Genomic DNA, 57,671 nt, shown 5'->3' with positions numbered 1-57,671 from the left:
TTTTCCCCACGGCTGTAAAGCAACGCACTGAATAACAACATCAGCGCACAGTGCACGATAAAGCGACCCAGATGACCCGCCTGTGTCACAAACCATGCAGCAGTTTGTCCGACGTAGGGTTGCACTTTACTCATCAGCGCATTACCGCCGCCATTAATCAGGGCATGCCAGCCGTTGTAGAGTTTATGCCCCACCAGCGGGATCGCATTCAGCCACTGAAAATCTGGCATGTGTAACGAAGAAGGATGGCTGGCAATTTCGACCAGCGGAGCGCCGTTTTCCACCGCGCTGCTGACCAGCAAGGCGATAGGCATGACGAACAACAGGATCAACAGCAGCGTCATGATAATGACGGCCAGGAAACGACGTCCCCAGAGAAGGCGCTGAAGCCTGATCATCAGCGGCCATGTGGCGATGACCACCATTCCGGCCCAGACAAACCCGAGAATAAAGGGTTGGACAATCCAGATGCTGGCAACGGTCATCAGGGCAATAAACAGAACCCCGAACATAATCTGGGGTAAGTCATAACGTTTAATTGGGAGATTCATTCATGTTTCTCATATGGATAAACGAAATAAGGCACGAACCCTGTGCCTCAAAAAATGTGTCAGACAACGTCAGTCATAAAATAAGCATGGAACACCACGCGGCATTTGGATAGTGCGCCACACAATAAGTTGCAACGCGTTGTTGCAACGAGTGCTTTTTGCGAGATGTCATGAAACATCTGCAACAAAGGTCAACCAGACGGAGCGCTTAAAAACGAAGTATGTTAGTTTTTATTCTGGGTAAAGAACAGGGTGGATCTGCCCCGCAGATCCGGCAGGTCGCCTCGGGCCCGCCAGGCATACAACAAAGAAAGAGTCATAATTCAATGATCCCACAGATTTCTCAGGCGCCGGGTGTCATCCAGCTGGTGCTCGATTTTTTGGAAGCGTTAAAAAGCAACGGTTTTACGGGTGATCTCACAACAACGTATGCCGACAGACTGACGATGGCCACAGACAACAGTGTCTATCAGCTGTTGCCTGATGCGGTGTTATTCCCGCTTGCCACGTCGGACGTCGCCCTGATTGCGCGTCTTGCAGGACAGGAACGTTTCAAAACGCTGGTGTTCACGCCACGCGGCGGCGGCACCGGCACCAACGGCCAGTCACTTAACCGCGGTATTGTGGTGGATATGTCCCGTCATATGAACCGCATTCTGGATATCAATACCGAACAGGGTTGGGTGAAAGTGGAAGCCGGTGTGATTAAAGACCAGCTCAATGATTACCTGCGTCCGTTTGGTTATTTCTTTTCCCCTGAACTCTCGACCAGTAACCGCGCCACACTGGGCGGCATGATAAACACGGATGCGTCGGGGCAGGGGTCACTGGTATACGGTAAAACCTCCGACCATGTGCTCGGTGTCCGGGCCATCGTGCTCGGCGGCGATATGCTCGATACCACCGCCATCCCTACGGCTCTGGCGGATAAGCTGGGTGAAGAAGATTCGGTTATCGGGCGGATTTACCGCACCGTGCTGGACAGCTGTCGTGATAACCGTGCGCTGGTGATCGAAAAATTCCCGAAACTTAACCGCTTTCTGACCGGTTATGATTTGCGCCATGTACTGAGCGACGATCTGCAAACCTTCAATCTGACCCGCATTCTGACCGGTTCAGAAGGTTCGCTGGCCTTTATTACCGAAGCGCGGCTGAACATCACCCCCATCCCGAAAGTGCGCCGTCTGGTCAATATTAAATATGACTCGTTCAACTCAGCACTGCGCAACGCGCCGTTTATGGTGGAAGCCAAAGCGCTGTCTGTGGAAACCGTCGATTCCAAGGTACTGAATCTGGCGCGTGAAGACATTGTCTGGCACAGCGTTCGTGATTACATCACGGATGTTGAAGGCAAAGACATGCAGGGGTTGAACATTGTCGAGTTCGCCGGTGATGACGCTGAGCTGATTGAAAGTCAGGTGAGTGCGTTATGCGAGCGGCTTGACGGTCTGATGAGTGATAAAGAAGGCGGCGTCATCGGCTATCAGATTTGTGCCGACCTGGCAGGGATCGAGCGCATTTATAATATGCGAAAAAAAGCCGTCGGTTTGCTGGGTAACGCGAAGGGGCAGGCTAAACCGCTGCCGTTTGCAGAAGATACCTGCGTGCCGCCTCAGCATCTGGCGGATTACATTGTTGAATTCCGTGCACTGCTCGACAGCCATAACCTGAGTTATGGCATGTTCGGTCATGTGGATGCCGGGGTATTGCATGTGCGTCCCGCGCTGGATATGTGCGACCCGCAGCAGGAAATGTTGCTCAAGCAGATCTCTGATGAAGTGGTGGCGCTCACCGCCAAATACGGCGGTTTGCTGTGGGGAGAACACGGCAAAGGTTTCCGTGCGGAATACAGTCCGGCATTTTTTGGCGAGGCACTGTTCCATGAATTGCGCCGCATCAAAACGGTGTTCGACCCTGATAACCGTCTGAACCCCGGCAAAATTTGCGCGCCGCTTGAATGCGATGAACCGATGATGAAAGTGGACGCGGCTAAACGCGGAACACTCGATCGTCGTATTCCGCTGGAGGTTCGTCAGTCTTTCCGTGGCGCCATGGAGTGTAATGGCAACGGTCTGTGCTTTAACTTTGATGTCAAAAGCCCGATGTGCCCGTCGATGAAAATCACTGGCAGCCGCATTCACTCGCCGAAAGGCCGTGCCGGACTGGTGCGCGAATGGCTGCGGTTATTGTCAGAGCAGGGTGTGGATCCGCTGGTACTGGAAAATGCGTTGCCGGAAAAAGGCTTGAGTTTCCGCAGCCTGATCGACCGCACCCGTAATAGCTGGCATGCCAGTAAAGGTGAATATGACTTCTCACACGAAGTGAAAGAAGCGATGTCGGGTTGTCTGGCCTGCAAAGCCTGCTCAACGCAATGCCCGATCAAGATTGATGTCCCTGGCTTCCGTTCCCGCTTCCTGCAGCTATATCACACGCGCTATCTGCGTCCGGCACGCGACCATGTTGTCGCCAGTGTTGAAAGTTATGCACCGCTGATGGCGAAAGCCCCTAAATTGTTCAACTTCTTCCTTAAACAACCGTGGGTCAGGGAGATGAGCCGGAAGAGTATTGGCATGGTGGATTTGCCCCTGCTGTCTTCCCCGACGCTGCGGGAACAACTGTCAGGCCATCGTGCCAGCAACATGACGCTGGAACAGCTGGAGGCTATCCCGCCAGCGCAACGAAACGACTATGTGTTGGTCGTGCAGGATCCGTTTACCAGTTTCTATGATGCAAAGGTCGTGGCTGATTTTGTGCAACTGATTGAAAAACTGGGACTGAAGCCGGTACTGTTGCCATTCTCACCCAATGGTAAAGCGCAGCATATCAAAGGGTTCCTCACCCGTTTTGCGAAAACAGCGAAGAAAACATCGCAGTTTTTGAACCGTGTAGCGCAGTTAGGTATGCCGCTGGTGGGGGTCGATCCGGCGCTGGTACTCTGTTATCGCGATGAATATAAAGAAATCCTTGGCGATGCCCGGGGTTCATTCCAGGTTCAACTGGTGCATGAATGGCTCGACAGCTGGCTGGCAGAACGTCCTGCACAACAGCAAAGCGGCGAGTCCTGGTATTTGTTCGGGCACTGTACCGAAAGTACCGCGTTACCAAACAGCAGCAAACAGTGGAGCGACATCTTTGCCCGTTATGGTGCGAAGCTGGAAAACGTCAGCGTGGGCTGCTGCGGTATGGCCGGCACCTACGGTCACGAAACCAAAAATCTCCAAAACTCACTGGGGATTTATGAGCTCTCCTGGCATACCTCCTTGCAGCGGTTGCCGCGTCAGCGCTGTCTGGCAACCGGGTATTCCTGTCGCAGTCAGGTAAAACGCATTGAAGGCAACGGCGTTCGTCACCCGCTGCAGGCTTTGCTGGAAATCATTCCCTAACAAAAGGAAGCACGATGTCATTCTGGAAACGGAGTACCACGCTGGAAGCCCTGAATCAGCGCAGTCAGGGATGCATGGTCGGGCATGTGGGCATTGAATTTACGGTACTGGGGGAGGATTTCCTCGAAGCGACAATGCCGGTTGATGCCCGTACGACCCAGCCGTTTGGTTTACTTCATGGTGGCGCATCCGTAGTGCTGGCTGAAACCCTCGGATCAATGGCGGGCTATCTGTGCAGCGAGGGCAATCAGACCGTGGTCGGCGTGGAAATTAATGCCAGCCATATGCAGTCAGCAAGGGAAGGGCTGGTGCGCGGTGTATGCCGTGCCTTACGTACCGGACGCCGGAGTCAGGTGTGGCAGATTGAGATTTTTGATCAGAAAGGCAATCTTTGCTGTGTGTCGCGACTGACCACCATGGTGATAGAACATTGATGTAGGCTATTAATCGCGGTGTGTGGCACGGTTGATATCTCTGAGAGGCGGATACATGTTATATGTGTCCGCTTTTTTTATTTGGCTTAAAGCAAGACGTAACTTATTGAAAAAGAATTAAAGCTGGAAAGGGACGCGCTTGGCAAAGTCAGTTTGAAAGGCTGTTGCTTTTTCCCAGATGCCCATCATGGCATAATACTGACAAATGAGTTTTAACGTATGTCGCGCAAAATGATAGCTCTGAACACGGAAGAGTTCGCAGCGGACAACACTGTTGATTTCCAGTATCAGCCGGTTGTGTAATTTGCATAAAGCATGCAGATAGCTGTGGTCATCCCCGTTTTGCAGACACAGATTGGCCATATCCAGACAGATACTGTTAAAACGTTTGAGCTGGCAGAGATGTGCTTCAGGGCGTCGCAAGGCAGCATCCGCCATATAAAAATCCACCGTCGCATCGCGGACACTGGATTTATAGTCGTCGATCTTGCCTTGCAACCACGCATTTACCGATTGAGCCATTCTCAGTATTCCGGGTTATCTGAATGATAATCATTATCAAAGAATGACTATCATATTGGCAAAAAATCACCGGATCAACGATTTCATCCGGTTTTTTTCATTTTGTTGCTCAAAAGCAGCTAAGCAAAAAGAGCCTTATTCTTTCGATTATGTCGAATTCATAAATAGGCATTTCCGATGAATGTTTTATAATAGACACAATGAAAGCTATTAAACCTTAGCATTTATAGGGTTATTTTAAATTTTTAACAAAAAATTGACAATTTATTCAATCAGTTGATGGTTGCGGTGTTCAAGACCCGCCAGCGGCCGGATGTAAAGACGATACGCATTGAGTGTCTTTCCTTATGCGTCATCGCTATACCCTCTTAAAACAAGAGGTTGAAGTGATTAACGTTATCACTAGAATAGAGACAATAGGTCTTGTCTATGACCGTAAAAATATGAGGTAAGACAGATGCAAACTGAAACTGTCGGCTCTTTCTCTTTAGACGACAACGTATGGCAAGGTGTGAGCCTGACTGATTCTGCAGCCAAACAGATTAACACGCTGGTGGCACAGGATCCCGAGGTCAAAGGTCTCCAGCTCTCCGTGAAACAATCGGGCTGCGCCGGCTTTGGCTACGTTCTGGATTTAACCAAACAACCGGCCAGTGATGACCTGGTGTTTGAACATGACGGCGCTTTGCTGTTTGTTCCGCTGAAGGCCATGCCTTTCATCGACGGAACCGAGGTGGATTTTGTCCGTGAAGGACTGAATCAGATATTTAAATTCAATAATCCTAAAGCTCAGCATGCCTGCGGGTGTGGCGAAAGTTTCGGTGTTTAAGACTTTCTGTTTCTAAGATTATTGTAAACAAAGCGATGTAACCAACATGTCACGAAGCAACGTAGAAATTCCAGATGATGTGCAGTCTTGGGTCGGCGAGGGGACGAATTACAAGGAAGGGTTCTTTACCCAGCTGGCAACCGATGAATTAGCATCAGGCATCAACGAAGATGTGGTGCGTGCGATTTCCGCAAAGCGCAACGAGCCTGAGTGGATGCTGGAGTTCCGTCTGCAGGCTTATCATGCCTGGTTGAAAATGGAAGAACCGCACTGGCTCAAAGCGTATTACACGCCTCTTGATTACCAGGATTACAGCTATTATTCCGCGCCATCCTGTGGCAGCTGCGATGATACCTGCGGTTCTCAGCCTGGCGCCACGCAGCAACCTCCGGAAGATTCTCACAGCATTCCTGCGCTTGACGGTAAAAACTACCTCACCAGTGAAGTAGAAAAAGCCTTTGAGCAACTGGGTGTTCCGGTTCGTGAAGGCAAAGAAGTCGCGGTCGATGCAATCTTCGACTCCGTTTCTGTCTCCACGACTTACCGCGATAAGCTGGCGGAATCGGGCGTGATTTTCTGCTCATTCGGCGAAGCCATTCACGAATATCCTGATCTGGTACGTAAATACCTCGGGACCGTGGTGCCTGCACAGGATAACTTCTTCGCCGCGCTGAATGCCGCCGTTGCTTCTGATGGTACCTTTGTTTACGTGCCAAAAGGCGTGCGTTGCCCGATGGAACTGTCGACGTATTTCCGTATCAACGCGGCGAAAACCGGTCAGTTCGAACGTACCATTCTGATTGCTGACGAAGGCAGTTATGTCAGTTACATCGAAGGTTGCTCGGCGCCGGTACGTGACACCTACCAGCTGCACGCAGCGGTCGTAGAAGTCATCCTGCACAAAGATGCGGAAGTGAAATATTCCACCGTGCAGAACTGGTTCTCCGGCAGCAAAGACAGCAGCGGCGGTATTCTGAACTTCGTGACCAAACGTGCATTGTGCGAAGGCGCAGGTTCTAAGATGTCCTGGACGCAGTCTGAAACCGGTTCAGCGATTACCTGGAAGTACCCGAGCGTGATCCTCAAAGGGGATAACTCCATCGGTGAATTCTTCTCGGTTGCGCTGACCAGCGGCAAGCAACAGGCAGATACCGGCACCAAGATGATCCACATTGGTAAAAACACCAAGTCGACCATCATCTCTAAAGGTATTTCTGCCGGTCACAGCCAGAACAGCTATCGCGGTCTGGTGAAGATCCTGCCGAGTGCTGAAAACGCCCGTAACTTTACGCAGTGTGACTCCATGCTGATTGGTGCCGACAGTGCCGCACATACGTTCCCGTATGTTGAAGTGCGTAACAACACGGCTCAGCTGGAACATGAAGCCACGACGTCAAAAATCGGCGATGATCAGCTGTTCTACTGTCTGCAACGTGGTATCAGCGAAGATGATGCTATTTCCATGATTGTTAACGGTTTCTGTAAAGATGTCTTTTCCGAGCTGCCGCTGGAGTTTGCTGTCGAAGCACAGAAACTGCTGGCGATCAGCCTTGAACACAGCGTCGGTTAATTCTCCGTACGCTTTTCCTCCCGACGTCGCAGGGTGTGATGTGGTCGTCGGGCAGGTTTGAGTTCAGCACAGTCAAAGCATAAACAGAATTATGAGCGCGCAGGCGCAAACTCAAGGATACGTATGTTAAGCATTAAGAATTTGAAGGTCCGTGTCGAAGAAAAGGAAATTCTGAAAGGACTTGATCTGGAGATCAAACCGGGTGAAGTACACGCCATCATGGGCCCGAACGGCTCAGGTAAAAGTACACTCTCCGCGACACTGGCTGGCCGTGAAGATTACGAAGTGACCGACGGTTCCGTAATGTTCAACGGTAAAGATTTGCTGGATCTGGCGCCGGAAGATCGCGCTGGCGAAGGCGTATTTATGGCTTTCCAGTATCCGGTAGAAATTCCGGGCGTGACCAACCATTTCTTCCTGCAAACCGCAGTGAATGCGGTACGTAAATACCGTGGTCAGGAAGCCATGGATCGTTTTGACTTCGCCGATTTCATCGAAGAGAAAATCGCGATGCTGAAGATGCCTGCCGATTTGCTGACCCGTTCAGTGAACGTTGGTTTCTCCGGCGGTGAGAAGAAGCGTAACGACATTCTGCAAATGGCGGCACTTGAGCCAAACCTGTGCATCCTCGATGAAACAGACTCCGGTCTGGACATCGATGCGCTGAAGATCGTTTCTGACGGTGTTAACACATTGCGTGACGGCAAACGTTCATTCGTTATCGTTACCCACTACCAGCGTATCCTCGACTACATCAAGCCTGACTACGTGCACGTTTTGTATCAGGGCCGCATTGTTAAATCCGGCGATTTCACCTTGGTTAAACAGTTAGAGGAGCAAGGTTATGGCTGGCTTACCGACGAAGAGTAATGTCCCTGCGGCGGGCAGTTCGCACGCCATGCAGCAACTTTACCGTCTTTTTGAAAGCCGTGGCGGTGAGCAATCTCCCCACGCACATGCGCACTGGCAACAGGTGCTGCGTCTCGGTTTTCCGCATGCCAAACTGGAAGACTGGAAATACACGCCGGTTTCCTCACTGCTGGGCAATCAGTTCTTTGCTCCTCAGCAGCAGGCGCTGACGGTTGAGAAAGTGAAATCCCTGGCGTTGCCACTGGATTGTTACCGTCTGGTTTTCGTGGATGGCCGTTTTGATGCGAGCCTGAGCGACAGCGACACTGGTGCGTTTGAAATCGAAAAACTGAGCCCGTCTGCGCAACAAACGTTGCCGGATCCGATTCAGTCAGAGGTGTTTTTACACCTGACAGAAAGTCTGGCACAGGATCCGTTTACCGTGCGTTTGCCTGCGGGCAAGCAAGCTGAAAAACCGCTGTATCTGTTACATCTGAGCAGTGGTCGTGATCAGTCACGTGAAATGAATACTGTTCATCATCGCTATCATCTGGCGATTGAAAACGGTGCGAATGCTGAAGTGATCGAACACTATCTGAGTCTCAATGATCAGGGGCATTTCACCGGTGCGCGTATGACCGTGAATGTGGGCGATAATGCAGATTTCACGCATTACAAACTGGCGTTCGAAAGCCAGGCCAGTTTCCACTTCTCGCACAATGATCTGGTCATCGGGCGTGACGCCCGTGTGTCCAGCCACAGTTTCTTGTTGGGCGCGGGTCTGACCCGTAATAACACCAGCGCGCAACTGAACGGCGAGAACAGCAATCTGGATATCAACAGTCTGGTTCTGCCGGTTGATTCTGAGATTGCCGATACCCGCACGTATCTGGAACACAACAAAGGCTATTGCAACAGCAACCAGCTTCACAAAGTGATCGTGAACGATCGTGCTAAAGCGATTTTCAACGGCATGATCAAAGTGGCGCAGCATGCACTGAAAACTGACGGCAAAATGACCAACAACAACTTGTTGCTGGGCAAACACACTGAAGTTGATACTAAACCTCAGCTGGAAATTTATGCCGATGACGTGAAGTGCAGCCACGGTGCGACAGTGGGTCGTATCGACGACGAACAGCTTTTCTATCTGCGTACCCGTGGGATCAGCGGACAGGATGCTCAGCAAATGATCATCTTTGCTTTTGCCGCTGAACTGACGGAAGCCATTGAGAATGAAACCCTGCGTGAAGTCGTGATTGCCCGTATTGCAGGCCGACTCAATCGAGGTAAGTAATGAGTTTTCCACTGGAAAGAGTACGTAGCGATTTCCCTGTGCTGAGCCGTGAAGTCAACGGCCAGCCGCTGGCTTACCTTGACAGCGCGGCCAGCGCACAGAAACCGCGTCAGGTCATTCAACGTGAAATGTCATTCTTCGAGCAAGGTTATGCTGCGGTTCACCGCGGCATTCATACCATGAGCGCAGAAGCGACTGAGCAGATGGAAAACGTCCGCACTCAGGCCGCACAATTCATGAATGCCGCATCGGCGGAAGAAATTGTCTTCGTCAAAGGTTCCACGGAAGCCATTAACCTGGTCGCCAATACCTGGGGGCGTGCATTTTTACAGCCCGGCGACCACATCATTCTGACTGAAATGGAACACCACGCGAACATCGTGCCATGGCAGATGCTGGCGAAAGAACGCGATTTGCATATTGATGTCTGGCATCTTACGCCGGACGGCGAGCTGGATGTGTCACAGCTCGAATCGCTGATTACGCCGCACACTAAATTGCTGACGATGGCGCATGTCTCTAACGTGCTGGGCACCGTTAATCCGATCGAAAAAATCATCCCGCAGGCGAAAGCGGCCGGGCTGACCGTTCTGATCGACGGCGCACAAGCGGTCATGCACCATGCGATCGACGTGCAGGCACTGGGCTGTGATTTCTATGTCTGGTCCGGGCATAAACTTTACGGGCCGACCGGCATCGGTATTCTGTATGGCCGCAAAGCCTTGCTGGATCAGATGCCTGCCTGGGAAGGCGGCGGTTCGATGATCAAGCACGTCAGCCTGACGGAAGGCACGACCTTCGCGGCTGCCCCGTGGCGTTTCGAAGCGGGCACACCTAATACCGGCGGGATTATGGGATTAGGTGCGGCGATGGAATATGTGACTGAACTGGGTCTGGAGAATATCCATGCTTATGAACAGGAACTGATGAACTATGCCCTCGAACAGATGGCGACAGTACCGGACATTCAGATCTACGGTCCGGCGACCCGCGCAGGGGTCATCGCGTTCAACCTTGGCAAACATCACGCCTATGATGTCGGCAGTTTCCTTGATCAATACGGTATTGCTATCCGCACCGGCCATCACTGTGCGATGCCATTAATGTCCTTCTATGGTGTGCCGGCTATGTGCCGTGCGTCGCTTGCGATGTACAATACCCGGGAAGAAGTCGACCGTCTGGTCGCGGGACTGCAGCGTATTCACCGGTTGTTGGGGTAATCCCGGCAGCCTTGATCAGGATGTTGTTATGGCTTTGCCAGATAAAAATAAGTTAGTTAAAAACTTTTCCCGGTGCCCGAACTGGGAAGAAAAATATCTGTATGTGATTGAGTTAGGTGGCCAGTTACCGGCATTGCCGGAAGCGCATCGTCAGGATAAGAACCTGATTTCAGGCTGCCAGAGTCAGGTATGGATTGTGATGCACACCGATGAAAATGGCGGGCTGACTTTCGAAGGTGACAGTGATGCCGCTATCGTTAAAGGTCTGGTCGCGATTGTATTCAGCCTGTATCAGGGTTTAACGCCGCGTGATGTGGTGGAACTGGATGTCCGTCCGTTCTTCACTGAATTGGAACTGAGCCAGCATCTGACGCCTTCACGCTCGCAAGGGCTGGAAGCGATGATCCGCTCCATTCGCGCCAAAGCTGCGGAACTGTCGTAATTTCGGCGTCCGTACGCTGCTTTGCTCATTAGGATTTATCTGCTAATGAGCAAAGCAAATCCCGTCTTTCTCCCCACGTTTTTGCTTTTTAGTCCTGATTTTTCAACTCTCTATCCTCCGGCTTTTAATTCCGTTTTCTGACAGGTAACTTTCTGATTTACCGTGGTTTGATTGCCATGAAATTCTGCGCTGCTAGTATTACCAGACAAGATAATTGTCTTGCCTCAGATTCGCTGAGCGCAGGCCGAAAAAGGACTGAGTATGAGACGCGCATTACCCCTTCTGGCGATGTTAGTGGGCACTATGATGGCCACGCATACCATGACCGCAAGTGCAGCGGAATATCCCTTGCCACCAGAGAACAGCCGCCTGATTGGCGAAAACACTACGTATGTGGTGCCCAACGATGGTAAACCGCTGGAAGATGTGGCGGCAAAATACCAGATCGGATTGATCGCTATGCTGGAAGCCAATCCCGGAACGGATCCTTATTTGCCGAAAGCCGGGACGGTGCTGACCATTCCATCGCAGATGTTGCTGCCGGATACCAAACGCGAAGGGATCGTGGTTAATCTGGCCGAACTACGTCTGTATTATTATCCGAAGGGCGAAGATAAGGTCATCGTCTATCCGATTGGTATTGGTCAGCTGGGCCGCAACACGCCGGAAATGGTGACGTCCGTCAGCCAGAAGATCCCCAATCCAACCTGGACGCCTACTGCCAATATCCGCAAAGCCTATCTGAAAGATGGCATCACTTTGCCGGGCATGGTGCCTGCCGGGCCGGATAATCCGATGGGATTGTTTGCCATGCGTCTGTCAGCAGGCACGGGGCAATATCTGATCCACGGGACGAATGCCAATTTTGGCATCGGCATGCGAGTCAGCTCCGGCTGTATCCGCCTGCGTCCGGATGACATTGAAGCGCTGTTCAATTCGGTGCCGAAAGGAACCCGCGTACAGATCATCAATCAGCCGATCAAGTACGATATCGAACCGGACGGGAAACGCTATATCGAGGTGCATCAGCCGTTATCTCATACTGAAAAAGATGATCCGCAAACCAAACCGATCCCGCTGACTGCTGCAATGAAGAAATTCGTTAAAAGCGACGACACCAATGCAGAGATGGTGAAAGAGGCGATAAAACGCCGTTCGGGGATGCCGGTCGTAGTGAGTGTGGGTGATAAAGCGGGCGATATGCCGCCGGTTATCAATGAACCGCAGACCGCGACGTCGGGTGAACCGGCAGTGACGACCGCCAGCACGCAGTAAACGTCACAGGAAAGCGACAGCTGGGATGTAATCATAAGGGGCCATTATGGCTCCTTTTTTATGTCTGACATTCAGGAGGGCGATAGAAGGCGTTTTATAGCCATACAGGATTGATGATTGACAGGTGGGCAGGAGAAGGGAAAGCGTTTTGCAGGCAAAAAAAATGGCGCACTGAGTGCGCCATTGAACTAGAGAAGTAAATATTACTTCTTGTAAGCGTGAGCTTGGTTGTCCAGACGTTGGTTAGCGCGAGCTGCATCGTCTTTAGCTGCTTGAACGTCAGAACGCATTGCGTTCACGTCGTTGCTCAGTTGGTCAACTTTAGAGTTCAGAGTAGAAACGTCTGAAGACAGTTGGTCGATTTTAGCATTGCTTGAACAACCAGCCAGCATAGTTGAAGCCAGGATTACAGCGCCCAGTACCAGTTTAGTGCGATTCATTATAAAACCCTCTAGATTAAGTTAATCTCCATGTAGCGTTACAAGTATTACACAAACTATTTTCTAATGAGAATAATTTTTTGCCGGTAAACGCTATATTTTGATCGTTCGCTCAAAGAAGCATCTTTTTTTACGAAAAAGTTAAAAATTGCAGCGAAAACAGCCGTATTCCATGGGACTTATCCCAATTTTGCAGCGACCGCTTTTAGCACTTTTTATGAAACAAGATACTTTTTGAATAAATGAGCGCCACATTTTGCGGCGCTCATTAATGCTCATGGTCACGTTTTTAATTAAACAACATGCACCGAAGAAGTATTGGTTGTGCCGCTCTGAACCAGTGCGCCAGAAACCATGACAACGATATCACCTTTCTGAGCCAGACCACTTTCAATCGCGGCTTCTTTACCGATACGGTAGAAGTCGTCAGTAGAAGCAATCTCTTTCACCAGCTGAGTCACTACGCCTTTTGTCAGGATTAACTGACGTGCAGTGATTTCATTGGTGGTCAGGGCAAGGATAGTCGCATGCGGGAAGTATTTACGCACGGCTTTTGCTGATTTACCGCCGCTGGTTGCGACCACGATCAATGGTGCATCCAGTTTCTCAGCTGTTTCAACAGCACCGCGGCACACTGCTTCAGTGATGCGCAGTTTGCGATTTTCGTTCTGGCCATCGATGCGGCTTTGCATCACGCGGTCAGTACGGTCGCAGATGGTGGCCATGATAGTCACTGCTTCCAGCGGGTATTTACCTTTCGCACTTTCACCGGACAGCATGACTGCGTCGGTACCGTCGATGATGGCGTTCGCCACGTCGCCAGCTTCAGCGCGGGTAGGGCGTGGGTTTTTGATCATGGAATCGAGCATTTGCGTCGCGGTGATGACCACTTTGCGCGCACGGTTACATTTCTCAATCATCATCTTCTGCGCGAAGATCACTTCTTCAACCGGGATTTCAACGCCCAGGTCGCCACGTGCAACCATGATACCGTCAGAAGCTTCGAGGATTTCGTCGAAGTTGTTCAGGCCTTCCTGGTTTTCGATTTTGGAGATGATCTGAATGTGCTCGCCACCGTGTGCTTTCAGGTGTTCGCGGATTTCCAGAACGTCAGAACGTTTACGGATGAAAGAAGCCGCAACGAAATCAACGCCTTGTTCGCAACCGAAGATCAGGTCGCGCTTATCTTTTTCAGCCAACGCTGGCAGAGCGATAGAAACGCCTGGCAGGTTAACGCCTTTGTTTTCGCCCAGATCGCCATTGTTCAGCACTTTACAGGTCACTTCAGTTTCGGTGACGTTAGTCACTTCCATGCCGATCAGACCATCGTCCACCAGAATGGTGTTGCCGATTTTCAGATCAGCGGCGAAGCCCTGATAAGTGACAGCAACACGTTCGGTGTTACCGATCACGCTTTGGTCAGTGGTAAAGGTATAAGTCTGGCCCGCAACCAGAGAAGCGTCTTTGCCGCCTTCCAGTTTCATGGTGCGGATTTCAGGACCTTTGGTGTCCAGCAGAATTGCCGCTTTGTGACCGGTCTTCGCCATCACGTTGCGGATATTTTGAATGCGCTGACCGTGCTCTTCATAATCACCGTGCGAGAAGTTCAGACGCATAACGTTCATGCCTGCATCAAGCAGTTTGGTCAGCATTTCTTCGGATTCGGTTTTCGGGCCGATGGTACAAACAATTTTGGTCTTTTTCATGACGATTTTATCTACAAGTTGTGATGGATTGGAAAAGTGTTTGCCTGACAGCATGGCTGCCCGCGCGGAATTGGGGTGTTGCCTGGTTGAATCAAATCATTACTAAGCGTAGAAGACTGTGAAAGGAATGGTGTAGTAAGTTCAGCCAAAGCATAGCGATTTGTGCGATTTATCATCGCTACTGGAGTGGTCACGCTTTTATAAGTGCGATATCGACAGATCAAGGGGCTGAAACCATTCAATCGAAGAGACGATGCGTATTATAGAGGGGATCAGGTTGGGAAACCAAATAAAAAACGTGATGCGGCGCAAGCTTAGCGCAGATTTCGGAACGTTGTTTTGAAATTATCCAATGCGGGCAGTGGGGAAAGCACAGGCGATAACGCTTTGTTCACGCAACTTTCAAAAATGACACATACGGGAAATAATCTTAAAAAAATACAAACGGATGACTTAACGTAAATTCAAAAGGTCATGAGAAATCTTTCAGGAAGTATTCAGGGTGTTTTGAGGGAGTGTGTTGCAAGAGGAGAGCTTCGAAAGTTGCTTTGGTGCGTCCGAGTGGACTCGAACCACCGACCCCCACCATGTCAAGGTGGTGCTCTAACCAACTGAGCTACGGACGCACAATATGCAACGGTACTGCTAAGAAAGATGGTGCGTCCGAGTGGACTCGAACCACCGACCCCCACCATGTCAAGGTGGTGCTCTAACCAACTGAGCTACGGACGCACAATATGCAACGGTACTGCTAAGAAAGATGGTGCGTCCGAGTGGACTCGAACCACCGACCCCCACCATGTCAAGGTGGTGCTCTAACCAACTGAGCTACGGACGCATCGTTTTTCTTTTTCGTCAGCCAGTGTTGGCGACGGGGACGAATATTAACGACCTCTCTGAATACTGGCAAGGGAAAAAAGACATTTTCCTGTCATATTGTGCGTGACTGCCGAGCTTATGTGCATTGCGTTGTTTTTTTAGGCATAACAGCCAGCGTACTGGCTGAAAATTCCGCGCACCGGGACATACATTCACGGCCCGCGGAAAGCGGAAGGGGATCAACGGCCCGCTTTTTGCAAAATGGTATAAGAGGGCTGTTTCTGCAACCAGCGCATCCGTAACGTCATCATCAACGCGGCGAAGGACAGGCCCAGAATAAATCCGCACCAGAAACCGCTCGGCCCCATACGTGGCACCAGAAAATCGGTCAGACCGAGGGTATATCCCACCGGCAGCCCCAGCACCCAGTAGGCCACAAAGGTAATATAGAAGATTGAACGTGTGTCTTTATAGCCCCGCAACACGCCGCTGCCGATAACCTGTACCGCATCTGAAATCTGGAACAGCGCCGCAAAGATTAAAAGATGCGACGCCAGCGTCACCACTTCCGGGCTGTCATTATAAAGAGAAGCAATGTCCTCGCGGAAAATGATGGCCGTCAGACTGGTGCAACAGGCCATCATAATGCCCGTGCAGATACTGGTATAAGCAGCCACTTTTGCGCCCTCGACGGAGGATTCACCCAGCCGTGAGCCTACCCGGATGGTGGCAGCAACCCCCAGCGATAAGGGGATCACAAACATCAGCGAACCGACATTCAGGGCGATCTGGTGGCTGGCAACCGCCACGATACCCAGCGGGGAGACCAGCAGGGCAACGATCGCAAATAGCGTCACTTCGAAAAATAAGGCCAGCGCAATCGGCATGCCTAACTGGATCAGGCGGCGCAGCGTCGGCCAGTCAGGTTTAGCAAAGCGCGAATGTGGCTGAGTATCACGCAGGGCGCGATTGTGGCGCACATAAATGCGCATCATAAAGAACATCACCCAATACACCGTGCCGGTTGCCACGCCGCAGCCCACACCGCCGAGCGCGGGCGCACCAAATTTCCCGTAAATGAAAATGTAGTTAACAGGAATATTGACCAGCAGGCCGATAAAGCCGAAGACCATGCCCGGCTTAGTTTTGGACAACCCTTCACACTGATCGCGCAGCACCTGGAAAAACAGATAGCCCGGCGCGCCCCACATGATGGCGTGCAGATAGCCGACGGCTTTCGCTTTCAGCTCAGGATCAATATTGTGCATCAGGTCGAGAATATGGTTGCTCTGATACAACACCGCGATGACCAGAACGGAGACGCCGGAAGCCAGCCAGAAACCCTGCTGGACCTGATGACCTATTTTGTCGCGGCGGCCTGCGCCATTGAGATGTGCAATGGTTGGTGTCAGCGACAATAATAAGCCGTGACCGAATAAAATCGCGGGCAACCAGATGGAGGTACCGACGGCGACGGCAGCCATGTCCGTTGCGCTGACGGAGCCGGCCATTATAGTGTCCACCACGCCCATGGAGGTTTGAGCTATTTGCGCAAGGATGACCGGGATGGCAAGCGCTAATAACACCCGCGCTTCTGCAAGGTACTTCTGCACAGATACACCTTTTTTGTTGATTATATTGAATAAAAAAAGCCACAAGACGCGGCATTGAACAGAGAAAAATAGTCCGAAGATTGTACATCGTCGGTATTTTTAAGCAAACAAAGCTGTTAACAGCCGGTTAAATAATGAAATTGAAGCGGACGGTGCTATTTCTTACCGCAGAAAATTGGCTTTCAATTAATTCTGCGGCAAACTGGCGGAAGTGACGTTTTAATACAACAGATTCAAACATTGAGGAAAAGGCTATGTTTACCGGAATTGTACAGGGCACCGGAACGGTAGTGTCTGTCGACGAGAAACCCAATTTCCGTACCCATGTTGTTCGTTTACCTGAAGATATGCTGGATAACCTGCAACTTGGTGCGTCGGTTGCGCACAACGGGTGCTGTCTGACGGTGACCGAAGTCAACGGCGATCTGGTCAGCTTTGACCTGATGAAAGAAACACTGCGTCTGACCAATCTCGGTGATCTGAAAGAAGGTGACCAGGTTAATCTGGAACGCGCCGCGCGCTTTAATGACGAAATTGGCGGACATTTAATGTCTGGTCATATTATTTGTACTGCGGAAGTCGCAAAAATTCTGACATCAGAAAATAACCGTCAGATCTGGTTCCGTATGCCACATGAAGATTTGATGAAATATGTATTACATAAAGGGTATATCGGCATTGATGGTATTAGTCTCACCATCGGCGAAGTGACCCGTACCCGTTTCTGTGTGCATCTGATTCCGGAAACGCTTCAGCGTACAACGCTGGGTACCAAGCGTCTGGGCGACAAGATTAATATCGAAATCGATCCGCAAACACAGGCGATCGTCGATACCGTCGAGCGCGTCTTAGCCAGCCGCGAAGCAGCGATGGCAACGGCACAGGCGATGATCGATAAAGCCGAATAAGCCGGATAGTGCCTTTTCAGGTGATTTACAGACATAAAAAAACCGGACGTTGAATGTCCGGTTTTTTTTGGTCACGTCATACTGCCATTAACGCGGAACGCGCATCCCGCCATCAACCCCTTCAGGGCTGAAGACCACCTGCCACAACTGAATGTCACGGGCTCTGAACGCACCCGCACAAGCATTGAGGTAGTAAGTAAACATGCGGTGGAAACGATCCCCATATTTTTCTGCCAGTTCCGGCCAGTATTTCTGGAAACGTTCATGCCACGCCATCAGCGTACGATCATAATCCGCACCAATGTTGTGCCAGTCTTCCATTACGAACAATGATTCACTGGTTTGCGCAATTTGCTGAACAGACGGCAGACAACCGTTCGGGAAGATGTATTTATCAATCCACGGGTCGACATTCAGATCTGTTTTATTAGAACCGATGGTGTGCAGCAGGAAAATGCCGTCAGGTTTGATATTGCGTTTGGCGACATTAAAGTAGGTCTGATAATTTTTCGGACCCACATGTTCGAACATCCCGACAGAGACAATGCGGTCAAACTGATCGTTGAGGTCACGGTAATCCTGCAACAGGATGGTGACATCCAGACCTTCGCAGCGTTTCTGGGCGAGTTTTTGTTGTTCAGCGGAAATCGTAACACCCACGACGCTCACGCCATAATGCCGGGCAGCATACTCGGATAATCCACCCCAGCCGCAACCGATGTCCAGCAAGCGCAGGCCCGGTTTTAATTGCAGCTTATCGCAGATCATTTTGAGTTTTGCTTCCTGCGCTTCTTCAAGCGTAGTGGCGTCCTTCCAGTAACCACAGGAATATTGCATATAAGGGTCGAGCATCAGGCTGAATAAATCATTGCCCAGATCATAATGCTCTTTGCCGACAATCCATGCCCGTTTGCGTGATTGCAAATTGGTCAGGCGTGCCGCCGCGATACGCAAGGTATCTTTAAAATGGTGGGGGAGTTTATTTTCCAAACCGGCACGAAGAACGCGCTGGAAAAAGATATCCAGACGGTCGCATTCCCACCAACCGTCCATATAACTTTCGCCGAGGCCCAGAGAACCTTCCTGTAAAACACGCTTAAAGAAGTCAGTGTTTTTTACTTTAAGGTCGAAAGGACGATTACCATTTACCTGAATATCTGCCATCGCCAGCATTTCACTGGCGATGCGGTACCACTGATTGTCCTGAATGCTTTGGTCTTCTATACACGATGAACTCATAGCTTCTCCATCACTTTCTCTTCTGACTTATTAACCTGCCGGGAAAAGCAAAGGCTATTTTTGCAGGTCTTTATGAGAACAGACGACTCAGCGCCTCGTCCAATATCCGACACCAACAGAGGAAATTAGAAGAACACCTGCGCGCCGGGGGCGTGCAGGGAAATCGTCCTTGAAAAACGCACTATAAAAAATAGTGTGACGCTGTCCGCGCGTCGGGCTTAAGTATGTAATAAAAGTTTTGTAAAAATGCTATTTTATTGGGTTTTGTTGAGTATAGGCTCGCAGGCAGGCATTCTCAATAGTTAATCGTCGCAAATGAAAATGCCCGTTAAGTGATTGTTACTTAAGGTCATTATCACCCTTAATTCGCCTGCCCGCGCTGAGCTTCCTGCCCGGATTTCTGTTTCACATCCAGAGTACTTTCTGGTCTCAGTGACAGCCACCGGCCCAAAACCACCAACAATAGTGTAGACAGCATGATTGTGACTGTCGCCATTAATGGTTGCACAATAAATGCGGAAACCAGCAGACTGGCGAGGAAACACAGCCCCAGTTGCAGGGTATTCTGCAACGCCGCCGCTTTCCCTGTATTAGCAGGAAATGGCATTAAGGCATTTGCGACAACAATTGGATAGATTGCACCATTCACCAGAGCCATTAAACAGAACGGGATCAACAGGCTGATCAGTCCGGCATGGGTGAACATCCCGATACAGAACAAACTCACCATACTCACCGCATAACCTGCCAGTAACCACGGCAAAATCCGGTTTCCGTCCAGCTTACTGATCAGAACGCGACAGCCGAAACCGCCCAGCAGGAACGCGATGGTCTGCGGAACATAACTCAGGCCAATGGCACCAGGGGAATAGCCCATGTCGCTTAAAATAAACGGTGAACCGGTCAGCCACGCGAAGAAACCAGCGGAACAGGCGGCGTAAATCATGACGTTACCGCTGTAAACCCGTGATTTAAGCAAGGTGCCAAAGCCCGCTTTATCGGCTTTGGCCTGTGGCGCAGGTTTGTTTTCGCGCAATGTCAGCGTGGTGATCAACAGAACAACAGCCACGACGGTCAGCAGGGCAAAGATCGCTTCCCAGTCAAAATGATTCAGCACCCATGCGCCGAGCAACGGGGCGAGGGCAGGGGAAAGCGCCACCAGCGGCATAATGCTGGCGAAGGTTTTTTTAGCCACATCCGCCGGAAAACGGTCAACGACGATGGCCTGCCAGGTGACGGCTGCCGCACAAACGCCCATTGCCTGCAGGAAACGCAAGGCCAGCAGGGCGCGCACGTTTTCAACCCACAACACACCCAGACAACCCACTGCAAACAGTGTCAGCCCAATGAGCAATACTGGTTTACGGCCGATGCGATCAGACAGCGGCCCCCACAACAACTGGCCGATGGCAAAGCCGCCGAGAAAAATACTCAGGCTGGCGCTGATCATGCCCGGACTGGTTGTCAGACTGGTTTGCATGGCGCTGAAGGCAGGAAGGTACATGTCGGTGGCTAAAAAGCCGAGCATGCTCAGTCCCGCGAGATAGAGCATAAATCCAAAGGAGGGTTTCATTATTGTCTCGTTAATGTCGTGATTGCAGGTGATTTGACGCAGATTACGTACCGGAGGCGGAGTTTAACGCTTTGATAACAGCGTTGTGAAACGCTAATATTTGCACTCTGCTATCAAAAAAATTGAAGGCTAAAATATGTGGTCAGAATACGCTCTTGATGTGGTGGATGCGGTGGCAAGAACGGGCAGCTTTAGTGCCGCGGCGCAGGATTTACACCGCGTGCCTTCTGCCATCAGCTATACCGTCCGGCAGCTTGAACAATGGCTGGCAGTGCCGTTATTTGAGCGCCGTCATCGTGACGTGGTGCTGACGCCTGCGGGCAAGGTTTTTGTCGATGAAGCCCGCATTCTGACAAAAAAAATGATAGCCACCCGTCGCCAGTGTCAGCAGGTCGCTAACGGCTGGCGCGGCGAACTACGCGTGGCGGTAGACCGGATTGTTAAACCCGCGCGGACGCGAAGGCTGGTACTTGATTTTTACCGCCATTTTCCCGATACGGAACTGATCATCCACTCGGAAGTGTTTAACGGTGTCTGGGATGCGCTGGTGGACGGAAGGGCGGATGTGGCTATTGGTGCCACGAGAGCCATACCGGTGGGTGGCCGGTTTAATTTTCGCGACATGGGATTCATGGACTGGCACTGCGTGGTCAGCCCTCAACATCCGCTGGCGCAGTTGTCCGGTTCGCTCAGGGATGACCAGCTGCGGCCTTATCCGGCGCTCTGTCTGGAAGACACCTCCCGCACATTGCCCAAACGCGATACCTGGACGCTCGACAACCAGCGACGTCTGGTGGTGCCTGACTGGACCTGTGCGCTGGAATGCCTGACAGAAGGATTATGTGTCGGCATGATGCCGGTTCATCGCGTCATCCCGTGGATAGAACAGAATAAATTGCAGGTGCTGACACTGGAAAACCGTTTCCCCGACAGCCCGTGTTGTCTGACGTGGGACCAGAGCAATTCGTCGCCGTCACTGGCGTGGTTACTGGACTATATGGGCGATACAGAAACGATGAATGAGGAATGGTTGCGGGATTAGCAAAAAAAAACGCCTGCACAGGCAGGCGTAGTTACACAATTAACGGCGGTAGTCGCGGTACGGACCGTCGGCCACGGAACGGCGTTCAACCAGTTTCGGATGCACTTCGATGGTCTGCGATTCTTCGCGCTTACTGACAATTCTGTCCAGCAACATGGTAAAAGCCATTTCGCCCAGACGCTCTTTAGGCTGATGAACCGTGGTCAGCGCCGGTGAGAAATAGCGGGCATTACGCACATTGTCATAGCCGATCACAGAGATATCCTGCGGAACCCGCAGGCCAAGCTCATCGGCAGCACAAATGGCGCCCATCGCCATCACGTCACCGCCACAGAACACCGCAGTAGGGCGGCTTTTCTGCATCAGGATTTTATGCATCGCCTGATAGCCGGATTCCGGTTCAAAATCGCCCTGAACGACCCATTCATCACGCAGAGGAATATTGGCTTCGGTCAGTGCCTTCACAAAACCCTGAAAACGACCGCCGCCGGTATTACGCGCCAGTTGCCCCGGGATCACACCAATATCGCGATGACCGCGTTCAATCAGATAACGACCGGCCATGTAGCCGCCCTCGAAAGCATTATCAATAATGCTGTCGGTGAAGTTTTTACGCGCCTCGCCCCAGTCCATGACGACCATCGGGATTGAGCGGTACTCCTCCAGCATATTAAGCAGTTCGTCGGGATATTCCGCGCACATCACCAGCAAGCCATCGACGCGTTTTTGCGCCAGCATCTGCAGGTAAGCCTGTTGTTTCTCCAGATTGTTGTGCGAATTACACAAAATCAGCGTGTAGCCTTTGGAGAAGCAGCTGTTTTCGACAGCTTCAATCACTTCGGCGAAATAGGGCGCTTCACTGGAGGTGGCCAGCAGACCGATCGTTTTGGTGTTATTAACCTTCAGGCTGCGCGCCACGGCGCTTGGCGAATAGTGTAAGTCCTTGATGGCAAGAAGAACCGCAGCTTTAGTTTCTTCGGCGACGAAACGTGTTTTATTGATGACGTGCGACACGGTTGTAGTGGAAACGCCAGCGCGCTTTGCGACATCTTTAATCGTTGCCATGTAAACAATGACTCCTGAACTCACGTGTTTCAGCACGTTAGCATTATGTTAATCGTTTGCTTGCGTGGATTTAACTGCTGACTTCTAAAAGGGCAGTGAAATCGTTGGGTGGATTCTTCAGAATGAGGCGTGAAATGCTCTCGGGTGAAATCGACCGGCACACAGGCGTGGTAACCGACAATTTTCTCTTATAATGCAGGAAAGTGGAAGCAAAATTCTCATGACAGCATTGTCATTCAGCACAAGATTTTAAATGTGAATTATGAGAAAATGCGTTGGCACACATTTAGTGTGGCTTAAAAAATGCCACAACTTGATCCGAAAGGGGGTTTGATGGACAGCAACCTGAAATTATCGTTGATCACCACGGTATGCGCTTTGCTTATGATTATCGCTTTCAGCTTTACTGCGGTAATGAACTGATTTTATAAGCGATCCGCAATAAAAAAGGGCGATCCCGGTAACAGGTATCGCCCTTTTCAATGTGATGCAGTCACCTTATCCGCCGACATTCTTCCCTGCAGAAACTCTTCGTTAAATGCTATTCATTGGCTGATTAGCGAAACTTCAGACTTAACGAATTGTTTATTATCGGATCGTTTTCGGGGTCATTACCCGACGTGCGCCCACATAGTGATCTTGCCAGTAATCATCGCCCAGTGAGGTGATTTTAATGTCTTCACCGGTTCTTGGCGACTGGATGAATTTGCCATTACCGACATAAACACCCACATGGTCTGCTGCGCCGCGATTATTAATTCTGAAAAACACCAGATCGCCGCTTTCCAGTTCACCGCGTTTGACCGGTGCCGCATCGCGCAGATGGTACATTTCATTCGCTGTGCGTGGCATCTTAATGCGAATCAAATCTTTGTAGGCATAATAGACTAAGCCACTGCAATCAAAACCGGTGTTGGGAGAGGTGCCGCCCCAGCGATACGGTTTGCCGACCTGGTGCATCAGCTTGGTCATCGCCGTTTGCTGTGCGTGCTGATAACGTTTTTTGTGTGTCGCGCTCAGCGTAATCGGTTTGCTGTCTTCTTCTCGGAGCTTCTTGCCCTTGCGGTGGCGGCCATAAGCGTCTTTCTTACTGACCTTTGCGCTGCTGTTTTTTGCCAGTGCACGGGTTTTGGTTTGTTTCTCGGTCTTGCTCTCGGCCCGCGTGGTCCTGAGGGTCTTTTCTTTTTTACTCTCAGCCCGGGTCGTTTTTACGCTTTTATCAGAAGTAGCCTTTCGTTTAACCAGTTCAGTACTTTTTACTTTCTTCTTCGAATTCTTGTCCTGTGTTTTTTGTTCTGTTACCGGCGCGATTTTTGATTTTTTATTGATTTTGGCGGCGGCGGTCTTTCGCTTTCGGCGTTCTTCAGGGGCGGCCTGATTAACATGGCTCTTTCGCTGATCGGCAGAGACGCGCGTCTGTGGCGATGCATGGGCGATATTGAGGAAAAGCTGGGTAAAGAGCAGCACAAAAAGCGTGAACAGTAAGCGCATAGCTTCGTTACCATGAGTGGTAGGGTTAAACATCAGGGTTGTCAGAGTATTGCCTAAAAGAACCCGACAAAAAAGCACGAATTGACTCGATTCTAGATCATATTGTGAGAAAAAGTTAATAGCTTTTTTTATGTCGAAATAACCGCCATTTTTAGTCAATAAAATAACCATTTTTCATCAGGTTAATATTTGAGTTAAAGAATGGGATTTTGCAAATCTGACATTATCGTTGAACGCCAAAAATGTTATTCTCGATGAATCTTTAAATATGTGAACCTGAACCCAGGCGCCGAAAATTGTTTAATAAAATGCCAGTATTGAGAAAGACCCCACAAAAAATGGCGTTTTTATCTGGTGGCAGCCATCGTTACAATAGAAGGCATTGTGTTTGCGCACCGTCTTTGTGTGCTGCGCGTGAAGAGTAATGACCGTGACAGCCTGTACCGGCTTGAGGAAGCAAGAAATGACCACTCCAACGATTGAAAAGATTCAGAAGCAAGTTTCTGAAAACCCGATTCTGCTGTACATGAAAGGTTCTCCAAAACTGCCAAGCTGCGGTTTCTCCGCTCAGGCCGTTCAGGCGCTTTCCGCTTGTGGCGAACGTTTCGCTTACGTTGATATCCTGCAGAACCCGGATATCCGCGCTGAGATGCCTAAGTTTGCTAACTGGCCAACCTTCCCGCAGTTGTGGGTTGATGGTGAACTGGTTGGCGGTTGTGACATCGTGGTTGAGATGTTCCAGCGTGGCGAACTGCAACAGCTGATCAAAGAAACGGCTGAGAAATACAAATCTTCTGAAGAGTAATGTCTGAGAAGAGCCGGTCTTGTAGCTGGCGAATAAAAAGAGCGACATCATGTCGCTCTTTTTTTGTCTGCTATCCGCACTCAATCCGCTATTGCTGATTTTCTTCCGGTGCCGTTTCGGCTTCGTCTGCGGTCATCGCCAGCGGCCAGCCGCCCAGGCGTTTCCAGCGGTTTACCAGCTCACAAAACAGTTCTGCGGTGCGTTCGGTGTCATATAACGCGGAATGCGCCTGACTGCTGTCAAACACCATTCCCGCGCTGATACAGGCTTTCGCCAGAACCGTTTGCCCCAGCACCAGACCGCTCAAGGCGGCGGTATCGAATGTCGCGAAAGGGTGGAACGGATTGCGTTTCAGCCCGGCACGTTCCGCTGCTGCCATCAGGAAACTGTGATCGAAATTGGCATTATGCGCCACGATAATGGCACGGTTGCAGTTTTGCTCTTTCATGCCCTTACGGATGACTTTGAAAATCTCGTGCAGGGCGTCATATTCGCTGACTGCCCCGCGCAGCGGGTTCGTCGGATCGATACCATTGAATGCCAGTGCTTCCGGCACCAGAATTGACCCCTCGAAAGGTTCAACATGGAAATGTACGGTCTCATCGCTTTGCAGCCAGCCGTCCTCATCCATCTTCAGGGTGATCGCCGCTATTTCCAGCAACGCATCGGTTTGGGCATTAAATCCGGCAGTTTCTACATCAATAACCACCGGATAAAAACCACGGAAACGGCCTCTCAGGGCGTTAATGTCACTATTCTCGGCCATTAGTTTCTTATCTTCATCGAATTCAGCGCGCATTATGACAAATTTTGCCGCCGCTTGCAGGGGTGTGGCAAAAATCGGGCAATAAAAAAGGGCGCGGTAGCGCCCCTTGCAGCATTCAGGGTGAATTAATTGCCCAGACCCTGACCGGCATGTTTGGATTCAATCAGTTCGATTTTGTAACCGTCCGGATCTTCAACAAACGCAATAATGGTCGAGCCGCCTTTCACCGGGCCGGCTTCGCGGGTGACTTTGCCACCTGCATTGCGGATGTCGTCACACGTTTGTGCCACGTTATCCACGCCGAGCGCGATATGACCGTAAGCGGTGCCGATATCGTAGCTGTCGACGCCCCAGTTATAGGTCAGTTCGATCACCGCGCCTTCGCTTTCTTCGGTATAGCCGACAAAGGCCAGGGAATATTTATATTCGGTGTTCTCGCTGGTGCGCAGCAGGCGCATGCCTAACACATCGGTATAGAAACTGATAGCGCGTTGCAGATCGCCAACACGAAGCATGGTATGGAGTAAACGCATAGGTTCCTCTTTATTTGCAGGATGAGAATTATCGGGTCAAGCCTAACCGATAGCTGCCGTTTTGTCTGTATTACGCCAACCGGTTGTTGAATGACTGACCAAAAAAAGCAGCAGCCGGAGGGTACTCAGCTGCTGCAAACAAGGGTGCATTAATTTTTATTGATTACAGTGTCGGATAGTCTGTGTAGCCCTGAGCACCGCCGCCGTAGAAGGTTTCCGGTTTCGGCTCGTTAAGCGGCGCATGGGATTTCAGGCGTTCAACCAGATCCGGGTTGGCGATATAACTGCGGCCAAAGGCCACGGCATCGATGTAACCTTTTTCGATCAGCTCTTCGCCTTTTTCGGCGGTGTAAGCGCCTGCGCCGACAATCACGCCCTGATAATGCGCACGGATCACCGCACGGAATTCTGCGGTATAAGGTTTGCCGCCTGCCCAGTCTGGTTCTGAAATGTGCAGATAGGCCAGTTTGCGTTTGTTCAGTTCGTCGAGCAGATAAATCGCCGCCTGTTCCTGGTCTTCGCCGTTGTCCAGCCCGTTGAATGGCCCCATCGGAGAAATACGGATCCCCACACGGTCTGCGCCGATGGCGTCAATGGCGGCATCCACCACTTCCAGCGTCAGGCGGGTACGGTTTTCAATGCTGCCGCCGTACTGATCTTCGCGCAGGTTAGAGGCCGGAGACATAAACTGGTGCAGCAGGTAACCGTGCGCGGCATGCAGTTCGATGTAATCGAAACCGGCTTCGGCGGAGCAGGCAGCCGCGTGACGGAAATCATTCACGATGCCCGGAATTTCGCTCAGTTCCAGCGCGCGTGGCGTCGGACAATCGACACGAATGGCGTGGCCCTGTTCGTCGCGCAGGCTGGTACGGGTATTCGGATTCACAGCCGAGGGCGCAACCGGCGTCTGGTTGTCCGGCTGTACGCTGTTGTGCGAAATGCGACCGGTGTGCCACAGCTGAACGGCAATGCGACCGTCTTTCTGATGCACACCGGCGACGATTTTTTTCCATGCCGCGACTTGCTCAGGCGTATGCAGGCCAGGCGCACCGGCGTAACCTTTCGCCTGGAAGGACACCTGTGTGGCTTCGGTAATGATCAACCCGGAACTGTGGCGCTGGGCATAGTATTCCCCCATCAGCGGCGTAGGGATATCACCTGGTTCGATGCTGCGCAGACGGGTCAGCGGCGCCATAAAAACGCGGTTAGGCAGGGTGTTTTTGCCAACAACGATTGGCGTGAAAAGCTTACTCATTTCAGTCACTCCGAAGTTAATGGATTGATCCGCATACGGTTAATAAAAAGGTTTCCGGTGATGCGATCAGGTCGTTATGCCCCCTTTTTACCGTATCAACAGCCCCGGTGACTACGCGCACAGTGCCTTTTCACAAATCACCTTGCGGGATAGCCGGAAAACGTCTTGAATGAAAGTTCACCGTTATTGGCGGAGGGCGTGTGGCCCAGCAACTTGAGTTTTTTGAAATCCCCAGTCCGTGCCGTGGCATTTGTCAGGCTGACGAGCGCGGTTATTGCCGTGGTTGCCTGCGCAGCCGCGAGGAACGTTTCGGCTGGATGAAAATGAACGACGCGGAAAAACGCCATGTCCTGCGCTTATGCCAGCAGCGTTTACTGCGTCAGCAGCGGGCCGGAAAACAACCGGATGAGCCTCTGCCGGAGCAACCGGAACTGTTTTGAGTGCGTACCTCTCACTTCTTTGTATTTCCCCCGCCGGCATCAATACAGCGTTCATCCGGTTGTGTATTCTGTCGGATGAATTTACGAAAAATATAAAGGAATCAAAATGGAAGCTCGTACCACGATTTCTCCGCAAGGCCCGAATTTCTCAAAACTGATTTGCGGTTACTGGCGCCTGATGGAATGGAATATGACGCCGCAACAGGTGCTGGCGTTTATGGAACAGCACATTGAGCTGGGTATCACCACGGCTGACCATGCCGATATCTATGGCGATTATCAGTGCGAGGCGGCGTTTGGTGAGGCATTACGTCTTAAACCGGCGTTGCGCGAGAAAATGCAACTGGTCAGCAAATGTGGCATCGCAACCAAAGCGGATCCGGACAATAAAATCGGGCATTACATTACTGATAAAAACTATATCGTGGCGCGTGCCGAGAAATCGCTGAGCAATCTGCAGACGGATTATCTGGATCTTCTGCTGATCCACCGTCCTGATCCGCTGATGGATGCCGATGAAGTGGCAGAGGCGTTCACGCAGTTACATAAAAGCGGCAAAGTGAAGCATTTCGGCGTGTCCAACTTCACGCCAGCGCAGTTCAGCCTGTTACAGTCGCGCCTGCCTTTTTCGCTGGTGACCAATCAGGTGGAGATATCGCCAATCCATCAGCCCGCCATTCTGGACGGCACGCTGGATCTTTGCCAGCAACTGCGTATCAGACCGATGGCCTGGTCTTGTCTGGGCGGTGGTCGTCTGTTCAGCGAGGCGGAGTTCCAGCCACTGCGCGATGAACTTCAGGCCGTTGCGCAGGAAATTGGCGCAGACACCATCGAGCAGGTGGTTTACGCCTGGGTGATGCGTCTGCCATCGCAGCCGTTGCCGATTATCGGTTCCGGCAAAATTGAGCGCGTGCAATCCGCCTGGCAGTCATTGTCCCTGAATATGACCCGCCAGCACTGGTTCCGCATCCGTAAAGCGGCGATCGGTTACGACGTTCCGTAATGTCTTACGCGGGTTTCGTGGTGCTGACCACCGGACCCGCCGGGCCATCGTCTGTTGAGATGGCCTGCTGCAACTGAGAAAGCGAGCAGTATAAACGCCAGATCACACCGGCCAGTTCACGCGCCGCCGGTTCAGGATGATGAGCCAGTGAATTGCTCATCCGCAACAGTTCGATCAGCGTGGCGTCCAGATTTTCATGGCTGACGCCGCGCTCCGTCATCACGCCTTTCAGGCAATGAATACAGACGTCACGCACCGCAGAAAGCGGGTCAGAGCGGGTTTCCCATTCACGTAATTGCCAGACGATGTGGCTGCAATTGAGCAGCACCACACCCCAGCGCAACAACCAGGTACGCGAGATCTGATCCTTACTCTGATTGAGCTGATTCATCCGGTGATAAATCAGCGACTCAAACTGGAAATGGCTCAGCGACGGTTTGCGGCTCAGCTGATCCATAAAATCACGGCGCAGGGCGCGGATAATGCGGCGGCTTTTACGTTTATCAGAACTTGGCCTTAATACCTGAAAGGCAATCCCTGCCAGCATCACACCGGCAATTTTTGCCACGCCGTCATTCATAAAAGCCTGATAGTCATAGTCCGGGGGATTGGTAACGGCCAGAAATGATCCCATAAAAACAATCAGTTGACCCCATAAACCGGCATAACGTTTGTATTGCAGTTTCATCATCTGCATGGTGACTAACATCGGCAGGAAGAAGGCACAGAAAACCCAGAAGCTGTCGAGCTGGATCATCAATCCGAATTTGAGCAGGAAGCAACCGGCAAACAATAAGCCCAGCGATTTGATCAGCAGGGTGACACTGCTGATCGGTGAGGTGGTTGAAGAATACAGCACGCAGCTGACGGCGGTGAGTGCCACCGCACCGGCGCCGGAATCCCATTGCGTGGTCATCCAGAACGCGCAGCCGATCACGATGCACAGGAAAGTCCGCAGGCCGTTATAGGCGGCTTCCACCGTGTCGGTATGTTGCGCCAGATGGCTGATTTTCGGCGGCTGGATGTTCTCAGCTTCCGCCGCATTGGCATTTTCTACCCGGCGTAACCAGCGTTCACTGCGCAGGTACAGCCAGCAGAAATCGCGTAAACGCAGCCAGAATGCCTGATGGCGGAAATCCGAGGTGTCTTGCGGCCGGATGTGTTGCAGAATTTTCGACAGCTTATATTTATCGGTATCGGGCCTGCGCAGTTCGTCGAGCAGTACCGCCAGCACCTCCGGTAAATTCTCCGGCGGGTGTGGCCAGTTGAGCAGCATACGACGCAGGCTGGAAATATAACTGGTCATGCGTAATTGCTGATGCAGCAGATAATTCAGCACGTTGTTCTGACGCCGCAGCCGGTAGTGGCTCCAGAACGCCTGAATGCGCAGCAGGTTCATGGTCAGAATCTGGCCGATCAGCCCTTCGTGCGAGGTTCTGATTTGATCGGAAATTTCAGTGCGCCACAGTAGTTGGGCGTGTTCCAGCAACTGCGTGTGCATCTTGCGCAGCGAGGTGAGCAGGGCGTCGCCGTCGGAGGTGCTGGGCAGCACCATCATCATAAAACCGCCGCATAAAATACCGGTAATGACTTCACCGACGCGGGCCTGGGCAATATCAAATATCTGCGTCGGATCGGTCACATCGACCGTCGAGAACGCGATGATCGCCGCGGTATAACCCGCCAGCGCAAAGGCGTAGGAGACGTTATTCTGATAATGGTTCGAGATATAGGTGCAAAGACCCAGCCACGCGGCAATGGCAAAGGTAAACAGCCACGGTTCATTGAGGCAATGTCCGGCGATAAACACCGCGCCCATTGCGCCCAGCAGGCTGCCGATGATACGTCCAATGCTCTTGCTGATCACGCCGCCGACCGTCGGGAAACTCACGACGGCCGCTGACGTCAGTGCCCAGTAAGGCTCATCCATCTGGAATTCAAACGCGATATACAGCGCCAGAATCATCGCGATGGAATTGCGCAGGGCATAACGCCATTGCCCGCCGGTGGCTTTTCCCCACGGGGTATTTTTCCATTCGAGCCAGGAAAGGTTCACCGGGCAGCCTTAATGGCGAATCGAAATGGTGCAGGTGGTACCGGCCACCAGAACCACATGTTCCGGCACATTTTCCAGTTTGATACGCACCGGCACGCGTTGCGCCAGCCTGACCCACGGGACATTCGGTTTCACGTTCATCAGTAAATCTTCCGGCGTGTCGAGACTCTGGTCATAAATGGCGCGGCCAATACTTTCTACCCGACCCTGCAAAGGAATATTGCCATTAAATAACGTGATCTCTGCCTGACTGCCTTCACGAATATTCTTAAGTTTGGTTTCTTCGAAATAGCCGAGCACGTAAAACGAATGAATATCTACCAGCCCGACCAGCGGTGTGCCGGTGGTGGCATAGTTACCCCGGCGGGTTTGTAAATTGGTGATATAACCATCAGCAGGGGCCACAATATTGGTTTTACTCAGATTCCATTTAGCTTGTTCTAATGACGCCTGCGCAGCCTGATAGGCCGCCTGCATCGATTTGGCATTGATATTCGATTCATCCAGAGATTCAGCGGAAATAACGTTGGTGCCCAGTCCTCTGCGGCGCTGCGCCTCATGATTGGCCTTCGCTAAATCAGCCGCCGCTTTTGCCACTGCCGCATCGGCATTATCAACGGCAATTTTAAACGGCACCGGATCGAGGCTAAACAGGGCGTCACCGCGTTTAACAAACTGATTATCATGGATATGGATATCAATAATTCGCCCGGACACTTCCGGCGTGATATCGACAATCTCGGCCCGTACTTTCCCGTCGCGGGTCCAGGGAGACTGCATATAATAATTCCACATCCACCAACCTGCGCATATTGCGACCGCGAAAACCAGCACCGTGGAGAAATATTTGAGTGTCTTAAATTTCATTTTCAGAGGTTCACCATAAGCATCAGGGCGGCACAAATAGAGATCACAAAAAGAGATAAATCCATCAGGGTGGGATGCCAGACTTCACCGGAATAAATCCAGTCACGCAGCACCCGGTGTATCAGCAGCCAGAATACTAACCCCAGTAAAAATGCTTTGAACATCGGGGGGAAATAAAGTGAGGCACCCAGGACCAGATCCGGTAGCGGGAAGCCTGAGTGAAACATTTGCGCATTCACAATATTAATCTCTGCCGGTGATTGTGTTATAAACAAGTTTACCTTTGGAAGCAGAGACGCCGCTTCCGGATGCAATAGTACCTACCATTATATATAGAATTGTAATTTCTCGATTAAAGTTCCTAAAACTAAGCTAAACTCTGGGGAGTTATCTTAGCATGCTAATTATAAGGAGGGGATAATTGGAATCGAATCTGGGGTCAGATCTAGCACGATTAGTTCGTGCCTGGCGTGCGTTGATTGACGATCGGTTAAAACCGTTGGAACTCACGCAAACACATTGGGTAACTTTACATAATATCAATATGTTACCACCGGAACAGTCGCAAATTCAGCTGGCGAAAGCCATCGGGATTGAGCAACCGTCTCTGGTTCGTACCCTGGATCAGCTGGAAGAAAAGAAGCTGATCACCCGTCAGACATGTGCGAGCGATCGCCGTGCTAAGCGCATCAAGCTGACAGAAGAAGCCGCGCCAATCATCAATGAGATGGAGTCAGTGATTGATTCCACGCGCAAAGAGATTTTGTCCGGCATGTCTTCTGCTGAAATTGAACAACTGGGCGGGATGTTGTCCCGGCTGGAAAAAAATATTGCTTCCCTGCAAAGCAAATCATAAGAATCACCTCTTTTAGTCCGTCACACAGCGTTGCTTTTGATCTGCCGGTTAAGTTCGACCCATAAAAAAACCGAAGCCATTGGCTTCGGTTTTTTGCTTCAGGGCAAGGGAAATCAGGCGCCCGGAGAAACGGTAATGGTGCTGCCGCTGCTCGCCATGCTGACACGCTGGCCGACGCTGAATTTGGTCGGGCCGGCTTTCTGAACCACCTGAATGGTTGTGCCGTCATCACGACGGATTTGCAGCTCTACACCGTTAGAACGGTTAAGTGTGCTTTGTACGCCCTGACCTGCAACGCCCCCCGCCACAGCACCGGCAGCCGTCGCCAGACTACGACCCGTACCGCCACCGACGGTGTTACCGAGGAAGCCACCTAAGACGGCGCCACCCAGTGCCCCGACGATATTGGCATCGTCACCGCCCTGGATTTGTACGGCACGGGTAGAGACGATAGTACCGTAGGTAACCTGCTGAATTTGTTTCGCCTGAGAGGCGGAGTACACATCGCCAGACAGAGAGTTATCGCTGACGCAGCCAGCAAGGGAAACGCCGGCCAGTGCGACGACGAGTAAACGCTTAATCATAAATAGCTCCTTTTTAATGCTGCTGAACTGCTTAGAAGAGCGCCAACAACAGAGAAAAACGGTACAGGGTTCAACATCAGTGTCGAAGGTGTCATATAACATATCTGCTTCACTTACTCCAAGTATACAGCAGCCGTGCTCAACTAATAATAAACGCAGGTTTAGGTTTTAGACAGCCTTGTGCCAAATCAAAAATACTGACGGGAAATGATGTTATTGGTTATTAAAGCCTCACAGGTATTTTGAAGAATAAAAAAACGTAACAAGAAAAACACGAAGTCATCACAAGGTGTAATAAAAATTCAGTAACTCATGGCGTTGTCATTCAAATACCGATTACTCTGGAGCTATTACTTTTGTCGGACACTTTTCTCGGGAGTTTAGGATGTTATCTATGAAGTCAGGTCGCTATATCGGGGTCATGTCCGGCACCAGCCTCGACGGTGTTGACGTCGTGCTGGCCGCGATTGATGAACGTATGGTCGCGCAACAGGCCAGCTATTCGCATCCCATTCCCCCTGCGCTGAAAAATGCCATCCTCAGTATGTGTCAGGGGCAACAGGTGACTCTCGAACAGGTCGGCACGCTGGATACCCAGCTGGGAATATTATTCGGTGAAGCGATCCTCGGGTTGCTGAAAAGCGCCAATATTGCCCCTGAAGAGGTGACGGCGATTGGCTGTCACGGACAGACCGTCTGGCATCAGCCAAAAGGCGAAGTGACGTTCTCGATGCAACTGGGGGATAACAACCGTATCGCCGCCATGACCGGTATCACTACCGTCGGCGATTTCCGCCGTCGCGACATGGCCTGGGGCGGGCAGGGCGCACCGCTGGTTCCGGCTTTCCATCAGGCGCTGTTGTCGGATCCGGCAGAGCGGCGGATGATCCTCAATATCGGCGGCATCGCGAACCTGTCGATGCTGCTGCCGGGCCAGCCGGTACGCGGCTATGACACCGGGCCGGGCAATATGCTGATGGATGCGTGGATCTGGCGTCATCAGGCCAAACCTTATGATAAAAACGCCGAATGGGCCATGCAGGGACGGGTGAATTTGCGTCTGTTGCAACAGATGCTGTCAGATCCTTACTTTGCTGAGCCCGCGCCAAAAAGCACCGGACGGGAATATTTCAACGCCGCGTGGCTGGAAAAACAGCTGTCACGCGTCCCGGAAATTCCTGCGGCGGATGTACAGGCCACCCTCGCCGAACTGACAGCGGTCAGCATCGCCGAGCAGGTTCAGCTGGCGGGCGGTTGTGATCGCCTGATGGTCTGCGGCGGCGGCGCGCGCAATCCGCTGCTGATGGCGCGGATGTCCGCCATGCTGCCCGGCACGGAAGTCTGTATTACCGATGCCTGCGGTATCAGTGGTGATGACATGGAAGCGCTGGCCTTCGCCTGGCTGGCGTTCAGGACGTTATCCGGCCAGTCGGGTAATCTTCCGTCGGTGACCGGCGCAAGCCGTGAAACGCTGCTGGGGGCGATATATCCGGTAGTTTCCACCCGCGCCTGATGCGTTCTCGGTTTTATCTCAATGTGCTGCGCCTGCGGGCGTGGTACATACAAGAGATAAACGAAGACCATCAGGGAGTACGGAATGAAAAAGGCGATTATCGCTTCTTTGGCAGGGTTAACGCTGGCCGGGTGTAGCCAGTTTGGACATCAGACGGAAAGCCCGACGACCGAATTGCATTACCAGTGCGGCACATTGCCGCTCACCGTTACGCTGAACAAACCGGCGCAACAGGTGGATATGGTCCTCGATGGCGAGCAGTTGAAACTGAAACAAGTTGAAGCGGCGTCCGGCACCCGTTACAGCGATGGCCGTTATACCTTCTGGTCGAAAGGCAATCAGGCGTTTGTGCAGCGCGGTGAGAACGTCATCATTGATGACTGCGTGCAACAATAGAATTTATCCCCTCCGCTTTACCTTTCTTACGCCCCGCGTCAGGAACATTGAGATCCTGACGCGGCGGGTGCACAATGCGTTTACCTTTCTTTGATACGCAACTGAATCCATATGTCTGATAACAAAGAGTTTGATATCGCGGACTCGCGCCGTGAATACACCCGTGGCGGGCTACGTCGTGCAGATTTAACCCCGGAGCCGCTGCCTTTGTTTGAACACTGGCTGAAACAGGCCTGTGATGCCCGTCTGGCAGACCCGACGGCGATGGTGGTGGCGACGGTGGATGAGCGCGGACAACCTTTCCAGCGTATCGTGTTGCTCAAGCACTATGATGAAAAGGGACTGGTGTTCTACACCAATCTGGGCAGCCGTAAGGCGCAGCAACTGGCAAACAATTCCCGCATCAGCCTGTTGTTCCCGTGGCATATGCTGGACCGGCAGGTGATCGTGCTCGGCCAGGCAGAACGCCTGTCGACGCTGGAAGTGATGAAATACTTCACCAGCCGCCCGAAAGACAGCCAGATCGGCGCGTGGGTTTCACAGCAATCCAGCCGGATTTCGGCGCGTGGCGTACTGGAAAGCAAATTCCTCGAACTGAAACAAAAATTCAGCAATGGCGAAGTGCCGTTGCCAAGTTTCTGGGGTGGATTCCGCGTCAAAGTGGATTCGATGGAATTCTGGCAGGGGGGCGAACATCGCCTGCACGATCGTTTCATCTATCAGCGTGACGAAGCAGAAACCGAAACTGGCTGGAAAATAGACCGCCTCGCACCTTAACCACGAAAAAAGACGCGATTTCCTAGCGCTCTGACGACGGGCGCTTTATTCTATGTCGTTCCCCGTAAAGGTGAGAGAAAAGGCACATGCGCGGCATGATGTCAGACATGAATCTGCACACATTCAGTACATATTTCTGAGTACAAACAAACGGAGTCTTTGATGGCGAGCAGCAACCTGATTAAACAATTGCAAGAGCGGGGCCTCATTGCCCAGGTGACGGATGAAGAAGCGTTAGCAGAGCGACTGGCGCAAGGGCCAATTGCACTCTATTGCGGTTTCGATCCTACCGCAGACAGCTTGCATTTGGGACATCTGGTGCCTTTGCTTTGCCTGAAACGCTTCCAGCTCAACGGGCACAAGCCTGTGGCGCTGGTGGGCGGCGCGACCGGTCTTATCGGCGATCCGAGCTTTAAAGCCACCGAGCGTAAGCTGAACACCAATGAAACCGTGAACGAATGGGTAGAAAAAATCCGCCAGCAGGTTTCGCCGTTCCTGGATTTCAGCTGTGGTGAAAACAGCGCCATCACCGCCAATAACTATGACTGGTTTGGCGGCATGAACGTGCTGACCTTCCTGCGTGATATCGGTAAACACTTCTCTGTTAACCAGATGATCAACAAAGAAGCGGTGAAACAGCGTCTGAACCGCGACGACAGCGGCATCTCCTTCACGGAGTTCTCTTACAATCTGTTGCAGGGTTACGATTTTGCTTCCCTGTACGATCTGCACAAAGTCGAGCTGCAAATCGGCGGTTCCGATCAGTGGGGTAACATCACCTCCGGTATCGACCTGACCCGTCGTCTGCACCAGAAACAAGTGTTCGGCCTGACCGTTCCGCTGATCACTAAATCTGACGGCACGAAATTCGGTAAAACCGAAGGTGGCGCAGTGTGGCTGGATCCGAAGAAAACCAGCCCGTACAAATTCTACCAGTTCTGGATCAACACCGCGGATGCCGATGTTTACCGCTTCCTGAAGTTCTTCACCTTCATGAGCATTGAAGACATCAATGCACTGGAAGAAGAAGACAAAACCAGCGGCAAAGCGCCTCGCGCGCAATACGTTCTGGCGGAAGAAGTGACCGGTATGGTCCACGGCGCAGAAGGTCTGGCAGCGGCAAAACGCATCACCCAGAGCCTGTTCTCCGGTTCCCTGAGCGAAATGACCGAAGTCGATTTTGGTCAGCTGGCGCAGGACGGCCTGGAACTGTTTGAAGTACCGAATGACACTGATCTGCAACAGGCGCTGGTGATTGCCGGTATGGCACCGTCGAAAGGTCAGGCGCGCACCATGATCTCGTCCAACGCGGTGTCAGTGAACGGCGAGAAACAGACCGATACCGAATACAGCTTCACCGACAGCGATCGTCTGTTTGGTCGTTACACCTTGCTGCGTCGCGGTAAAAAGAACTACACCTTATTGCTCTGGGCATAAATTTTCGTCCGGCCGGGCGGGAGGCTGAAAAGTCTCCCGTTCTTGTTCCCTGATCACAGCTATTCCGCCATCTCCCCCGATGACGTTGCAATCGGAAATCCTCATGAAAAGCATTCTTTCTATCCAGTCACATACCGTTTTTGGGCACGCGGGTAACAGCGCGGCAGAATTCCCTATGCGTCGTATGGGCGCAAACGTTTGGCCGCTGAATACCGTTCAGTTTTCCAATCATACCCAGTACGGACACTGGACCGGCTGCGTGATGCCCGCCGCACATCTGACAGAAATCGCGCAGGGAATTGCGGAAATTGACCGTCTGAAGGATTGCGACGCGGTACTGAGCGGTTATATCGGTTCGCCGGAGCAAGGGCAGAGCATTCTGGAGATTGTCCGTCTGGTGAAAGCCGCCAATCCTGATGCCTGGTATTTTTGTGACCCGGTCATGGGGCATCCTGAAAAAGGCTGTATCGTGGCGCCGGGCGTGGCCGAATTCCATTGCAATCAGGCGCTGGTGAATTGCGACATCATCGCGCCAAACCTGCTGGAGCTGGAACTGCTCAGCGGCCATGCCGTTGCCAGCGTAGAAGAGGCGGTCAGTACCGCCCGCGAATTGATCAGCAAAGGCCCGAAAGTTGTGCTGGTGAAACATTTAAGCCGTGCCGGTTATCACAGCGACCGTTTCGAGATGCTGCTGGTCACCGCTGATGAAGCCTGGCATATCGACCGTCCGCTGGTGGATTTTGGCGTACGTCAGCCGGTGGGTGTTGGCGATCTGACCAGCGGATTATTGCTGGTGAATCTGCTGAAAGGCGAGGCGCTGGATAAAGCGCTGGAACACGTCACGGCGGCGGTTTATGAAGTGATGCTGACCACGCACGCGATGGGTGAATACGAGCTGCAAATTGTGGCGGCGCAGGACAAAATGGTCAAACCTGAGCACCATTTCCCGGCGGTAAAACTGTAAGATTTGCCTCCATAAAAAACGCCCCGGGCTATGAAAGACGGGGCGTTTTTGTGGATGCTTTACAGGCTCAGGAAATTACTTCAGGCCTTCAGCCGTCAGCGCCGCATCAACGGCCGGACGCGCTGCAACACGCTCCAGATAAGCATTCAGTTCGGTCAGCGCAGTCAGGTCAAACTTCAGCGCCTTCGCCCAGCCCATCACCGTGAACAGATAGGCATCCGCAACGCTGAAACGGGCACCCAGCAGGAAGTGATTGCCTTTCAGGGACTCATTCACGTAAGCAAATTTCTTGCTCAGTGCTTCACGGGTCAGCGTTTTAAACTCTTCCGGTGCTTTTGGATTGAACAACGGCGAGAAACCCTTGTGCAGTTCAGTCGCGATATAGTTCAGCCATTCCAGCGCGTGATAACGGGCTGGCGTTCCCTGTTCCGGCATCAGCTGGCGGTCAGGTTTCTGGTCAGCCAGATACTGCACGATAGCCACGCCTTCGGTCAGAATACTGCCATCATTGAGCAGCAGCGTCGGGATCTGGCCTTTCGGGTTAACGGCGAGGAAGTCATCACCGGTTTCGGTTTTCTTGGTCGCCAGATCGACTTTCTCGATGCTGAAGTCCAGACCCGCTTCACGCAGGACGATATGGGGAGAAAGGGAACAGGCACCGGATTTATAATACAGTTTCATAAACACTCCATTGGATGAGCAACCCGGCAGAACCCGCGAAACATTCCGGTTCCGCGGGGCAGCGACAGGCTTATATAAAATCTGCTTCTATCCTAGAACTGGCGGGCACAAATGTCAGCGTTTTAATTGTGACAGTGCGTCCGGGTGCGCAGATTCACCAGTACGGGCTACCTCAGCGGGTATGCTGATTCAGAAAATCCCGCACCGCCACTTCCACATTTTCCGGCGCTGGCAGCATGGGTGAGCGCAACTCATTATTCATCAGGCCATCCAGCGATAAGGCGTATTTAATGGCCGCCGGGTTCGGGGCCGAAAACATCAGGCGGATCATCGGCAGCAGCCCGAAGAAGGTTTTACGCGCGGCAACGATATCCTGCTCCCTGAACTGGCGGATCAGCTGAACAAATTCTTCCGGGAAAATATGCGACGACGCGGCAATCGCGCCCGCACCGCCGAGACTCAGGGTGGAAAATATCTGCACGTCCTCACCACACAACACATCCAGTTCCCCGTCACCAATCAGCGAAAGCGTCAGGTCGATACTGCCGCCACAATCTTTCACGGCGGTAATGCGCGGATGTTTAGCCAGCTGGCGGAAGGTCTCAATTTCCATATGCACGCCGGTACGGTAGGGGATGTTGTACAACACCACCGGCACCGTGGCGCGGTCGGCAATTTCATTAAACCAGGCCACCAGCGCAGGCTGAGAAGGGCGGAGGTAATACGGCGCGGGGATCAGCAGACCGGCAACCGGGCGGCGTTGGATCGCCTCCTGCATGTCGCGGATAACCGGCATGTGCGTGCCGGACAGTCCCATGATCACCTGATGACCCGGCACGATTTCCAGTACCGCATCCAGCACCTGCAACTGTTCTTCTTTGGTGAGCATCGGCGCTTCACCGGTGGTCCCGCAAACGACAACGCCATCAACGCCCCGTTTGAGCAGCCGGGTGCACAATGATTTCAATGCGCTAAAGTCGATCTCACCCTGACGGAAAGGCGTGACCAGCGGGACCCAGATACCTGAAAACGATGACATGATGTAATTCCTTAAACGGCGTGATTTATCAGCCTCGGATCATGTCAGTAAAACAGGGACGAGCGCCAATTGAATGAATTAATAAGGTGTTTTGAGTTATCTATGGTGCTAATGAATGCAGGGGTCAGGTACCGGCCAGCATATTCATTTCATTGCTGAGTAAGGTACTTAATACTTCAACCGGCACCGGGCGTGAAAAAAGATAACCCTGAAGATGGGAGCAACCTGCTGATACTAAAAAGGATTTTTGCAGCTGATTTTCAACGCCTTCGGCAATCACGTTGAGATGCATTTTATTGCCCAGCTGCGAGACGGCAGAAACGATGGCGGCGGTATCGTTCACTTCTGTGACGTACTGCACAAACGAACGGTCGATTTTTACGCTGTCCACCGAGATATCTTTCAGCAAACTGAGGCTGGAGTAACCGGTGCCGAAATCATCGAGGGAAATTTTCACCCCGGCTTTACGTAACGTCGCCAGATGGCTGAGGCTGACCGGGTTGGCATTCATAACCGATGTTTCGGTGAGTTCAAGTTCCAGCCGCGATGGCGGGAAATCCTCTTCCGCCAGAACTGCCAGAATGCGCGGACCGAAATCAGGTTCGCCCAGTTGCACCGCAGAGACGTTGATCGCCAGATTCAGCTGGCCGAAGGTTTTGATATCCCGGCATGCCTGACGCAGAACAATTTCCCCAAGCTGGATCACCAGCCCGGTTTCTTCAGCCAGCGCAATAAACTGAACCGGCGAGACCTGTCCCAGCACCCCATGATTCCAGCGCGCCAGTGCTTCGACGCATACCACTTTTTCGTCGCGGCTGCGTAAAATCGGCTGATAGACACAGGAAAGATCGCCTTCTTTAGCCAGCGATTCGGCCAGCGCCTTCACCATGATGCGTTTGCTGACACTGCTGGCATCGAGCAATTCCGAGTAAAACGAAAACATATTTTTGCCGCGCTGCTTGGCTTCCAGCAACGCCGTGTTGCCGCGTCGCATGATTTCGCCTGCTGTAATGTTCTCTGCACCAAACATCACGATACCGAAGGAAATGGTGATCATCGGGTTGGCGCGCGTCAGGGTAAACGGCTGGCGCATCATCACCAGAATTTCCAGCGCCAGATTATTGGCCATTTCACTGCTCGGGCTGTTGCGCAAGATAATGGAGAATTCATCGCCGCCGATGCGTGACACCGTGCCGCTGTTGCCGACTTCATTACGCAGACGCTGACCGAATTCACACAGGATCGCATCGCCCGCCTGATAACCGTAGGTGTCGTTGATGTAGTTAAAATCGTTCAAATTCAGCAGGAAGAGGGCGTACGGCTCGGGGCGATACATGCGCTGTGCCGCAATCTGGCTCAGCTCTTCGTTCAGTGCGGTGCGGTTTGGCAGGCCGGTTAACACATCGTGGCGGGCAAGGTAACGGATTTGCGCTTCTGAACTGCGTAACAACGAAATATCCATAATGGAGGTCAGAATAAAATGCCGGGTCTCCAGAGTGACGCGGGATTTACGCACCAGCACATTGCGCCGTTTACCTGACGGATCCACCAGTGTTTCTTCATTAACGGTTTTTTCACCGGTTTCCAGTACTTCGATATCGCGCTGGCGCTGCCGTGCCGCTTGTTCAGTATCCGTAAAAAAAGACACATCCTGACCAATCAACTCTTCCCGCGGACGACCATAAAATTCACTGGCTTTCTGATTAAGAAACACCAGTTTCCGCTGGTCATCTTTAAGAACCGTCGCTTCGGGAAGAGCATCAAGAACTGCCTGGCATATCGCAATATCTGTAAGCATGAGTTAACTACCCCGAGCAGAAAATGAGTGTGATGTGGCAGAGCGTGTAAGCCAGTGAACTCATCAGATTGTTTTTTGCAATTATTACTCACAATTGGATGAGAATATTACCGTTGTTTTTAAATTTTAAAATTCAATCGGTTATCACGCCCTAAGTAAGGTATTCGATATATTATTCGGGTGAATAACGATCAACTCAGTTCAATACGGTTTTTACCGGCGGATTTTGCCCGATACAAAGCATGATCTGCCTGGATTAATAAGTGCGAAATCGAATCTTGTTCCGGTTCACTGAATGCCATGCCGACACTGACCGTCATCGGGATATTATGCAGGGAATTCTGCGCCAGCTGAAAACGAATAGTTTCCGCCATTTTTATCGCCTGATCTTTGGGTTGCGTGGTCAGACAGGCAAATTCCTCACCGCCGATACGGGCAAAAATATCTTTTTTTCCCAGCGTGGAATTGACCACGTTGCAAAAGAAAACCAGCGCCGAATCGCCACCGGCATGGCCGTACTGATCATTGAGTCTTTTGAAATTATCCAGATCAAACAAGATAAGTTGTAGCGGGAAAACGTTATTTTTACGCTTTCTGATCAGTTCATTACCGTATTCCAGAAATGCGCGGCGATTGCCCACGCCGGTCAGCGGGTCACGCAGGGACGCTTGCTTATAACCGAGTTGCCCGCGCTCATACACCATGGCGAGAATGATGAAAGACAGACAGATAGCGTACAGAATAGCTTCAAAAATCAGTATAGCGAAGAATCCGCTGCTATGACCGCCCGCTGTCTCCGCATAAGGAATGCCATCATCGAAGTACGGCCGGACAAGATAGAAACAGGCATGGAATAAACTCAGCGGCAGCGCCGGCCAGAACGTCACATGAAGCTGTTTGCGTGCATGCCAAAGCTCAACCGTGGTCAGCAGCGTATATCCGGCAATTAACAGCGAGCCGAGAAAAATCCGCTGGGAAAGCGCATGATAAAAAACAGGGTACAGGCAGAACAGCGCCCAGATAAGTGGCCCGGCAAACACCACGGGGAGCAGTATCCTCCGTCCGGTAAAGGTGCGCAAAGCGGCCCACAATATGCCGTAGCAAAACAGAATGGTGATGTTGCTCAACAGCACCGGAATAATGTCATGGGCGCCTGAACGGAAGCTGCTGAGTAAGGTTCCGGCGGTAGAAAAGGCCAGCATCAGGGCGGTAAGCCCGAGCGTCGGATCCCTGCGGCCACCGATCCATGCAAACAGCATGACCCCGGTAAGCAGGATGAGAATATAAAGCTCAAAAATAAATAACGTGTAAACGTCGAGATGCATAAATTGTATGAGTTGTTATTTGCGGGTATGCCGGATGTTATTCTGACTGATAAGAGGCACCGGACAGAAACACTTTCAGTAATTTTAGGAATTTCTTTATAAACGAAGGAGGCCGGCGCGGGATAATACGGCAATAAAGCACTCAGTGATGCTTTTTGGTGCCGAATTTTTCATCCCATTCGCGGCGATAACCACGGGATTGTTTGCGGCCTTTGAGCCACAGAAAGGTGCAAACGATACAGACGCCTGCCGAAAAAACGATATTTCGCATATCCTGATCATAAAAAATAACCAGCACACAATCGAGCGCCGCAATGATGGCAAACCATTTATGCATATGCGACTGCCTGCGGGTTTCCGCATTGATTCTTTTCAGCTGACGTCCTTCATCCAGGACCTTTCTTTTTTCCATCGCATGCTCCTGGTGATTCTCTGAGTCATTAATTTGACTTAGGTTTAATTAAGGATAGCAAACCGAAAAGTGCGGTTAACGCCGGTAATATTAACTGATCCGCAAATTATTATCGCGAATTACCTGCGGGCACAATCCGCCGGTTAACGCGGTTTACTGCCTGATTTCACAGTCTTTTAGACAGCCTTTGCGCATAGCCAAAATAAGGGTCTGCGGTGAAAAAGTATTACCAATTGCTGCTGAGGATTGATTTCACAGGCTGACGTGGATTATCGTTTCGGAATTATCTTAATTTTCGGTGACAAAATGAGCGACTCCTCTTCACGCAAGATCGTTGACGGCGCCAACATTTATCAGGATTTCGAAACCCGTTTTTACGAATGGGAAGACGGAATGTCCAGTGCCGGTTTTAAACTGGAATTGCCTGACCGTCACAGGGAAGAATTTGACTGGGGCGTGACGGGCTACAACTTTGGCCGCGTCATTGGTGGTGTGCTGACCGTCAGTGAGCATGACATTAACCGCCAGTACGGCAACCTGTTTTCCATGCCGGATCACATTGTGATTTTCATCATCATCATCGGCGGCATGGAATGCCAGTGTTATGGCGAGCGATTTATGCTTAATCAGGGAGACATCATGATTCAGGATATGTCTCAGCCGATTAAGATCCATGTCTATCCGGGGGATCAGAAACCACGCCTCGGTTCTTACCAGTACATCATTATGCCCAAGCACAGCCTGCATTTTAATGTCGACATTGCGGCACTGCACGGCAAACGCATCCCGGCCACTTCTCCGGTCAATATCATCCTGCGCAATCACTTTGCCACCATGGTGCAGGTGTTTGATCAGATGACCGAGCAGGAAGTGCTGAGCACCGGCGAAGGGGCGGCTGCCGTGTTCCTGCAAACGCTGCATCTGGTGGCGGGCAAAAAAGTGGAACACCCGTTTGAGCAGAGCGCGCGTCTTGAACGCATCTGCCTGTATATCGAAAAGCATCTGGGCAGTCCGATCAGTATCGATATTCTGTGCAAAGATTTTGGCATTTCCCGCTCCGGGCTATACCGCCTGTTTGAGCCGCTGGGGGGCATCGCGCAGTTTATCCGCAGCCGCCGTCTGTTGCTGGCGAAGCGACTGCTGCGTACGTCTTCCATGTCAGATCAGAGTCTGGCCGCCATCGCCCGCCAGTGCGGGCTGGAGCTGAGTTCGCTGCGCCGTTACTTCCATGAGTTCTACGGGGCAACGCCGTCAGAGATGCGGGAGAAATTTCGCCGTGATGCCGAGCTTTCCGGGCAGGCTGATGCCACGCATGTGAATTGGGTGAGTTCGCTTTAATCGTTTGATTTAGCCTTATTTGTTCACCAGCTGTTAAAAAAATACGCATTTCGTGATCTGTCACTATTCTGATTTTTGCCTCTCAGGGGCGGATTCAGCGCCGTCTTTTCGGACAAACACAGTAGACTTGGTGGAATATTCACCAGTAATCATTGAGAGTGCATTATGTTAGTCCCTCAACCGGCAGTAGATGAACAGGCTCGTCTTGCCATACTGGCTTCTCTGGGCATACTGGATTCCCCCAGAATTGAGGAAATCGACCGGATCACCCGGATGGCCGCTCGCCAGTTTCAGGTCAGGGCGGTGGTTGTTTCGCTAATTGATACCGACCGGCAGTGGTTTTTGTCTCATACCGGGGTTGATATCAACCAGTCTCCCCGCGATACCTCGTTTTGTGGTCACACCATTCTGGAATCCGGCCCCCTGATTGTGCGGGATGCCCGCCTCGATTTGCGTTTTCATGACAACCCGCTGGTAACCGGTGCCCCGCACATTGTGTTTTATGCGGGCTGTGCGCTGCACTCGAAAGAGGGGATCGCACTGGGCGCCATGTGTCTGATTGATGACCGGGTACGGGAATGGAGCGACGAAGACCAGCAGACGTTGACGGACATGACCGCGCTGGTGCAAAGCTACATTTTTCATCTGGAAAACCGTCAGTACACGGCGCGGGTGGAAGATAATCTGGCAAAAAGTGAAGCCCTGTTTGAACAGACATTTGCGCACGCCGCCGTCGGGTTTTCGCTGGTCGGCCTCGACTGGCGCTGGCTGCGGATCAATCCGCAGGTGTGCAATATGCTCGGGTACGCCGAATATCAGCTGCGCGCCTGCCTGCTGCATGACGTCACGCATCCCGAAGACATTTATGCCGAGAACATTCTGGTTCCCCGTTTGCTTTCCGGTGAGATCAACAGCTTCAGCGTCGAAAAACTTTTGCAACGGGCTGACGGCAGCACGCTTTGGGTGACACTGACCGCCTCGCTGGTGCGCAATCCCGCCGGTGAAGCCCATCACTACATCGTGGTCATCAACGATATTACCGAACGTAAACACATCGAACAGGCGCTGTATACGCTGCAGGAAGACCTGGAGCGGCGGGTGGCGGCGCGCACCAACGAGTTACAGGTGGCGATGGATCAGTTACATCAGGAAATCGCCCAGCGGCTGACGCGTGAGCGTGAACTGACGGAAAGTAAAAACCGTCTCAGGGCGATCACCGACAACATTCCCGCGCTGATTTGCCATGTAGATGCCAGCGAGCAATACACCTTTGTGAACCATTTCCATGCCAACTGGTACGGCGTTGAGGAAACACAGGTCAGCGGGAAGACGGTCAGGGAAGTGGTCGGGGATGACAGTTATCAAAAAATTCAGCCCTACATCCGTCAGGCTTTACAGGGCATTGCTGTCAGTTACGAAATTGAGTTGCCGCATCATTCCCGTCACGGCAAAGGCGGCGTACTGCATACCACGCTGATCCCCTGCGACGATATCCGCCAGGGATACTACGGCCTGTCGACAGACATCAGTGAGATTAAAGAATTACAGGCGCAGCTGGAATTCGAAGCCAATCACGATCCACTGACCGGCTTACCTAACCGGCGCGCGTTTCAGCAGTCCCTGATGTATGCAGCCAGACAACAAGAAAAAGCAGATAAAGACATCGCATTGCTCTTTTTGGATATTGATAATTTTAAAGCTTATAACGACACCTACGGGCACGAATTTGGTGATTTAATCCTGAAGTTCTTCGGTCATACCCTGCGCAGTCATCTGCGTTCTCAGGACGTGGTGGCGCGTCTGGCCGGGGATGAATTTACCGTTTTGCTTGGGCATCTGGTGAATACCGAAAGTGATGTCAGCCGCATTTGCATCAGCCTGATGAGCGCATTACACGCCATCGAGCGGGTGGCCGGGGTTCCGGTGGCCTTATCCGCCAGCATCGGTGTGGCAGTCGGCCGCGCCCGTCAGCCGCTGTTACCCGATACGCTGATGGCACGCGCCGATGCCGCGATGTACCGGGCGAAGCAGAGCGGGAAAGGGCGGTATTATTTAGGGTGAAAAACAGGGGAACGGCGGAGGGGCAGGGCGTTGCACCATAAAAAACGCCTCCCGGAGGAGGCGTTCGTCAACCATCGTCAGATTCTTTCTGCGCTTACTGCGCGGAAGCCAGTTCTGGTTGTTTTTCGTCAGTATCCCGATCCAGCGTCATGCGGTGCAGTTTAGACGCTGTGACCAGCATCAGCACGGCAATCACGGCAGTTGCGATACCAATTTGCAGGAACACATGGCTGTAAATAGCCAGTGAAGCATGCGCATCTTCAATGTCTGAAGGCACAGCAGTCAGGTTCGCTACGTAGCCTGCGATGATCGCCGCCGCAGCGGTAGTCAGGAACCAGGCACCCATGATGAAGCCCATCAGACGCTGTGGAACCAGTTGTGCCACCATCGCCAGACCCAGACCTGAAATCATCAGCTCACCGATACTCTGCAGCGCGTAGCTCAGTACCAGCCAGTTAACAGACACGATACCCTGCTCATTCGCCAGGCTTGCACCCCACGGCAGAACCAGGAATGCACCTGAACACAGCACCATACCAATCGCAAACTTGTGCGGCATTGGCATACGGTCGCCCACTTTGGTATAGACAGCCGCCAGAATCGGGCTTGCCACCATGATCCAGAACGGGTTCAGCGCCTGGAACTGCTCAGGCTGGAAGCTGATACCCAGCAGATCATGCCCCACGTTGTGGATCGCGAAGAAGTTCAGCGACGTTGGCATCTGGCTGTACAGCACAAAGAATACCACCGCTTCCATCATCAGCAGGAAAGCAACAATCATCTTACGACGTGCAATGCCCTGCATGGAGAAGGTTTCTTTCGCAAACACAATGATGATACCCACGGACACCACACCCAGAACCATACGTGCGATGGTTTGGTTATGCAGCAACCAGCTGGACAGGAACACCAGTGCCACCACGCCGACCAGAACCATCAGCAGTTTTTTGAACTGCAGCGGTGCGAAGTCTGGTTTTGAACCCTGACGTTTTACCCATTTGCGGCAGAACATGAAGTTCACGATGGTGATCAGCATACCGACCACGCTCAGGGAGAACGCGACGCTCCAGCCGTACTGCGCGGCAAGCCATGGCGTTGCCAGCATGGAGAAGAATGAGCCGATGTTCACAGACATGTAATACATGGTGAATGCGCCATCAAGACGCGGGTCATCTTTTTCGTAGCAGGTAGAAAGCAATGAGGATGGATTTGCTTTAAACAAGCCACTGCCGACGGCGATAGTCGCCATACCCAGATAAACCCAGAAGACTTCGTGGCCGGAATAGGCAACGAAGGAATAACCTAACGCCAGAACAATCGCGCCAAGCACGATCACGCGTTTTGACCCCAGCACTTTATCGCCGAGCCAGCCACCGATTGCCACGAAGCCGTAGACCAGTGCACTGAAGGAAGAGAACAGGGTGATGGAATCGGCTTCACTCAGGCCAAGCATTTTGACCAGGTAAACCGCCATGATCCCTTGCAGGCCGTAATAACCGAAACGTTCCCACAATTCGATGGAGAAGATCAGGTAAAACGCTTTTGGCTGTTTGAAGGCGTTCAGACTCACGCTTTCGTTGTTTGGTGTTTTGTTTGCAGTTGACACTCGGACCTCTGTTTATTCCTTCCGCCTTTCAGTGGCGGAAACGCATAAGTGGCGCGAAATAAGCACCCTTTGCATTGTTATAAGATGGGATGACGGCAAGTAATGTTCACTATCTTCGTAAATGAGGCAAGGAGTTTGACATATGCCGTTACATTTAACTTATCCGACCTGATTAAACTGTGTTCGAAATGTTATGCAGAATTAACGTTTATGTTTTCTAAATAGACAATGTGAATATGTTGTATGAATAATAATCCACGATGCGTTGTGGTTATTGTTTTACCGGAAAAGTCTTAATCGGTTTTATTGTCTGGATGAAGATGAATAAACAGTGAATGCATCTGCGATAACGGGGTTTTTCTGGGTTTTTATGAACGCCCGATTTGCTGCGGAAGAGCTATCAGGAACGGGTCACAGTGTAATGTGATCTGCATCGCGTTTTAACACTAAATTTCCGATTGAAAATAAGATTAGTACGACTTATGGCGGTTAAGTGGCGCGGGCATTTACAATTGTCCACTCCGGCAGGGGAATATCCTGCCGGAGAGAGGGGATTTAGCATGAAAGGAAAAGGGGGGAGAACTACGGGCTCAGCGTATCGCCCAGCGTCTGAATAAGACGATTCGACCAGCTGAACAGCGCCGTTGTCAGCAGAATATCCAGAGATTGCGTCGCCGAATAACCCGCATCTGATAATCCATGTAACTGCCGGGCATCAAACCGCTCAGGCGTGCGGGTCAGTGCCACGACCGCCTGCAATAATGCGGCCTCTTTTTTATCTGTCAGGTTTTTCGATAACGTATCGACAGCATCATCACGATGATGCTCTTCGAACAACGTGTTGATCAGCCGGTCATTACCGCCCGCTTCAAGATACAAACGTCCGTGGATACCGGCGCAGTACAAACAACCGTTGAGTTGCGACGTCGCCACGGCAGCCAGTTCGCGCCACGCCGCTTTAGGCAGTTCGCCTGCCTGCATAATGTGATTGAACACCGCCGAGAATTCGCTCAGTGCGTCGGCATCATGCACCAGCAGGGTATAGAACGAGGAAGAACGGGCATCCGGTGCGATCAAATCCAGCACATCCTGCTGATGCTGGCTGGCGCTTTCCGGCGCGACTTCCGGCAGCCGCGAAGTCCACTGCAACATCGCCAGTGAAAAGCCGGTTTGTTCGCAGCCTTCCGGTGACGGGAAACCGGGTAGCACGGCAGCCGCGCGGCCCCGTAAACCATTGAGCACAGCCAGCACGCGCGCCTGATAACTGACAAAACCGATCAGCTGGGTAAAGGTCACAATATCGCGGGTACTGAAATCCACGTCGTACAGCTGGTGCAGCATCGGTGTGGTGATCAGTGTCGGCTGGGTGGCAAGCAGGCGGGCGAACTGGGTAATGTGGGTCTGGCGGATGTTGCTTTCACGGGAGGCATCAGGGCTGGAGAGCGGGGCGAGGCGTGCGGCGTAATGGCTACAAAGTGTCTGCACGCCGCTGACCTGCGCGACGGTCAGTGCACTGCTCAGCCGGTCATATAAAGATAACGTTTCGGTCCGCGATACGTTCAGCGTCTCCGGGAACAGCACGTCATAGCAGGCGCGGGAAGCATGCAGCAGTCTCTGACGTTCATTAAGCAACTGACGCAGTGTCGGGTCAAGTTGCGCATCAATGCCCAGCAGAAAGCGATCCTGAACCAACGCAGCATGCGGATCGAGCGGCAGATGACCATACTGGCTGGATTGAGTTTCATGATACCAGCCGCTGTGCGCGGCCTTGCGTTGTTGTTCCATGAACGGGTCCTTTCTTCAAGCCTGTCACTCAGGCGAATTATCAGACCCTATCGTTGCCGATACTGCTGTCGATATAAAATAATGTTAAGCGATAAATCATATCGAAAAGGAATAGATGACGTTTTAGCCTTAATTCCCGTCACGCCGCCAGGCATCGGCGGTCAGTGCTTCACCAAAGTGGCTGGAAATCAATCGCTTGGTCAGATCATGCAAGGGGGCCGCCAGCACTTCAGCGGTATTGCCGCGTTCCACCACTTCACCCTCATGCATCACCAGCACCTGATCGCTGATATGTTTCATCATGCCCAGATGCTGCGTCACATAAATGTAGGAGATCCCCTGCTTCTCCTGTAACTCGAGCATCATATTGATGATTTGCGAGCGCATCGACATGTCGAGCGAGGCCAGCGCCTCATCGGCCACAATCACTTTCGGTTGCAGGATCAGCGCCCGCGCCAGCGCCACACGTTGTTTCTGACCGGATGCCAGCATGTGCGGATAATAATTGGCGTGATCGGGCAGCATACCGACCAGACGCAAGGTCTGATTAATGCGCTGTTCACGCTGCTGGGCATCCATTTCCCCGTTCAGACGCAGCGGGGCTTCAAGCAACTGTCCGATACGCTGACGCGGATTGAGCGAGGTGCTCGGATCCTGAAAAATCATCCTGATTTGCTGGCTGCGGAAGCGGTAATCGCGAAACTCCAGCGGATGCTCATCAATCAGGATCTCGCCGCCGCTCGGCTCCACCATGCCGGACAGCATCTTCGCCAGCGTCGATTTCCCTGAGCCGTTCTCGCCAATAATCGCCAGCGTCTGTTTTTCACGCAGCGTAAAACTCACCGGCTTCACGGCATCAAGATTCATTTTGCGGAACAGTCCGGTGCGATAACGGAACGTTTTGCTCAGATTTCGGACTTCGAGCAGGGTTTCGCCCATTATTGCTCCTCCATGTTCAGCGGAAAGTGGCAGGCATACGCATGGGTTTTCGCCAGCCGCAGACGCGGGGTTTCGATGCATTTTTTCTGTGCATACGGGCAACGCGGCCCGAGACGACAGCCAATCGGCAAATGTTCCAGTGACGGAATGGCTCCCGGCAGCGTATTCAGGCGGCTCTTATGGGGCAGTGAACGCCCGAAGTCCGGCATCGCGCGGATCAGCGCCTGAGTATAAGGATGATGCGGTACCGACAGCAGTTCTTCACACACGGCGCTTTCCACTGTTTGCCCGCAATACAGCACGTTAATGCGGTTCGCCCATTTACTCATCATTTGCAGGTCGTGGCTGATCAGCAAAATCGTGGTGTTATTGTTCTGGTTGAGACGCGCCAGCAGGCGGAAAATCTGCGCCTGTGTGGTCGGTTCCATGGCGTTGGTAGGCTCATCGGCAATCAGCAGACGTGGCTGGTTCGCCAGTGCAATGGCGATCATCACTTTCTGGCATTCACCTTCGGTCAGCTCATACGGATAACTGGCCATAATGTCTTTGTGATCTTTGATGCCGACGCGGTGCAGCAACTCGATGGCGCGTTTTTTCCGCCATTTCCAGCGCTGATACCAGCGTCCTTTATACGTCCAGCCGGGAATGGCCTGAATCAGCTGACGGCCGATGTTTTCAGAAGGATCCAGACAGGACTGCGGTTCCTGAAAAATCATCGACACGTTTTGCCCGACCAGTTTGCGCCGCTCGCGTGGCGACAGCTGCAACAGGTCGATATTGTCGAAACGCATCCGGTCGGCGGTGACGCGCCAGTTGTCTTTGGTCACACCACAAATTGCTTTGGCAATCAGGCTCTTGCCTGAGCCGGATTCGCCTACAAGTCCGCGGATTTCACCGGCATTCAGGGTCATGCTGACGCGATCTACGGCTTTCACCGGACCGTCGGCAGTCATAAATTCAATGGTCAGATTGCGGATATCGAGTAACGGCATTATTCCACCCCCGCATTGATCGCCCGACGCACACCGTCACCCAGCAGGTTGATCAGCAGCACACTAACCAGAATGGCGGCACCCGGCAACATTACCGTCCACGGTGCGACATACACCAGTTCCAGCGAGTCGCCGAGCATCGCGCCCCATTCCGGTGAAGGCAGTTGCGCGCCCAGATCGAGAAAACCTAACGCGGCGATATCCAGGATCGCCATCGACAGCGCACGGGTAAATTCCGTCGCCAGCACCGCCACAATATTGGGCAACACGGCATAGCGCAGGATTTGCCAGGTCGAGGCACCGTCGAGCCTTACGGCCACCACATACTCTTTTTCCAGCTCATCGTGTACGGCGCTGTAAATCGTGCGCGAAATACGTGGCAACAACGCCAGCCAGACGGCCAGCATCGCGTGTTCCAGTTTCGGGCCGATAAAGGCCACCACCACAATCGCCAGCAGCAGGGAAGGGATCGACAACAATGTATCGAGAATATGGTTCAGGATGGCCGATTTCAGGCCACGGCTGATCCCCGCAAGTACGCCGATAATCACGCCACACAGTGAGGCCGCCAGCGTGATCACCAGCGCGCCACCGATCGTCGGCGCAGCACCGGTTAACATCCGGCTAAGTAAATCGCGCCCCAGATCGTCCGTGCCGAGGAAAAACGACACATTGCCGTAGCGCGACCAGGATGGCGGCAGCAACTGATAACCGAGGAACTGCTGATCGAGCGCATAAGGCGCCAGCAGATGACCGAAAATACACAGCCACAGCAGACCCAGCACGCCGTAAAAGCCGATCATCGACAGCGTGTCGCGGTAGAAAATCCCCCACGTATGGCGCAGCGGACTGGGAACCTGTTTTTCGCGGTATACATTATCGAAGGGCATACCATTCCTTATGTTTCAATGGATTCATCACCGCGCCCAGAATGTCTGACAGCACGTTAACCACAATCACCAGCGAACCGACTACCATCACACCGGCAGAAATTGCCGCGTAATCCTGCTGGCGGATAGCGTTAATCAGCCAGCGGCCGATGCCCGGCCAGTTAAAGACCACTTCGGTGATCATCGCCAGCGTCAGCATGGTCGAAAATTGCAGGCCGAGTTTAGGAATGATCGGCGGCAGCGCATTGTGCAGCACGTGGCGGCGGATAATGGTAAAGCGCGATAAACCACGGGTGGCGGCGGCTTTCACATAGTTTTTCGCCAACACATCGTCGGTGGAAATGCGCATCAGGCGGATCACTTCGGTGGTCGGTGCGACGGCCAGCGCGGCGATCGGCAAAATCATATGGCGGACGGCACTCATGATCATTTCATGGCGATAAGGTGAATCGGACAACCACGCATCCACCAGCGTCAGGCCGGTGACGGTTTTCAACTGGTACAGCAAATCAAGACGGCCGGAGACCGGCAGCCAGCCCAGTTGCAACGAGAAGAACAGCATCAGCAACACGGCCAGCCAGAATACCGGAATCGAAAAACCGAGCAGGGCGAGGCTGCTGATGGCGACATCCGGCCATTTACCGCGCATCACCCCCGCCAGAATACCCAGCGGGATGCCGACGATTAGCGCCAGCGCGAAAGCCAGCACACACAGTTCCATGGTGGCCGGAAATACCGCTTTCAGCTGATAGGTAATGCTTTCGCCGTTAATGCTCGACACGCCAAAATCAAACTGGAACAGGCCAGTAAAATAAAAGTGATAGGCATCCCACAACGACGCCCCGCGCAGCGGCGCATTCGGGGTGAAATAACTCAGGCTGAACGCCACCAGACTGAGCAGAAACAGGGTGACCAGCAACAGTAAAATACGACGTAACGTGAAGATGATCATGGGGCTTTCCTTCCTTCATCATCCCGGAACACACCCGCAAACGACGAGTTGCCAAACGGGCTCAGCACCAGCCCTTTAATATCATAACGGTAGGCCTGCAGACGCAGGGAGGACGCCAGCGGCAGCACCGGTAACTCCTGCTCAAGGATTTTTTGCGCCTGCTGATAGAATTCAATGCGCTGAGAAAGTTGTTGTGACAACAGCCCCTGACGCAACAACTCATCGAATTCAGGGCTACACCAGTGAGCATAGTTGGTCTGCGAATGGATCGCCGCGCAACTGAGCATCGGACGGAAGAAACTGTCGGGGTCGTTGCTGTCCGTCGACCAGCCGGTCAGCGTCAGATCGTGGTTCATCTCCATCAGCTTGGCTTCCTGAAAACGGCCTTCGACCGGCACAATCGTCACCCGGATGCCCACCTGCGCCAGATCGGCCTGGATCAGCTCGGCGGTTTTCAGCGGGCTGGGGTTAAAGGATTGCGACGCCGTTGGTACCCACAAATGCAGACTGAGTTTCTCCTGACCGAGATCTTTCAGTATTTGCTTCGCTTTTTCAGGATTGTATTCCGTGACCTGTGCATTGCTGTCATACGCCCAGGAGGCGCGCGGTAAAATAGATGCGGCGGTTTCTGCCGTGCCGTAATAAATCGACTGCATCAGACGCTGGTTATTGATGGACAGCGCCACTGCCTGACGAATACGCGGATCGTTGAGCGGCGCTTTGCTGGTATTGAATGCCAGATACGCAACGTTCATGCCGGGGCGCAGGGAAAGACGCAGGCGCGGATCCTCACGCAGAATCGACAACTGACTCGCCGCCGGATAGGCCAGCACATCACACTCGCCGGTCAGTAATTTGGATAAACGCCCGGTGCCGCCGACACCCATATCAATCACCACCTGCGACATGCGCGGGGTGCCTTTCCAGTACTGGCCGTTGCGCGCAAGACGGACGTACTGGCCGGTGCGGTATTCGCCAAGCTGGAAGGGGCCGGTACCGACCGGCTGGCGGTCGATCTCTTCTTCATTACCGGCTTTGGTCAGACGGCCGGCATACTCGGCGGAAAGCACCGGCGCATAGTGCGTTGCCAGATGCCAGAGGAAAGAGGCGTCCGGGTTATTGAGGCGAAACTCAACCGTATAATCATCGAGTTTTTTGACGCTTTTCACCGTGCGGCCAAACTGCAGGCTGTCGAAATACGGGTATTCCTCGCCGTTGACCGCGTGATAGTGATTATCCGGATCGATAATGCGCTGGAAGCTGAACACCACGTCGTCGGCGTTCATTTTACGGGTCGGTGAAAACCAGCGGGTTTTCTGGAAAGGCACGTCTTTGCGCAGGTGGAAACGGTAGGTAGCGCCGTCATCCAGCACGTCCCAGCTTTGCGCCAGTTCGGGGATCAGGCGGTAGGTATAGGGGTCGACATCCAGCAGGCGATCGTATAACTGTGCTGCAAGAGTATCGATAATTAACCCGCTGCTGGCTTTCTGCGGATTAAAAGTATTGATCATGCCATTAACGCAATAGACAAAGCCGCTCTGGCGAATATCTTTCACCGGCGTACTGACTGCCGTCGGGCTGGCGTGTTGGGGGGCAGTCTCAGCAAAAGCTGCTGTGGACAAACTGCTCAGTAAAAGCATCCACAAAGTTAGACGACGCATAAGGGCTTCAAAGTTAAGGTGCAATACCTTAAGTGTACCGTACTCTGCGAAGTACCCCAATCCATTGCGCAAAACAGCGTATGATCCTGCGGCACATCGCGCAAAAATCATCCGGACAAGGCGTAAGGCGAAATAAAACGGAGTCCTTAATGACCTTATGGATGTTCAATAAGTAGCCATGACGACATTGTGGTAATGAGAAATATTCTCAACAAAGTGCTTTACAGACGATACTGAGAACCATTATCATTCTTTTCACCGGACGAGAGACGGCCCGCCAGGGACGTTAACCGCGAGGTACGACATTGCTCACATTGCTTCCAGTATTACTTAGCCAGCTCGGGTGCTGGCTTTTTTTTGCCTGTTATTCAGCCACTTCCTGCGAATTCACCTGAATGGCGTGTTTCTTCAACATTCCGCGCAACTGATGATATGTCACGTTCAGCAGCTCAGCCGCCTTACGCTGGTTGAACCGCGCCTGCCGCAAAGCCTGTTCAATCAGATTCTTTTCCTGCTCCGTGACCCATTGTTTCAGATCTAAGGGTAACGTCGGCAGAGCGTCAGGCTGACTGACATCTGCCGGAACAGCAGCGGAAGTGCGCCGCGCAAAGGGGTTGAGGATAATGTTGTCGAGCGGGAAATCGCTGGTGCCGTGACGGTACATCGAACGTTCCACCACATTTTTCAGCTCGCGGATATTGCCCGGCCAGCGGTAGGCCAGCAGGGTTTCACGGGCATATTCGGTAAAGCCGGGGAATAAAGGCAATGAAAGTTCGCGGCACATCTGGATGGCGAAATGTTCGGCCAGTAACATGATGTCCTGCTGGCGTTCACGCAGAGGCGGCAACTGCACCACATCAAACGCCAGCCGGTCGAGCAGGTCGGCGCGGAATTTCCCTTCTGCGGCCAGTTGCGGTAAGTCATCGTTAGTTGCGCACACCAGCCGCACATCCACCTGCAACGGCTGGCTGCCGCCGACGCGCTCGAGATGGCCGTATTCAATCACGCGCAGCAGTTTTTCCTGCACCAGCATCGGCGCGGTCGCCAGTTCATCGAGGAACAGCGTGCCGCCGTCCGCCCGTTCAAAGCGTCCGAGATGGCGTTTTTGCGCGCCGGTAAATGCGCCCGCTTCATGACCGAACAGCTCTGAATCCAGAAGATTTTCATTGAGCGCCGCACAGTTGAGCGAAATGAACGGCCCCTGCCAGCGGGGTGACAAATAATGCAGACGGTGCGCTATCAGTTCTTTCCCACTGCCGCGTTCGCCGGTCACCAGCACCGGTTTGTTCAGCTTCGCCAGTTGCGAGACCTGTTCCAGCACTTCGATGAAGGCATTGGCCTCGCCGAGTAATTTGTCTGTGTTATCCGTCATTTGCCTTTCCTTGTGTGGTGAAAAACACTAACACTTAGTGAAAATAATCATCTCGAAAAATAAGCATAGCAGAGACGCTATGAAAAAATTCAATTTATTCATGAAGATAATGATTTTAAAAAGTTGGCACGGATCCTGATAGAGAGTTATCGCCGCGGTAGAAAATTATCATGTGGCTTTAACCGGTAATCATTTGGCCGGAAACCAAACAGAAACAAAGAGGAATTTCGATTATGGGTATTTTTTCTCGCTTCGCTGACATCATTAACGCCAACATCAATACTTTGCTGGATAAAGCAG

The 57,671-nt window shown here is 52.2% G+C and carries 54 protein-coding genes and 3 tRNA genes (2 of these 57 only partly in view); 25 read left to right on the top strand and 32 right to left on the bottom strand.

Annotated elements, in window-relative coordinates:
- On the bottom strand, nt 1-551 hold the 5' portion of the coding sequence (ydiK, locus tag EYY67_RS10505) for an AI-2E family transporter YdiK (protein ID WP_095921456.1). Its footprint begins 547 nt before the window's first position; the window shows 551 of its 1,098 coding nt (coding positions 1-551); the start codon lies at nt 549-551; its stop codon lies beyond the left edge, outside the window.
- A 326-nt stretch (nt 552-877) separates the two neighbouring features.
- On the opposite strand from ydiK, the gene ydiJ reads away from it, so the two are divergent.
- Together ydiJ and EYY67_RS10490 are read left to right on the top strand one after the other, a co-directional pair.
- A complete protein-coding gene (gene ydiJ, locus EYY67_RS10495) occupies nt 878-3,934 on the top strand; it encodes a D-2-hydroxyglutarate dehydrogenase YdiJ (protein ID WP_119826266.1) in 3,057 nt (1,018 codons plus the stop codon).
- Nucleotides 3,935-3,948: 14 nt separating this feature from the next.
- Complete coding sequence (locus EYY67_RS10490; RefSeq protein WP_131693463.1) at nt 3,949-4,368, top strand: hotdog fold thioesterase; 420 nt, start codon at nt 3,949-3,951, stop codon at nt 4,366-4,368.
- A gap of 117 nt (nt 4,369-4,485) precedes the next feature.
- Here EYY67_RS10490 and EYY67_RS10485 read toward each other — a convergent pair whose 3' ends face one another.
- Nucleotides 4,486-4,890, bottom strand: a complete 405-nt coding sequence (locus EYY67_RS10485) for a hypothetical protein (protein WP_095921459.1) — start codon at nt 4,888-4,890, stop codon at nt 4,486-4,488.
- A gap of 457 nt (nt 4,891-5,347) precedes the next feature.
- Here EYY67_RS10485 and sufA point away from each other — a divergent pair, with 457 nt between their 5' ends.
- The 7 genes from sufA to EYY67_RS10450 all read left to right on the top strand — a co-directional run bounded on the left by sufA (nt 5,348) and on the right by EYY67_RS10450 (nt 12,372).
- Nucleotides 5,348-5,719 carry a Fe-S cluster assembly scaffold SufA gene (sufA, locus tag EYY67_RS10480; protein WP_013576101.1) on the top strand — a complete coding sequence of 124 codons (372 nt, stop codon included), beginning with the start codon at nt 5,348-5,350 and terminating at the stop codon, nt 5,717-5,719.
- 46 nt (nt 5,720-5,765) lie between these two features.
- Entirely contained in the window at nt 5,766-7,289 is a 1,524-nt protein-coding gene (gene sufB / locus EYY67_RS10475) for a Fe-S cluster assembly protein SufB (RefSeq protein WP_015697806.1), read from the top strand.
- Between the two features lie 123 nt (nt 7,290-7,412).
- Nucleotides 7,413-8,159 carry a Fe-S cluster assembly ATPase SufC gene (gene sufC, locus EYY67_RS10470; protein ID WP_131693462.1) on the top strand — a complete coding sequence of 249 codons (747 nt, stop codon included), beginning with the start codon at nt 7,413-7,415 and terminating at the stop codon, nt 8,157-8,159.
- Nucleotides 8,134-9,435, top strand: coding sequence for a Fe-S cluster assembly protein SufD (gene sufD / locus EYY67_RS10465; protein ID WP_095921461.1), 1,302 nt, complete (start codon nt 8,134-8,136; stop codon nt 9,433-9,435). Before sufC ends, sufD begins: the two co-directional genes overlap by 26 nt.
- Nucleotides 9,435-10,655, top strand: coding sequence for a cysteine desulfurase SufS (gene sufS, locus EYY67_RS10460; RefSeq protein ID WP_131693461.1), 1,221 nt, complete (start codon nt 9,435-9,437; stop codon nt 10,653-10,655). Before sufD ends, sufS begins: the two co-directional genes overlap by 1 nt.
- A gap of 28 nt (nt 10,656-10,683) precedes the next feature.
- Nucleotides 10,684-11,097 carry a cysteine desulfuration protein SufE gene (gene sufE, locus EYY67_RS10455; protein WP_095921463.1) on the top strand — a complete coding sequence of 138 codons (414 nt, stop codon included), beginning with the start codon at nt 10,684-10,686 and terminating at the stop codon, nt 11,095-11,097.
- 261 nt (nt 11,098-11,358) lie between these two features.
- Nucleotides 11,359-12,372: a L,D-transpeptidase family protein gene (locus EYY67_RS10450; RefSeq protein WP_131693460.1), complete on the top strand. Its 1,014-nt coding sequence runs from the start codon at nt 11,359-11,361 to the stop codon at nt 12,370-12,372.
- 203 nt (nt 12,373-12,575) lie between these two features.
- Here the strand turns inward: EYY67_RS10450 and EYY67_RS10445 are convergent, their stop codons facing one another.
- The 6 genes from EYY67_RS10445 to EYY67_RS10420 all read right to left on the bottom strand — a co-directional run bounded on the left by EYY67_RS10445 (nt 12,576) and on the right by EYY67_RS10420 (nt 16,950).
- Nucleotides 12,576-12,812 carry a major outer membrane lipoprotein gene (locus EYY67_RS10445; protein WP_056773575.1) on the bottom strand — a complete coding sequence of 79 codons (237 nt, stop codon included), beginning with the start codon at nt 12,810-12,812 and terminating at the stop codon, nt 12,576-12,578.
- A gap of 293 nt (nt 12,813-13,105) precedes the next feature.
- On the bottom strand, nt 13,106-14,518 hold the full coding sequence (pykF, locus tag EYY67_RS10440; protein WP_015697801.1) for a pyruvate kinase PykF: 1,413 nt from the start codon (nt 14,516-14,518) through the stop codon (nt 13,106-13,108).
- A gap of 549 nt (nt 14,519-15,067) precedes the next feature.
- Nucleotides 15,068-15,144: transfer RNA gene (locus EYY67_RS10435), tRNA-Val, on the bottom strand.
- A 29-nt stretch (nt 15,145-15,173) separates the two neighbouring features.
- Nucleotides 15,174-15,250 (bottom strand) — tRNA-Val (locus tag EYY67_RS10430).
- A gap of 29 nt (nt 15,251-15,279) precedes the next feature.
- Nucleotides 15,280-15,356, bottom strand: a tRNA-Val gene (locus EYY67_RS10425).
- A gap of 220 nt (nt 15,357-15,576) precedes the next feature.
- On the bottom strand, nt 15,577-16,950 hold the full coding sequence (locus EYY67_RS10420) for an MATE family efflux transporter (protein ID WP_095921465.1): 1,374 nt from the start codon (nt 16,948-16,950) through the stop codon (nt 15,577-15,579).
- Between the two features lie 254 nt (nt 16,951-17,204).
- On the opposite strand from EYY67_RS10420, the gene EYY67_RS10415 reads away from it, so the two are divergent.
- Nucleotides 17,205-17,858: a riboflavin synthase subunit alpha gene (locus EYY67_RS10415; RefSeq protein WP_095921466.1), complete on the top strand. Its 654-nt coding sequence runs from the start codon at nt 17,205-17,207 to the stop codon at nt 17,856-17,858.
- Nucleotides 17,859-17,945: 87 nt separating this feature from the next.
- Here EYY67_RS10415 and cfa read toward each other — a convergent pair whose 3' ends face one another.
- Together cfa and punC are read right to left on the bottom strand one after the other, a co-directional pair.
- Nucleotides 17,946-19,097, bottom strand: coding sequence for a cyclopropane fatty acyl phospholipid synthase (gene cfa, locus EYY67_RS10410; protein ID WP_095921467.1), 1,152 nt, complete (start codon nt 19,095-19,097; stop codon nt 17,946-17,948).
- A gap of 361 nt (nt 19,098-19,458) precedes the next feature.
- The gene (punC, locus tag EYY67_RS10405; protein ID WP_095921468.1) at nt 19,459-20,670 is read right to left on the bottom strand and encodes a purine nucleoside transporter PunC; all 1,212 of its coding nucleotides are present in this window, start codon (nt 20,668-20,670) and stop codon (nt 19,459-19,461) included.
- A gap of 136 nt (nt 20,671-20,806) precedes the next feature.
- Here punC and punR point away from each other — a divergent pair, with 136 nt between their 5' ends.
- On the top strand, nt 20,807-21,712 hold the full coding sequence (gene punR / locus EYY67_RS10400; protein ID WP_131693459.1) for a DNA-binding transcriptional activator PunR: 906 nt from the start codon (nt 20,807-20,809) through the stop codon (nt 21,710-21,712).
- A 39-nt stretch (nt 21,713-21,751) separates the two neighbouring features.
- Here the strand turns inward: punR and purR are convergent, their stop codons facing one another.
- Nucleotides 21,752-22,777, bottom strand: a complete 1,026-nt coding sequence (gene purR, locus EYY67_RS10395; RefSeq protein WP_095921470.1) for an HTH-type transcriptional repressor PurR — start codon at nt 22,775-22,777, stop codon at nt 21,752-21,754.
- Between the two features lie 303 nt (nt 22,778-23,080).
- On the opposite strand from purR, the gene cydH reads away from it, so the two are divergent.
- Nucleotides 23,081-23,200: a cytochrome bd-I oxidase subunit CydH gene (gene cydH / locus EYY67_RS24930; protein WP_095921471.1), complete on the top strand. Its 120-nt coding sequence runs from the start codon at nt 23,081-23,083 to the stop codon at nt 23,198-23,200.
- Between the two features lie 165 nt (nt 23,201-23,365).
- Here cydH and EYY67_RS10385 read toward each other — a convergent pair whose 3' ends face one another.
- Nucleotides 23,366-24,268 (bottom strand): C40 family peptidase, encoded by a 903-nt coding sequence (locus EYY67_RS10385; protein WP_131693489.1) that lies wholly within the window; start codon nt 24,266-24,268, stop codon nt 23,366-23,368.
- A gap of 354 nt (nt 24,269-24,622) precedes the next feature.
- On the opposite strand from EYY67_RS10385, the gene EYY67_RS24845 reads away from it, so the two are divergent.
- Together EYY67_RS24845 and EYY67_RS10380 are read left to right on the top strand one after the other, a co-directional pair.
- The gene (locus EYY67_RS24845) at nt 24,623-24,751 is read left to right on the top strand and encodes a hypothetical protein (RefSeq protein ID WP_267890961.1); all 129 of its coding nucleotides are present in this window, start codon (nt 24,623-24,625) and stop codon (nt 24,749-24,751) included.
- On the top strand, nt 24,732-25,073 hold the full coding sequence (locus tag EYY67_RS10380; RefSeq protein ID WP_015697793.1) for a Grx4 family monothiol glutaredoxin: 342 nt from the start codon (nt 24,732-24,734) through the stop codon (nt 25,071-25,073). Before EYY67_RS24845 ends, EYY67_RS10380 begins: the two co-directional genes overlap by 20 nt.
- A gap of 88 nt (nt 25,074-25,161) precedes the next feature.
- On the opposite strand, the gene rnt is transcribed toward EYY67_RS10380, so the two are convergent.
- The 3 genes from rnt to nemA form a co-directional block, all read right to left on the bottom strand.
- Nucleotides 25,162-25,872, bottom strand: coding sequence for a ribonuclease T (gene rnt / locus EYY67_RS10375; RefSeq protein ID WP_095921473.1), 711 nt, complete (start codon nt 25,870-25,872; stop codon nt 25,162-25,164).
- A 92-nt stretch (nt 25,873-25,964) separates the two neighbouring features.
- The gene (gene gloA, locus EYY67_RS10370) at nt 25,965-26,372 is read right to left on the bottom strand and encodes a lactoylglutathione lyase (RefSeq protein WP_013576081.1); all 408 of its coding nucleotides are present in this window, start codon (nt 26,370-26,372) and stop codon (nt 25,965-25,967) included.
- 163 nt (nt 26,373-26,535) lie between these two features.
- On the bottom strand, nt 26,536-27,627 hold the full coding sequence (nemA, locus tag EYY67_RS10365) for an alkene reductase (RefSeq protein WP_095921474.1): 1,092 nt from the start codon (nt 27,625-27,627) through the stop codon (nt 26,536-26,538).
- Nucleotides 27,628-27,827: 200 nt separating this feature from the next.
- On the opposite strand from nemA, the gene EYY67_RS10360 reads away from it, so the two are divergent.
- Together EYY67_RS10360 and EYY67_RS10355 are read left to right on the top strand one after the other, a co-directional pair.
- Nucleotides 27,828-28,067, top strand: a complete 240-nt coding sequence (locus EYY67_RS10360; protein WP_131693458.1) for a DUF1289 domain-containing protein — start codon at nt 27,828-27,830, stop codon at nt 28,065-28,067.
- Between the two features lie 106 nt (nt 28,068-28,173).
- Nucleotides 28,174-29,070 carry an aldo/keto reductase gene (locus tag EYY67_RS10355; protein WP_131693457.1) on the top strand — a complete coding sequence of 299 codons (897 nt, stop codon included), beginning with the start codon at nt 28,174-28,176 and terminating at the stop codon, nt 29,068-29,070.
- Between the two features lie 4 nt (nt 29,071-29,074).
- Here EYY67_RS10355 and EYY67_RS10350 read toward each other — a convergent pair whose 3' ends face one another.
- From EYY67_RS10350 to EYY67_RS10340, 3 genes are read right to left on the bottom strand one after another with little or no spacing between them, the layout of a single operon-like run.
- A complete protein-coding gene (locus EYY67_RS10350) occupies nt 29,075-31,126 on the bottom strand; it encodes an FUSC family protein (RefSeq protein WP_095921477.1) in 2,052 nt (683 codons plus the stop codon).
- Between the two features lie 9 nt (nt 31,127-31,135).
- Nucleotides 31,136-31,993 carry an efflux RND transporter periplasmic adaptor subunit gene (locus EYY67_RS10345; protein ID WP_095921478.1) on the bottom strand — a complete coding sequence of 286 codons (858 nt, stop codon included), beginning with the start codon at nt 31,991-31,993 and terminating at the stop codon, nt 31,136-31,138.
- 2 nt (nt 31,994-31,995) lie between these two features.
- The gene (locus EYY67_RS10340) at nt 31,996-32,220 is read right to left on the bottom strand and encodes a DUF1656 domain-containing protein (RefSeq protein WP_095925101.1); all 225 of its coding nucleotides are present in this window, start codon (nt 32,218-32,220) and stop codon (nt 31,996-31,998) included.
- 194 nt (nt 32,221-32,414) lie between these two features.
- Between EYY67_RS10340 and slyA the strand changes: the two genes are divergently transcribed.
- Nucleotides 32,415-32,849 (top strand): transcriptional regulator SlyA, encoded by a 435-nt coding sequence (gene slyA / locus EYY67_RS10335; RefSeq protein WP_095921479.1) that lies wholly within the window; start codon nt 32,415-32,417, stop codon nt 32,847-32,849.
- Between the two features lie 113 nt (nt 32,850-32,962).
- Here the strand turns inward: slyA and EYY67_RS10330 are convergent, their stop codons facing one another.
- Nucleotides 32,963-33,433: an outer membrane lipoprotein gene (locus EYY67_RS10330; RefSeq protein ID WP_131693456.1), complete on the bottom strand. Its 471-nt coding sequence runs from the start codon at nt 33,431-33,433 to the stop codon at nt 32,963-32,965.
- A 394-nt stretch (nt 33,434-33,827) separates the two neighbouring features.
- Here EYY67_RS10330 and anmK point away from each other — a divergent pair, with 394 nt between their 5' ends.
- The 5 genes from anmK to pdxY all read left to right on the top strand — a co-directional run bounded on the left by anmK (nt 33,828) and on the right by pdxY (nt 38,520).
- Complete coding sequence (anmK, locus tag EYY67_RS10325) at nt 33,828-34,946, top strand: anhydro-N-acetylmuramic acid kinase (RefSeq protein ID WP_095921481.1); 1,119 nt, start codon at nt 33,828-33,830, stop codon at nt 34,944-34,946.
- A gap of 84 nt (nt 34,947-35,030) precedes the next feature.
- Nucleotides 35,031-35,342 (top strand): MliC family protein, encoded by a 312-nt coding sequence (locus EYY67_RS10320; protein ID WP_095921482.1) that lies wholly within the window; start codon nt 35,031-35,033, stop codon nt 35,340-35,342.
- Between the two features lie 111 nt (nt 35,343-35,453).
- Complete coding sequence (pdxH, locus tag EYY67_RS10315) at nt 35,454-36,119, top strand: pyridoxamine 5'-phosphate oxidase (RefSeq protein ID WP_095921483.1); 666 nt, start codon at nt 35,454-35,456, stop codon at nt 36,117-36,119.
- 162 nt (nt 36,120-36,281) lie between these two features.
- Entirely contained in the window at nt 36,282-37,556 is a 1,275-nt protein-coding gene (gene tyrS / locus EYY67_RS10310) for a tyrosine--tRNA ligase (RefSeq protein ID WP_131693455.1), read from the top strand.
- A gap of 103 nt (nt 37,557-37,659) precedes the next feature.
- Nucleotides 37,660-38,520: a pyridoxal kinase PdxY gene (pdxY, locus tag EYY67_RS10305; protein WP_095921485.1), complete on the top strand. Its 861-nt coding sequence runs from the start codon at nt 37,660-37,662 to the stop codon at nt 38,518-38,520.
- 75 nt (nt 38,521-38,595) lie between these two features.
- Here the strand turns inward: pdxY and gstA are convergent, their stop codons facing one another.
- From gstA to EYY67_RS10280, 5 genes are all read right to left on the bottom strand, one after another.
- A complete protein-coding gene (gene gstA / locus EYY67_RS10300) occupies nt 38,596-39,201 on the bottom strand; it encodes a glutathione transferase GstA (protein ID WP_119826241.1) in 606 nt (201 codons plus the stop codon).
- Nucleotides 39,202-39,373: 172 nt separating this feature from the next.
- A complete protein-coding gene (dapA, locus tag EYY67_RS10295) occupies nt 39,374-40,240 on the bottom strand; it encodes a 4-hydroxy-tetrahydrodipicolinate synthase (protein WP_131693454.1) in 867 nt (288 codons plus the stop codon).
- 124 nt (nt 40,241-40,364) lie between these two features.
- A complete protein-coding gene (locus tag EYY67_RS10290) occupies nt 40,365-42,038 on the bottom strand; it encodes a putative bifunctional diguanylate cyclase/phosphodiesterase (RefSeq protein ID WP_095921488.1) in 1,674 nt (557 codons plus the stop codon).
- 191 nt (nt 42,039-42,229) lie between these two features.
- Nucleotides 42,230-43,297, bottom strand: coding sequence for a GGDEF domain-containing protein (locus tag EYY67_RS10285; RefSeq protein WP_162928662.1), 1,068 nt, complete (start codon nt 43,295-43,297; stop codon nt 42,230-42,232).
- A gap of 208 nt (nt 43,298-43,505) precedes the next feature.
- Entirely contained in the window at nt 43,506-43,775 is a 270-nt protein-coding gene (locus EYY67_RS10280) for a hypothetical protein (RefSeq protein WP_095921490.1), read from the bottom strand.
- 306 nt (nt 43,776-44,081) lie between these two features.
- Between EYY67_RS10280 and EYY67_RS10275 the strand changes: the two genes are divergently transcribed.
- Together EYY67_RS10275 and EYY67_RS10270 are read left to right on the top strand one after the other, a co-directional pair.
- Complete coding sequence (locus tag EYY67_RS10275; RefSeq protein WP_095925102.1) at nt 44,082-45,113, top strand: AraC family transcriptional regulator; 1,032 nt, start codon at nt 44,082-44,084, stop codon at nt 45,111-45,113.
- A gap of 165 nt (nt 45,114-45,278) precedes the next feature.
- A complete protein-coding gene (locus tag EYY67_RS10270; RefSeq protein ID WP_131693453.1) occupies nt 45,279-47,174 on the top strand; it encodes a diguanylate cyclase domain-containing protein in 1,896 nt (631 codons plus the stop codon).
- 94 nt (nt 47,175-47,268) lie between these two features.
- Here the strand turns inward: EYY67_RS10270 and dtpA are convergent, their stop codons facing one another.
- The 8 genes from dtpA to pspF form a co-directional block, all read right to left on the bottom strand.
- Nucleotides 47,269-48,780 (bottom strand): dipeptide/tripeptide permease DtpA, encoded by a 1,512-nt coding sequence (gene dtpA, locus EYY67_RS10265; protein WP_095921492.1) that lies wholly within the window; start codon nt 48,778-48,780, stop codon nt 47,269-47,271.
- A gap of 582 nt (nt 48,781-49,362) precedes the next feature.
- Nucleotides 49,363-50,565 (bottom strand): CMD domain-containing protein, encoded by a 1,203-nt coding sequence (locus EYY67_RS10260; protein WP_131693452.1) that lies wholly within the window; start codon nt 50,563-50,565, stop codon nt 49,363-49,365.
- Between the two features lie 129 nt (nt 50,566-50,694).
- Nucleotides 50,695-51,504, bottom strand: coding sequence for a putrescine export ABC transporter ATP-binding protein SapF (gene sapF / locus EYY67_RS10255; RefSeq protein ID WP_095921494.1), 810 nt, complete (start codon nt 51,502-51,504; stop codon nt 50,695-50,697).
- Nucleotides 51,504-52,496: a putrescine export ABC transporter ATP-binding protein SapD gene (gene sapD, locus EYY67_RS10250; RefSeq protein ID WP_095921495.1), complete on the bottom strand. Its 993-nt coding sequence runs from the start codon at nt 52,494-52,496 to the stop codon at nt 51,504-51,506. Before sapD ends, sapF begins: the two co-directional genes overlap by 1 nt.
- Nucleotides 52,496-53,386: a putrescine export ABC transporter permease SapC gene (gene sapC, locus EYY67_RS10245; RefSeq protein ID WP_131693451.1), complete on the bottom strand. Its 891-nt coding sequence runs from the start codon at nt 53,384-53,386 to the stop codon at nt 52,496-52,498. The genes sapD and sapC overlap by 1 nt, the downstream gene beginning before the upstream one ends.
- Nucleotides 53,373-54,338 carry a putrescine export ABC transporter permease SapB gene (gene sapB, locus EYY67_RS10240; RefSeq protein WP_119826233.1) on the bottom strand — a complete coding sequence of 322 codons (966 nt, stop codon included), beginning with the start codon at nt 54,336-54,338 and terminating at the stop codon, nt 53,373-53,375. The genes sapC and sapB overlap by 14 nt, the downstream gene beginning before the upstream one ends.
- Nucleotides 54,335-55,999: an ABC transporter substrate-binding protein SapA gene (gene sapA, locus EYY67_RS10235; protein ID WP_095921556.1), complete on the bottom strand. Its 1,665-nt coding sequence runs from the start codon at nt 55,997-55,999 to the stop codon at nt 54,335-54,337. Before sapA ends, sapB begins: the two co-directional genes overlap by 4 nt.
- Before the next feature lie 364 nt (nt 56,000-56,363).
- Nucleotides 56,364-57,371, bottom strand: a complete 1,008-nt coding sequence (gene pspF, locus EYY67_RS10230) for a phage shock protein operon transcriptional activator (protein ID WP_131693450.1) — start codon at nt 57,369-57,371, stop codon at nt 56,364-56,366.
- 233 nt (nt 57,372-57,604) lie between these two features.
- On the opposite strand from pspF, the gene pspA reads away from it, so the two are divergent.
- Nucleotides 57,605-57,671 carry the 5' portion of a phage shock protein PspA gene (gene pspA / locus EYY67_RS10225; RefSeq protein ID WP_131693449.1) on the top strand. The gene runs 605 nt beyond the window's last position, so 67 of the gene's 672 nt are visible here — the first part of the coding sequence; it begins with the start codon at nt 57,605-57,607; its stop codon lies beyond the right edge, outside the window.

It is taken from the genome of Rahnella victoriana, assembly GCF_004330295.1.
Lineage (GTDB): Bacteria > Pseudomonadota > Gammaproteobacteria > Enterobacterales > Enterobacteriaceae > Rahnella > Rahnella victoriana.
This window is presented reverse-complemented; position numbering and strand designations above follow the sequence as displayed.

Coding starts and splice junctions, on each gene's coding strand:
- ydiJ (WP_119826266.1), top strand. CDS start 878: ATGATCCCACAGATTTCTCAGGCGCCGGGTGTCATCCAGCTGGTGCTC.
- EYY67_RS10490 (WP_131693463.1), top strand. CDS start 3,949: ATGTCATTCTGGAAACGGAGTACCACGCTGGAAGCCCTGAATCAGCGC.
- EYY67_RS10485 (WP_095921459.1), bottom strand. CDS start 4,890: ATGGCTCAATCGGTAAATGCGTGGTTGCAAGGCAAGATCGACGACTAT.
- sufA (WP_013576101.1), top strand. CDS start 5,348: ATGCAAACTGAAACTGTCGGCTCTTTCTCTTTAGACGACAACGTATGG.
- sufB (WP_015697806.1), top strand. CDS start 5,766: ATGTCACGAAGCAACGTAGAAATTCCAGATGATGTGCAGTCTTGGGTC.
- sufC (WP_131693462.1), top strand. CDS start 7,413: ATGTTAAGCATTAAGAATTTGAAGGTCCGTGTCGAAGAAAAGGAAATT.
- sufD (WP_095921461.1), top strand. CDS start 8,134: ATGGCTGGCTTACCGACGAAGAGTAATGTCCCTGCGGCGGGCAGTTCG.
- sufS (WP_131693461.1), top strand. CDS start 9,435: ATGAGTTTTCCACTGGAAAGAGTACGTAGCGATTTCCCTGTGCTGAGC.
- sufE (WP_095921463.1), top strand. CDS start 10,684: ATGGCTTTGCCAGATAAAAATAAGTTAGTTAAAAACTTTTCCCGGTGC.
- EYY67_RS10450 (WP_131693460.1), top strand. CDS start 11,359: ATGAGACGCGCATTACCCCTTCTGGCGATGTTAGTGGGCACTATGATG.
- EYY67_RS10445 (WP_056773575.1), bottom strand. CDS start 12,812: ATGAATCGCACTAAACTGGTACTGGGCGCTGTAATCCTGGCTTCAACT.
- pykF (WP_015697801.1), bottom strand. CDS start 14,518: ATGAAAAAGACCAAAATTGTTTGTACCATCGGCCCGAAAACCGAATCC.
- EYY67_RS10415 (WP_095921466.1), top strand. CDS start 17,205: ATGTTTACCGGAATTGTACAGGGCACCGGAACGGTAGTGTCTGTCGAC.
- cfa (WP_095921467.1), bottom strand. CDS start 19,097: ATGAGTTCATCGTGTATAGAAGACCAAAGCATTCAGGACAATCAGTGG.
- punC (WP_095921468.1), bottom strand. CDS start 20,670: ATGAAACCCTCCTTTGGATTTATGCTCTATCTCGCGGGACTGAGCATG.
- punR (WP_131693459.1), top strand. CDS start 20,807: ATGTGGTCAGAATACGCTCTTGATGTGGTGGATGCGGTGGCAAGAACG.
- purR (WP_095921470.1), bottom strand. CDS start 22,777: ATGGCAACGATTAAAGATGTCGCAAAGCGCGCTGGCGTTTCCACTACA.
- cydH (WP_095921471.1), top strand. CDS start 23,081: ATGCCACAACTTGATCCGAAAGGGGGTTTGATGGACAGCAACCTGAAA.
- EYY67_RS10385 (WP_131693489.1), bottom strand. CDS start 24,268: ATGCGCTTACTGTTCACGCTTTTTGTGCTGCTCTTTACCCAGCTTTTC.
- EYY67_RS10380 (WP_015697793.1), top strand. CDS start 24,732: ATGACCACTCCAACGATTGAAAAGATTCAGAAGCAAGTTTCTGAAAAC.
- rnt (WP_095921473.1), bottom strand. CDS start 25,872: ATGCGCGCTGAATTCGATGAAGATAAGAAACTAATGGCCGAGAATAGT.
- gloA (WP_013576081.1), bottom strand. CDS start 26,372: ATGCGTTTACTCCATACCATGCTTCGTGTTGGCGATCTGCAACGCGCT.
- nemA (WP_095921474.1), bottom strand. CDS start 27,627: ATGAGTAAGCTTTTCACGCCAATCGTTGTTGGCAAAAACACCCTGCCT.
- EYY67_RS10355 (WP_131693457.1), top strand. CDS start 28,174: ATGGAAGCTCGTACCACGATTTCTCCGCAAGGCCCGAATTTCTCAAAA.
- EYY67_RS10345 (WP_095921478.1), bottom strand. CDS start 31,993: ATGAAATTTAAGACACTCAAATATTTCTCCACGGTGCTGGTTTTCGCG.
- EYY67_RS10340 (WP_095925101.1), bottom strand. CDS start 32,220: ATGTTTCACTCAGGCTTCCCGCTACCGGATCTGGTCCTGGGTGCCTCA.
- EYY67_RS10330 (WP_131693456.1), bottom strand. CDS start 33,433: ATGATTAAGCGTTTACTCGTCGTCGCACTGGCCGGCGTTTCCCTTGCT.
- anmK (WP_095921481.1), top strand. CDS start 33,828: ATGAAGTCAGGTCGCTATATCGGGGTCATGTCCGGCACCAGCCTCGAC.
- EYY67_RS10320 (WP_095921482.1), top strand. CDS start 35,031: ATGAAAAAGGCGATTATCGCTTCTTTGGCAGGGTTAACGCTGGCCGGG.
- pdxH (WP_095921483.1), top strand. CDS start 35,454: ATGTCTGATAACAAAGAGTTTGATATCGCGGACTCGCGCCGTGAATAC.
- tyrS (WP_131693455.1), top strand. CDS start 36,282: ATGGCGAGCAGCAACCTGATTAAACAATTGCAAGAGCGGGGCCTCATT.
- pdxY (WP_095921485.1), top strand. CDS start 37,660: ATGAAAAGCATTCTTTCTATCCAGTCACATACCGTTTTTGGGCACGCG.
- gstA (WP_119826241.1), bottom strand. CDS start 39,201: ATGAAACTGTATTATAAATCCGGTGCCTGTTCCCTTTCTCCCCATATC.
- dapA (WP_131693454.1), bottom strand. CDS start 40,240: ATGTCATCGTTTTCAGGTATCTGGGTCCCGCTGGTCACGCCTTTCCGT.
- EYY67_RS10290 (WP_095921488.1), bottom strand. CDS start 42,038: ATGCTTACAGATATTGCGATATGCCAGGCAGTTCTTGATGCTCTTCCC.
- EYY67_RS10285 (WP_162928662.1), bottom strand. CDS start 43,297: ATGCTGTTTGCATGGATCGGTGGCCGCAGGGATCCGACGCTCGGGCTT.
- EYY67_RS10280 (WP_095921490.1), bottom strand. CDS start 43,775: ATGGAAAAAAGAAAGGTCCTGGATGAAGGACGTCAGCTGAAAAGAATC.
- EYY67_RS10275 (WP_095925102.1), top strand. CDS start 44,082: ATGAGCGACTCCTCTTCACGCAAGATCGTTGACGGCGCCAACATTTAT.
- EYY67_RS10270 (WP_131693453.1), top strand. CDS start 45,279: ATGTTAGTCCCTCAACCGGCAGTAGATGAACAGGCTCGTCTTGCCATA.
- EYY67_RS10260 (WP_131693452.1), bottom strand. CDS start 50,565: ATGGAACAACAACGCAAGGCCGCGCACAGCGGCTGGTATCATGAAACT.
- sapF (WP_095921494.1), bottom strand. CDS start 51,504: ATGGGCGAAACCCTGCTCGAAGTCCGAAATCTGAGCAAAACGTTCCGT.
- sapD (WP_095921495.1), bottom strand. CDS start 52,496: ATGCCGTTACTCGATATCCGCAATCTGACCATTGAATTTATGACTGCC.
- sapC (WP_131693451.1), bottom strand. CDS start 53,386: ATGCCCTTCGATAATGTATACCGCGAAAAACAGGTTCCCAGTCCGCTG.
- sapB (WP_119826233.1), bottom strand. CDS start 54,338: ATGATCATCTTCACGTTACGTCGTATTTTACTGTTGCTGGTCACCCTG.
- sapA (WP_095921556.1), bottom strand. CDS start 55,999: ATGCGTCGTCTAACTTTGTGGATGCTTTTACTGAGCAGTTTGTCCACA.
- pspF (WP_131693450.1), bottom strand. CDS start 57,371: ATGACGGATAACACAGACAAATTACTCGGCGAGGCCAATGCCTTCATC.